We start from the raw sequence: 57,671 nt of genomic DNA on the forward strand, positions 1-57,671 counted from the left end.
TGGACGTACCGCTGGTGCACCAGTTGTTTCGCCAGAAGCATGGCTGGGTAGCTACGTACGGACGGGATAAGCGCTGAAAGCATCTAAGCGTGAAGCCCCCCTCAAGATGAGATTTCCCAATTAGTAAGACCCCTTGAAGACGACGAGGTAGATAGGTTGGAGGTGGAAGTGCAGTAATGCATGGAGCTGACCAATACTAATCGGTCGAGGGCTTATCCAATATTTCGAAGAACGCAGATTTGTTTCGGATTCAGTTTTCAGGAATTAAGGTTCCTGAATGGATTTACATGGCACCATATCGTTTGGAGAGATACCCAAGTGGCTATAAGGGGACCCTCTGCTAAGGGGTTAGACTGCGTAAGCGGTGCGAGGGTTCGAATCCCTCTCTCTCCGCCATTTTAAATCCAAAACCTAATTATTGTGGCGGCGTAGCTCAGCTGGCTAGAGCGTACGGTTCATACCCGTGAGGTCGGGGGTTCGATCCCCTCTGCCGCTACCATATTTCCCGGAGGCTTAGCTCAGCTGGGAGAGCATCTGCCTTACAAGCAGAGGGTCGGGGGTTCGAACCCCTCAGCCTCCACCATTTTCATTATAAGAATATTTTCACACTGTGCCGGTGTAGCTCAATTGGTAGAGCAACTGACTTGTAATCAGTAGGTTGGGGGTTCAAGTCCTCTCGCCGGCACCATTATTTTCACAAATGCGGAACCGTGGTGTAGTTGGCCTAACATGCCTGCCTGTCACGCAGGAGATCGCGGGTTCGAATCCCGTCGGTTCCGCCATTTTATGTTTCAAGGCTTGTTTTTGGCTCGGTAGCTCAGTCGGTAGAGCAAAGGACTGAAAATCCTTGTGTCGGGGGTTCGATTCCCTCCCGCGCCACCATATTACGGAGGCTTAGCGAAGTGGCCAAACGCATCAGACTGTAAATCTGCTCACGTACGTGTTCGGTGGTTCGAATCCATCAGCCTCCACCAGTTTTACGAGCCATTAGCTCAGTTGGTAGAGCACCTGACTTTTAATCAGGGTGTCGAAGGTTCGAGTCCTTCATGGCTCATTCCAAACATAAAGTCATCATCCTCGGATGGTGGCTTTTTTGTGTTTTCAGAACTCAATTTGGCCTATTTGTAGTCATCGAGTTTAAAATTTCTTGCTTCGTTTAATTATAAGTTTATAATGCTGAGCAGAAATGAGTGATCTCTATGATATATGATGCAATTATTGTTGGCGGCGGATTTGCCGGACTTCAGGCGGCGATTCAATTAGGACGGTACTCTGCACATCGGGTGCTGGTAATTGATGCAGGAGGCGGCAGATCAAATCTTTGCCGGACCTATCATAATATACTGGGCTGGCCGGATGGAGTATCGGGTGACGAAATACGTGCAAGAGGCCGGCGGCAGGCTGAAACGGCTGGTGTGGAATTCATCTCAGACAAAGTCGTTAAAGCGGATAAGTATGAACAGCTCTTCCTCTTAACCGGAGAGCGAGGCCGCCAATACGAAAGTAAAACCTTGCTGCTGGCTACAGGGGTAATGGATCGCTTTCCGGAACTGCCGGGACTTGTACCGACACTTGGCAAATCTGTGTATGTCTGTCCTGACTGTGATGGCTTTGAGATTCAAGACCGTCAGACGGTGTTACTGGGTTCTGGTGATGCTGGGGCTAATATGGCATTTATTTTAAGGGAACGTACGGGAGATCTGACCTACATTAATCATGAACATGAGCCCGTGTCTGAGGAGAATCTCACACGCCTCCGGGCAGAGGGTATTATCTATATTGAACAAGCCGCTACCCACATAGTACAAGAGAATGACGGGATGATTAAAGGAGTGGCCTTACAGGATGGCACTCACCTTCCGGCAGAGCGCGGGTTTATTGCGTTTGGGAGAAATGCAGTACATTCTGAGCTTGCCGCTCAGCTTGGGGTCACGCTCCATAAAAACAGACATATTGAGGTAAATAGACGTTCCTTAATGACGAATGTGGAACATTTGTGGGTAGCTGGCGACGTTGCCGTTCATGCGGAGCAAGCTACGGTGGCTATGGGCGAAGGGGCGATAGCGGGGATCTGGATGCATAAGGAGCTGAAAAAGATAAACCCCATAGTATTGCCATTATCTAAGTCCGCAGCTTTGAGTACGGAGAAACGATGATTTTACCAGGGAGAGTCGAGTGTCACTTATCATTCAGATAGGCCTAGCCGCATAATGTTGCAGAATATGATAAAATAGGCGAAAAGAGCAAAAGTGGTGGAGAATGGTGACGATGGATAGTGAGGCATTGCGTCAAAAATTGGAGCAGCTCACCGGAAAGAGAGCCGGAATCAAACAGCTCGGACGGCAGCATTCAGCTTCCCTATTTGGCGTGGGTACGGAAGAGCAGGAGCAGCCTGTTACGCACGATGGTTATCTATGGGTTCCCTTATATGAAAATGAAGGCCGGATCACTGCGGTATGGGTGGAAATGGAGGGCCTTACGGGTCTGGAGCTGCAATTGGTTAATTATGCGGCGCGCAATTATGCCATTGCCCTTAAGGCTACCGGACTAAAAGAAGAAGGCGAGGTAGAAGCCCGGCAGCTAAGCGGCTGGCTTAACTCACAGCTCGAGCAAGAGAAGAATGATGCTGAAATTCCCGATGATATGACGCTTAAGGGCCGCCTATTCGGAGATATGGTCCCCTTTCTGCTGGTCAGTGAGAATGTGCATAATCCGCAGCTGACCTACCGGTCGCTGATGAAGCTGTTGCGCAATTATTTTGAGAATGATATTTTACTTATCCCCCTGCAGGAGAAAGAATGGTTAATTTTAGCCCGTAAGGAACTGCTCACCGGCGGGGATGATAAGGAAGATGAGGAAGAAAGTGAAGATGAGCTCCTGGCTCAGACCAGTATGGGGCTGCACGAACTGATCGCCAGCGAGTGGGTCGGTGTTTTCCATCTGGCTGTGGCACCTGCTATCATCCCGGTAAAAGGTTTGACTGGTTCGGTTGCATTGCTGCGGGAGACGATTGTGCTCGGCCGGATTTTTCAGGTCGGTGAGTATATCCACCTTCCATGGGAGCTGCATATGGAACGACTGATAAACAGTATTCCAGATGAACGGCGCAGACAGCTGCTGGGACAGATCGGTGATTATTCTTCTGTGCTGGCGGATAAGGAAATGCTGCTTACACTGGAGACTTTTTTCGAAATGGACTGTAATGTGAGCGAGACGGCGAAGAAGCTCTACATCCACCGTAATACTCTGCTGTACCGGCTGGATAAGATCAAACAGGAGACCGGGGCCGATGTGCGGAGCTTTGGTGATGCGGCGATTGTGAAATTAGCAATGTTATTGTATAAAGTGACGAAAAGAAAATAGGTTTTTTGTGAACGTTACAAATAGCCAGCACGGCACGTCTGGGGTAAGATAAATGTACAAGAAAGCGATTTATTTTTTATTCTAATTATAAACTCGAGGGGGAAATACAATGGCAGGCGTACGTTTAGAGCATATTTTCAAAAAATACCCGGGTTCAGATAAAGCAACAGTAATGGATATCAATCTTGATATTAAAGATAAGGAATTTCTCGTATTGGTTGGACCTTCCGGTTGCGGTAAATCCACAACACTGCGTATGATCGCAGGCCTGGAAGAAATCTCCGAAGGTAAAATGTACATTGGTGATCGTGTAGTCAATGACGTGGCTCCTAAAGACCGCGATATCGCGATGGTATTCCAATCCTACGCCCTGTACCCGCACATGAGCGTGTACCAAAACATGGCATTCGGCTTGAAACTGCGTAAAGTGAAGAAAGAAGAAATCGACAAGAAAGTGCGCGAAGCAGCTAAGATCCTCGATATCGAGCACTTGCTGGAACGTAAACCTAAGGCTCTGTCCGGTGGTCAACGTCAACGTGTCGCTTTGGGCCGTGCGATCGTCCGCGATCCGCAAGTCTTCCTGATGGATGAGCCTCTTTCCAACTTGGATGCTAAACTTCGTGGTCAAATGCGCGCAGAAATCACTAAACTGGTTAAACGCCTTGAAACCACTTGTATCTATGTAACGCATGACCAGACAGAAGCTATGACGATGGGTGACCGTATCGTAGTTATGTATGACGGTATCATTCAACAGGCTGCTTCCCCTGAAGAACTGTACAATGAGCCTACAAACCTGTTCGTAGCCGGATTTATCGGTTCCCCTACAATGAACTTTATCAACGGTACTTTGTCCGAAGTGAACGGTTCTGTCCGTTTCCGCGCTGAGAACCTTGATGTTGAAGTTCCAGGCGGCAAAGCAACATTGCTTCGCAGCAAAGGTTATATCGGTAAAGATGTGATCATGGGCGTTCGTCCAGAAGATATCCATGAAGAGCCAGTATTCCTGGAAGCTTCCCCGAACACAATCTTCACTTCGCTGGTTGATGTTACAGAAAACCTTGGTCATGAAATGCTCCTTTACTTGAGCGGCCTTGGCGCAAGCACTGTAATTGCCCGTGTAGATGGACGTTCCACTACCCGTGAAGGCAGCAAGCCTAAATTGGCTATCGACATGAACAAAATTCACCTCTTTGATAAAGAGTCTGAACTGAACATTTTGCTGGGATAAGATATACAGCTTTCCCGTTTAGAGAAGCCGCCTGAAAGGGCGGCTTTTTTGTTTGCTTACATCTTCCCGGTGCCACGAGCTAACTGGTATTAAGATTGCATTCATAGACGTTATCAATTAAGATAGCAGGAGAATTACCTACGGATGGGATAGGGAAGAGTTGCTGACCAGACGCGGGAAGGCGGACTAAACCGCAGGTGACGAAAGGAAGAACATACATGGCTAAGAAGGTAAAAGTATCTGAATTAGTACAGCATTTTCAATTAGAAGTGGTTTCCGGGCATGAAGGTCTAAAAAGACCGATTACAGTGGATGACCTGAATCGTCCCGGGCTGGAAATGGCCGGTTATTTCGAATATTATCCTGAAGAACGTGTGCAGCTACTTGGTAAGACAGAGTTGGCGTTCTTTTCTATGCTTCCTGAGGAAGAGCGTAGAAGCCGGATCCGCGGGATTTGTAATGATAATACTCCGTGTATTGTGATTACAAGAGCTTTGGATGTGCCACAGGAGCTGATTGATATCAGCAACGAGAAGGGACTTCCGGTTCTGCGCAGCTCGATGGCTACAACCATTTTTTCCAGTAGATTAACCAGCTTCCTCGAAGGCAGACTTGCTCCTACCGCGACTATTCATGGAGTACTCTGTGATGTATACGGTGTAGGGATGCTGATTACAGGCAGCAGCGGGATTGGTAAAAGTGAAACAGCCCTTGAGCTGGTTAAGCGCGGACACCGCCTGATTGCTGACGATGCGGTGGAGATTCGCCAAACTTCCGACAATCAGCTTCATGGTACAGCACCGGAATTGATCCGCCACCTGCTGGAAATCCGCGGGGTAGGGATTATTAATGTAATGACGCTCTTTGGTGCGGGTGCCATCCGTAACCATAAGCGTATTACGCTCGTTGTACGGCTCGAAGCATGGCAGCAGGACAAACAATACGACCGTCTTGGCCTTGATGAGGAAACTACCCGGATTATCGATACAGATGTTCCTCTTGTAACAATCCCAGTACGGCCGGGACGAAACCTTGCTGTTATTATTGAAGTTGCGGCAATGAACTACCGCTTGAAGCAAATGGGCTTCAACGCAGCTCTACAGTTTACTAATAAACTTACAGCTACCATCTCTGAAGACATGGATGATCTGGACTAGGAGCGTGAGACTATGTTTTTTTCTTTAGCGATTAATCCCATTGTATTCTCCATTGGATCGCTGCCAGTGCATTGGTATGGGCTGATCCTAGGTGTCGGGGCACTCGCAGGATTATTTCTCGCCATCCAGGAAGGAAAGCGATTTAATATTCCACAGGAATTCTTTATGGATCTCCTGCTGCTTGGAGTGCCCTCTGCTATCATTGGCGCCCGGATATATTTTGTAGCTTTTAAATGGGAGGATTATAAGGATAACTTTATTGATGTCTTTAAAATTTGGAATGGCGGGATCGCCATTTATGGCGCATTAATTGGCGCGATTATTTGCGGGATTATCTACTTCCGTTATAAAGGATATCCGTTCTGGCGTATCGTGGATATATGTGCACCTGGCCTGCTCGCAGGACAAATGATTGGCCGCTGGGGCAACTTTGTTAACCAGGAAGCCTACGGTGGTGTTGTGGAGGAATCGTTCCTGCGCGACAAACTGCACTTACCCGACTTTATTGTCAATCAAATGTACATAGGGGATGCCTTTCATCATCCGACATTCCTGTACGAGTCCCTCTGGAGCCTGCTTGGCATTCTCTTGCTGATGGTGCTGCGCCGCCAGAAATTTGTGCGTGCGGGTGAAATCTTCCTGTCTTATTTCATCTGGTATTCCATCGGCCGTTTCTTCATTGAAGCGCTGCGTACGGACAGTCTGGGCTTCAACGGAAGCAGTGGTGTAGCATCGCTCATAAACGGACTGTGGAGTCCGATGAAGTGGATGGGCTTTGAACAGGGTTATCTGGATCCTGCTTATGGCAATATCCGGATCTCCCAGCTGCTGGCGCTGCTCATTATCCTTGTGGCGGTTGTTCTGATTGTCGTACGCAGGGTGACTGGCCAGTCCAGCGCACATTACTCCGATCCTATTGTCAGCACTAAAGCTGCTGCCGCCGATTCGGTTGTGCCGGAACATGCTGTTAATACTCCGCAGAATACTCCACAGGCGGTACAGCCTGAAGAAGAGAAGGCGGAGAATGGAGAACCAAAGGAGTAATTATTGAAATGATTGAATGTGTTCTTTTTGATTTGGATGGAACAATTGTAAATACGAACGAGCTGATCATAGGCTCGTTCATGCATGCCTTGAAGGAGAATAATCTGCCCCCGCTTACCCGGGAGCAGATTATTCCTCATATGGGTACAACACTCCAGCAGCAGCTGAGTGAGTTCTCAGGCATTCTGGAGGATGTCAGTGTCCTTGAGCGGTCTTACCGTGCATATAATAATGCGCATCATGATGAAATGGTTGATTCTTTTCCGCGTGTGAATGAAACGATGGATGAGCTGTCGCGGCGTGGGATTAAGCTGGGGATCGTCACAACAAAGATTCGTCCCACAACGCTTAAGACGCTGGAGAGATTTGATCTGCTGAAGTATATGGAGACCATTGTCACCGTGACCGATGTTGTTCATCCGAAGCCTCATGCGGAGCCTGTGCTAACCGCTATCCGCAATTTGAATGTTGATCCGCGCAAAACCCTTATGGTAGGTGACAGCGTGGTTGATATTCAATCCGCCAAAGCAGCCGGTGTACGTGTGGCGGGAGTCTCCTGGTCACTTAAAGGGGAAGAAACGCTGCGCAAATATGATCCGGAATACATCATTCATGACATGACCGATTTATTGACTATTGTGGAGCAAGGGACGAATGAATCGTGAGAAAAGTAACCCGTTATCCGGTGGAGGGGCATAATTCGCTCTGGTACATTTATCGTACGGTTAGTCCCTGGAAGGGCGTGCGCAATTTTATTTTTATCCAGATTGCCCGCTATTGTCCGATCCTGTCCGTGAAGAACTGGATTTATCGCCGGCTGCTCGGCATGAAGGTGGGCAAGCATACGGCGTTTGGGCTGATGGCGATGGTCGATGTTTTTTTTCCGGAATTGATAACGGTCGGTGAAAATTCTGTAATCGGCTACAATACAACTATTCTCGCTCATGAATACCTTATTAAAGAATACCGTCTCGGTGAGGTCATTATCGGTGAAAATGTGTTGATCGGGGCCAATACGACAATTCTACCCGGTGTAACCATAGGAGACTGGGCAGTTGTGGCCGCAGGCTCAGTGGTGCATAAGGATGTGGCAGCCGGTTCGTTCGTTGGCGGAAATCCGCTTAGGGAAATACGTCCGGCTTCCCCGGAAGATGCGCAGCAGGCTGATGAATGAGAGGAAGTTATTGTAATACCCTGCAGTTTCAGGTTGCGTGTATCGGCGCAGAAGCTGCGGGGTCTTTTTGCGTAAAGGGAATAGGACTGGATTGTTCTTAGGTATTCTTGAGGAATATTAAGAAAACTTTAAGTGCCGCCGGAACCAGAGAAGCGCTATACTTGTAATTAGAATAAGCGCATCATCGGCGTAAGACGATATAGTAATTATCAGAATGAATAATCAGCCAGGTGCAGGCTTCCTGATAGGTTCAGTTTCATGCATTCTGCTCACATGGATCTCTATGAACACATCATAGTAGAGAAGAGGAATTTTATCGTGAAAGCAGCCCGACAGGAACGACTGCCACAGCTCGATATATACCGCGCCTTAGCGATTATGGGAGTTCTGCATGTTCATTCTACATCGTTTGCGGCAGGGGAGCAGGCCCTGAACTCTCCGTACTATTACTGGCTAAACTGGATCAACATCTTTTTTAAATTCGGAACGCCATCCTTTATCTTTCTTAGCAGCTTTGTGCTGTTTTACAATTATTACAGGCGTCCGGTTACCCGGAGTCTGATCGGCAACTTTTACCGGCGCAGGCTGAAGTACATTCTGCTGCCTTATCTGCTGGCATCGCTCGGGTACTATGCACTGACTTTGTATGTAAACGGGGAATTGACGCAGCAACCGCTGGAGAATCTGTCCAGCTTTACGGGAGCGCTGTTTTCGGGCTCGGCGTATGCACATTTGTATTTTGTATTTATCAGCATTCAGTTTTATCTGCTGTTTCCGTTATTGCTGAAGCTGCTGCAGAGTTCAAATTTTTGGGTAAAGTGGGTTTTTCCGCTTGGGCTGGTACTGCAGTGGGGGTTTATCTTGTGGAATAAATACGAGCTGCATATTGTGGAGAAGGGTAGTCTATCGATTTCATATCTGGCTTATTATATGATGGGGGCTTATATTGCGGTTCATTTTGATGAGATTAAGCCGTGGCTGACGAAGCCTTGGAAAGGTCTCGGGGCTATCCATAAACGGCTGACGGTTCTGCTGTTTACTGCATGGCTGGCGGCTGCCTTTATACATGTTCAGCTATGGTATGAAGCCCGCCATTTCGGGAGATGGACGGATTCGCTGTGGTACGAGCTGCTGTGGAATGTGCATACGATGCTGTCAGCGCTTGTGCTGTTGTATGCCGCTTTTTTGATCTCCAGGAAGGCTTCACGCGGGCTGGTTACTGTTCTGACACGGATGGGGGAGCTGTCGTTTGCAATCTATCTGATTCATCCGCTGCTCCTGGCGGTTTACAGAAAACTGCCCCACAGCATCTCCCCGGATTCGTTTACCTATGTGGTGTTTATATATGGGGGACTTCTTGTTGCGGTGACCGGGAGCTGGGTGATTGTGCAGTTCATTTTTCGAAGATTCCAAAAAGCATGGATTATGTTTGGAAGTGTGCCGCGTTCGCTCGCCCCTCAGACCAAGACGATGCCAGGCTACCTTGCAGGAACGGGTCAGACCGAGAGCGGGATGAACGAAAAGCATGGGATCTGAAGCAACAGCACGGTCTACGAAGAATGATGGAAATGATTAATAAGATTATTGGCACTCTAGGATATGGAGCTTAACAGGAGGAACGTTCATGGGAAATAAAGAAAGAATTCCACAGCTGGATATTTTTCGGGCGATTGCAATTTTTGCGGTACTGGCCATTCATGCTACTTCACGCACCCTGGCGGAGACACTGGACACATCCATGTTTCATCCGTTTCTGTTCATCAACAAATTCAGCCAGTTCGCGGTTCCGTCTTTTGTATTCTTAAGCGGATTTGTACTGTTCTATAACTACATAGACCGCCCGCTGAGCGGGAAAACGCTGGGAAAGTTTTATAGCCGAAGGCTGATCTATATTATTGTGCCTTATGTGGTATTTTCGTTCCTGTACTTTATATTAAAAATGACGGCCGGTCATACGTGGGACATGCCGCTGGGCGATATGGCGGCCAAGATGTGGAAGTATCTCTGGACCGGTACGGCGTATACACATCTTTACTACATCATAATCATCATTCAGTTCTATCTGCTGTTCCCGCTCATGCTGTGGTGCCTGCAAAAGGTCCGCCGGCTCGCTGCCTGGGCCCCGGTTATTGGGCTTGCTCTGCAGTGGGGATTCGTCCTGCTGAACAAGTATATGACGAACCACGGGTACTGGCAGCTGTCTAAAGGCAGCCTTGCGATCACCTATTTCTCTTATTTCCTGCTGGGAGCGGCAATTGCTGTCTATTATGGGTCCCTCAAAAAGTGGCTCATCCCGTCCCGCGAGGGCTGGAGATCCGGTAAAGGCGGAGTCTGGATCCTGCTATGGCTGCTATGGGCAGCTGCAGGGATCATTCATGTAGAGCTGTGGTTCAACAACTATACGAAGAAAACGGTCATTAACAGCCTCTGGTATGAGGGGTTCTCTAATCTTCATGCCTTGCTCTCCTGCGTGGTGCTCCTGCAGCTGTCCTTCCTGCTGTATGGTGCGGGACGCAGTCTGCTGACGCGGATGCTAATCTCGATAGGCGCCTGCTCGTTCGGCATTTATCTGCTGCATCCAGCCCTGCTGTTCATATACAGAAAGCTGCCGTTTCACGGCGGTTCGCTGGCCTATACGGCAGCCATTGCCGGGGGCTGGCTGGTTGCCCTGCTGGGATCATGGCTGGTCGTAGCGCTGGTCTTTCGTTATGTGAAGCCGGCCTGGGTGCTGTTCGGTTCTGCCCCGCAGAAGCCAAAAACCAAAGCCATGGTGTAATGAGTTAAATACAAAAGCGCCGAGAGCCTGCAACTGCGGGTTCGTCGGCGCTTTTTGTATATGGGTACAGCACTTCAGCTTATTCTCCGGCTTGCCCGCGCTGGAACTCTGCAATGGCTGCATATTGGCTCTCCAGGCTGCGGAAAACGGAAATAAAGATGGGCAGCAGCTGCTTATAGACTTTGGCGTGTGCTTCAACCGGCTGGTGTCGGTGGGTGGAGCCGATCATCTCAAATACGATATCGAAGGAGCTGGTCCGTCCGGTTGCGTATAGACCAAGCACGACTGCTCCGAGGCAGGAGCTCTCGATGCTCTCGGGGATGATAACCTCCTGATCAAAAATATCTGCCATCATCTGCCGCCACAGGGATGAGCGGGCAAAACCGCCGGTGGCCAGTATTTTGCCCGGACGCCCGATCCGCTCCTCCATAGCCAGCAGCACGGTGTACATATTGAAGATAACACCTTCCAGCACAGAGCGGATCATATGCTCCTTCCGGTGGGTCATGCTCAGTCCAAAGAAGGAGCCGCGGGCATCCGGATTCCACAGCGGAGCACGCTCACCGGTCAGATACGGATGGAACAGCAGGCCGTTGCTCCCCGGAGGCACCTGTTCGGCAATACGTGTCAGAACTTCATAGGGATCAATCCCGAGGCGCTTCGCGGTCTCCACCTCAGAGGCGGCGAATTCATCCCGTACCCAGCGGAACAGCATACCGCCATTGTTCACCGGTCCGCCGATCACCCAGTGGTTCTCGGTCAGGGCGTAGCAGAAGATCCGGCCCTTGGGGTCGGTCAGCGGACGGTCGACCACGGTGCGGATTGCACCACTAGTGCCGATGGTGGCCGCCACGACACCTGGCTGGATGGCGCCTACGCCGAGATTGGAGAGCACGCCGTCGCTGGCTCCCACAACGAAGGGCGTTGAGGCCAGCAGTCCAAGCTGTTCTGCAAAGCCCGGCAGCAGCCCCTGGATAACCTGAGTAGTGGGGACAGGCTTCGAGAGGTGTTCAGCCGTAATGCCGGCAATGCGCAGGGCTTCCTCATCCCAGGCCAGCTTCTCCAAGTTGAACATGCCTGTGGAAGAGGCGATCGAATGGTCAATAATGTATTCACCAAACAGCCGGGCGAAGACGTATTCCTTGATGGAAATAAATTTATACGTCTGCCGGAACAGATCCGGCTGCTCCTCACCCAGCCACATCAACTTGGTGATAGGTGACATGGGATGAATGGGCGTTCCCGTGCGCAGGTACAGTTCATGTCCGCCCAGTTCATTTTTCAGGCGGGCTGCTGAGGCGCTGCTCCGGTTGTCGGCCCAGGTAATACAGGCGGTGAGAGGCTTGCCTGCAGCATCAACAGCAATTACGCTGTGCATGGCTGAGCTGAACGAGAGGAACAGCAGCTCATCCGGCTGGATGCTGCTGGTTTGCATCACCGTTGCTATCGTATGGATAACTGCGTTCAGAATCTGTTCCGGATCTTGCTCAGCGACTGAAGGTGAAGGCTGATGCAGGGGATATCCTACATTTGCCTGAGTGACGATGCTTCCATTCTCCTTGAAGAGAACGGCCTTGGTGCTTGTAGTTCCAATATCAACGCCGATCATATAGGATGTACTCAACATGCAACCCTTCTTTCAGTTGTAATTAGACAAAGACACTTAATATCATAATGAAAACCAGACCTACTACGGATAGAAGAGTCTCCATTACTGTCCACGTCTTCAGTGTTTGCACTACGGACATTCCGAAGAATTCCTTGATCATCCAGAAGCCGGCATCATTGACATGTGAAAGTACCAGTGAACCGGCACCTGTAGCCAGCACTACGAGCTCGATATTTACGCCAGTGCTTATGGCCAGTACCGGTGCAACAATGCCTGCAGCTGTTGTCATGGCTACTGTAGCGGAGCCTGTGGCCACACGGATCAGTGCAGCTACCAGCCAGGCAAAGAATATAATATTCACATGGGATTGTGTAGCAACAGCTGCGATCGCGCCTCCGACTCCGCTGTCGATCAGCACCTGCTTAAAGGCACCGCCGCCTCCGATGATGAGGATGATGGACGCTGTCGGTGCAAGACACTCGCTGGTAAACCGTGAGATATCTTCTTTCTTGAAGCCGCGGGCAAACCCCAGCGAAAAGAAGGAAAAGACCGCTGCGATGAGCAGGGCGATAACCTCATGCCCAATAAACTTAGCGAAGGGTGTAAAGGCATGAACGCCGGACGGATCAAGGATATCCGCAACTGAACCCATCAGCATAAGAATAACAGGCAACAGGATGGTCAGCAGCGTAATGGCGAAGCCGGGCAGTTCCCGGACACTTTTGGCCGCGAATTGTTCAGCCAGCTCTGTGGGAGGGGTCACCTGGATGCGTTTTCCTATAAATTTGCCGAACAGCGGTCCTGCAATAATGGCCGTAGGCAAACCGACAAGGATAGAATATAAAATCGTTTTACCCAAATTTGCATTGTAGGCACCAATAGCGATCATGGGCGCCGGATGCGGCGGAACGAGTCCGTGGACGGTCGACAGACCGGCAAGAATTGGAATTCCGATCTGCAGGAGCGGCATCTTGGTTTTGCGGGCCACCATGAACACCACAGGGATAAGCAGGATTACGCCGACTTCAAAAAATACGGGAATCCCGACAACGAATCCTACCAGCATCATTGCCCAGTGAACATTTTTCTCCCCGAAACGGTCCACCAGTGTGTTAGCGATACGTTCAGCACCGCCGGATTCGGCCATCATTTTTCCCAGCATCGTCCCGAGACCGATTACAATGGCAATTGTTCCAAGAGTACCGCCCAAACCGCCCGTGACCGATTTGATCAGTGTCTGATATTCCATTCCTGCGAGCAGGCCTAGGACCAGTGCAGAGAGAAGCAGCGTGACAAAAGGATTCCATTTGTATCTGGCGATAAGCATAACCAGAAAAACAATGACAAGCAATGTCCAAAAGAGCAACGTTGCGTTGTGGCTAAGTCCAAGCAAATTTTGCATAGTAAACGATGCCTCCATTTAGGTGGATTCTTGGGAAATAGTTATTGCTTATAACATAACCTGCTAAAGTGTTTTCCATAAACGAAATTCCAGTATACTTGTCGACAAGTTGTGGCGGAAAAAGAGAGCATCGTCCAGCCCCCTTGTGGCATCAGCCTGCTTAGGGCAGGCTGCGGATCAGCGTTTCTCCCGAGTCGGCAAAATAGGCCTGAACGACCTTGCGGATGGTCTCTGCATTTCCGGAACGCAGGGCTTCCACTACCGTCCGGTGTTTATCAGCTACCCAATTCATCCGTTCTTCCCCGTTGTCGAACCCCTTTTCGGTGGTAATTAGGATGACGGTCATGACGATATGACGAATACTCTTCCACAAATGCAGTATCCGGGTGTGTTTGGCTTCAGTGACAATAGCTTCGTGGAAAGAAAAATCCTGGTACGCAAACTCGACAAAATCATTGTGTTTAACAGCCAGCTTCATCTTGTCGATGATTTGTTCGAGCTGTTGGATCAGCCCTTCGTGATTCCCTTCAGCCAGTCTCTGCTGGGCAAAGCTTTCAATAAGATACCGCACATCGTACAGTTCCTCAACATCTTTGAGATTAAGGCCGATAACAATAGCCCCCATTCGTTCAAGACGGATTAAGCCTTCAATGGATAACGATTTAAGCGCTTCCCGGACTGGGGAGCGGCTGGTACCGAAGTCTGCTGCGATCCGGTTCTCAGAAAGGACTTCTCCAGGTTTAATTTTCTCATCTATAATTTGCAGCCTAAGTTCACAGGCAATCGCTTCTCCGAGAGAAGCTCCTTGCAGCCAGGCGGAAGGGTATTGCATTATAAACGACTCCTCTATGCAGGATTGAATAGTATGCTAGTTGTGGTACTTTAACAATTTTAGCATACAATCTCCGCAGGGTCATCGCTTTAAAATGCTTTGGCACCGGCGCCTGGGACCAGGACTATGCGCAGTACTGCTTAGCTGTCCTGTACAACGGCATGGCCGCCAAACTCATTGCGGAGTGCGGCAACAACCTTACCGTGAAAAGTATCCTCCTCAAGAGACCGGTAACGCATCAGCAGGGACAGGGCGATAACCGGAGTGCTGGCCTGCAGGTCAAGCGCAGTCTGTACGGTCCATTTGCCTTCCCCTGAGCTCTGCATCACCCCACGGATTCCCGCCAGCTGCGGGTCTTTGGCAAAAGCATTTTGTGTAAGCTCCATGAGCCAGCCGCGGATGACAGAGCCGTTAGACCACAGGCGGGCAACGTTCTCATAGTTGAAGTCAAAGCTGCTTTTCTCAAGCAGCTCGAAACCTTCGGCAATGGACTGCATCATGCCGTATTCGATGCCGTTATGAATCATCTTCAGGAAATGTCCGCTCCCGGATTCTCCGGCATACAGATAACCCTGGTCCACTGCAAGATCGCGGAATAAAGGCTCAATTGTCGCAAAGACCTCCTGATTACCGCCAATCATGAAGCAGGCTCCGTGCTCAGCCCCGCTGGTTCCGCCGGAAGTACCGGCATCGAAGAAGTGAATGCCGCGTTCCTTCAGTTTCTCCGCACGCTCCGCAGAGTCTTTATAATGGGAGTTTCCGCCTTCTATGATAATATCACCCGCCTCCAGCAGACCTGAGAGCTTATCTGTTACGCTTTCAACAACAGCGCCGGCGGGGACCATAATCCAGATGATCCGGGGATGCTTCAGCTTCATAACCAGTTCTTCAATGGAAGAAGCAGGCTGTGCACCCAGCCCGGCTAATTGTTCGCCCCTCTGCGGATTGATATCGCTTACAACTACCTCGTGTCCATGGCTCAGCAGGTTTACAACCAGATTGAAGCCCATCTTGCCAAGTCCGATCATTCCTAATTTCATAGCTTCTTCACTCCTCAATCAGAATTTGGATGGCGCCAGTTGTATACTTGTATACAACTTTTCTTGTATCTTACTTCGATTCTTATTCATTTGTAAAGAGTAAATTTGTAAGCGATTTTATTTTCGTGAGGGTCTGGTGTACCATAAGGGAAAGAGCAGGGATCTTTATTAACAATGTAGAACGTTCATCTTATATGGCAATAAATGCTATGCTGTTGTAGGGGGGATTATTGACGTAAAAGGACCGTCCGTGATACGATATTGCCACTGCTTTACTTTACTACCACTTTACCATAGTAAAGTGTAATATATATTTGTTCTTATGCTATCTGACGAGGTGACTAATGAAGATGTCCAAGCCGAAGGGATTTGAAAAGCCGGCCGGTGTGCGCGACTATCTCCCGCGCGCAGTGACGAAGCTGCGCAAGATCGAGAATGATGTGCTGCACTGTATGAGCCGCTGGGGATATAAGCAGGTGATTACCCCTACACTGGAATATTACGATACGGTTGGTGTGGCCAGCTCCACATCCGACCAAAAACTTTATAAACTGCTCAATAACCGGGGGCAAGCTTTGGTGCTGCGTTCTGAAATGACTGCCCCGGTGGCCCGTGTAGTCTCCTCTTTATTGAAGGATGAACCTCTGCCGCTGCGCCTGTCTTACCATGCCAATGTCTTCCGGGCGATTGAAGAGGAAGCGGGAAGGGAAGCAGAGTTCTTCCAGACCGGGGTGGAGCTTGTCGGCGACGACTCTCCCGAGGCCGATGCCGAGGTCGTAGCGCTGGCTATATCCTCGCTGCAGGCTGCCGGTGTGAAGTCTTTCAAGATCGCCATGGGCCATGTGGGCTTCCTCGACGGATTGTTCCAGGAGGCGGTTCCCGGTCTGCCAGAGGTTCAGGAGGAATTGAAGAACCATCTGCTGGGCCGGGATTATGTGGCCTTCCGCGATACGCTGCGGCGGCTTGAACTGCCGGAGGCACAGAAGAGTGAACTGTACGGGCTGCTTCGCCTGCGCGGCGGCAAGGAGATTTGCGGACAGGCTCTGGAGCTCAGCAGCCATCCGCTGGCCCGTACCTCCATTGAGCATCTGTGCAAGGTATGGGAAGTGCTGGTATCCTACGGGGTGTCCCAGCATGTGCTGATTGACCTGACGATGGTCGGAGACTTTTCTTATTATACAGGCATGACTTTTGAGGGCTATGCCTCCGAACTCGGCTTTCCGGTATGCAGCGGAGGCCGGTACGACAATCTGCTGCAGCAATTCGGGCGGCCGACACCTTCAACCGGCTTTTCCCTCAAGACCAACCGGATTCTGGACGGAGTGTCCGGAATGCCGGAAGAGGAGGAGTTACCGGTCCTGATTCAATACGATGCGCTGCGGCGCACCGAAGGGCTGGAGGAAGCGGCACGGCTGCGGTCGGAAGGCCACATTGTCGTAACGAGACTGGCGGCGGGGCCGGAAGACCTTAAGACCGTGAAGCGGCTGGACCCCGGGACTGTGGAAGCAGATGGCGAAGAGTACGGAGAAATTTATACATTCGTGTCATTTGTCAGCGAGCATGGCTGAGAATGGGTTAAGAATGATTGATAATAAAGTGTGTGATAGATGGAAGCTGCGGAGAAGATGAGTTCATCTCAGCAGGGCGGATATGAAACGGAGGTTAACTACAATGGCGCAAATACTCAAGGTAGCCATGCCGAAAGGCCGGATTTACAATAAAGCGGCAGATCTGTTCCGCCAGGCGGGATTACCGATTCCTGCGGATGGCGAGGAATCACGAAAGCTGGTGATTTCACTGCCGGAAGCGGGCATGGAGTTTATTCTGGCTAAGCCGGTGGATGTGCCTACTTATGTGGAGTACGGCGTAGCGGATATCGGGATTGTCGGCAAGGATGTGCTGCTGGAAGAGGACCGCGATGTGTATGAGCTGCTTGATCTGGGCATCGCGCGCTGCCGGATGTCTATTATCGGCCTGCCCAACTGGCAGCCGGGCATTCAGCAGCGGGTGGCTACCAAATATCCGAATGTCGCCTCACGGTATTTCCGTGAGCAGGGCCAGCAGGTGGAGGTCGTGAAGCTGAACGGCTCGATCGAGCTTGCACCGCTGATCGGCCTGGCTGACCGCATTGTGGACATGGTGGAGACTGGACAGACACTGAAGGATAACGGTCTGGTGGAGATGGAGAGCATCTTTGAGATCACCAGCCGGCTGGTGGCCAACCGTGTAAGCTACCGGATGAAGAATGCAGAAATCCAGCAGCTGTGCGACCGTCTGCAGGCGGTTATCGGCGAGCCGGGATTGCAGTTGAGATAAATAGGGACAGCCATAAACAGCTGAGGTTGTAAAAGGGGGAAGCAGCGGTGAAGGTACAATCGAGCAAGGATTTCAAGCTGCAGCGGGAAGTGGAATACGGAACGCCGGAGCAGAATGAAACGGTAAAACAAATCGTAGCTGATATCAAAACAGAAGGCGACGCTGCGCTGCTCCGTTATACGGAGCGGTTTGACCGCACGACGCTTACAGCATCGGAACTGCGGGTGACCCAAGAAGAACTCCAGGCTGCTTACAGCCGGGTGGAGGATTCGTTCGTCACTGCGATCCGCGCTGCTGCAGCCAATATCCGGGCGTTTCATGCCCGGCAGAAACGCAGCTCCTGGATGGATCTGCAGCCGGACGGCACGATCCTCGGACAGATCATCCGCCCGCTTAAGCGGGTGGGCGTCTATGTTCCCGGCGGCACGGCGGCTTACCCGTCTTCCGTGCTGATGAACGTCATCCCGGCGCAGATTGCCGGTGTACCGGAGATTGTGATGGTCACCCCGCCGGCTACCGGCGGCAAGGTGGGCATCGATCCTTACATCCTCGTTGCCGCCGCGGAGGCAGGCGTGAGCGAGATTTACCGGGTGGGCGGCGCTCAGGCGGTCGCCGCACTCGCCTTCGGCACGGAATCCATCGCGCCGGTCGATAAGATTTGCGGGCCGGGCAACATCTACGTGGCCCTGGCCAAACGCGAGGTCTACGGCGCTGTCGATATCGACAGCATCGCCGGACCGAGCGAGATCGTCGTGCTCGCCGACGATACCGCGGAGCCGGCCTACATCGCGGCCGACCTGCTCTCCCAGGCCGAGCATGATACCATGGCCTCGGCCATCCTGGTGACGCCATCGCAGAGCCTGGCGGACACCGTGGCTGCCGAAGTAGAACGGCAGCTGCAGGAACTTCCGCGCGAAGCGGTAGCACGCGCCTCCGTCGAGAACCACGGCGCGATTATCGTCGTGGAATCGCTGCAGGAAGGCATCGCTGTCGTCAACCGGCTGGCGCCGGAGCATCTGGAGATTGTAGCGGAGGATCCGATGGGATTGCTCGGCAGCATCGAGAATGCCGGAGCCATCTTCCTCGGTCCCTACAGCTCGGAGCCGGTCGGCGATTATTTTGCCGGACCGAATCATATTATACCGACCAACGGCACGGCACGTTTCTCGTCACCGGTCGATGTGGATGATTTTATTAAGAAATCAAGCCTGATCTATTACAGCAAGGAAGCGCTCCTGCGCGACGGGGAGACGATTATGGAGCTGGCCAGACGAGAAGGCCTTGAGGGCCATGCCCGGGCGATTCAAATCAGACTGGAGAACGAAGCGAAGGGTGGAGCAGAAGAAGATGGAGAATAACAACAACGAGCTGGCAGAACGCAAAGCCGGCCTTAGCCGCAAAACCAATGAAACGGATATTACCCTCTCTCTCGGCGTAGATGGAAGCGGCATTTCCGAGCTGGAGACGGATGTGCCTTTTCTGAACCATATGCTGGATTTGTTCGCAAAGCACGGCCAATTCGACCTTTCGGTACAGGCGCGGGGCGATATAGATATTGATGATCACCACACCGTAGAAGATATCGGAATCTGTCTGGGACAGGCGCTGCGTGAAGCGCTGGGTGATAAAAAAGGTATCAAGCGTTATGCGAGTGTGTTCATTCCGATGGATGAGGCGCTGGCTCAGGTGGTTATCGACATCAGTAACCGCCCGCATTTTGAATACCGGGCTGAGTATCCATCCCAGCAGGTGGGCAGCTTCTCCACAGAGCTCGTGCATGAGTTTCTGTGGAAGTTCGCGCTGGAGGCGCGGATTACGCTGCACGTGATTGTGCACTACGGCTCCAATACCCATCATATGATTGAAGCGGTATTCAAGGCGCTCGGCCGGGCGCTGGATGAAGCGACACTGATTGATCCGCGTGTAAAGGGTGTGCCTTCTACGAAGGGAGTGCTGTAGCATGACCGTTGCAATCGTCGATTACGGCATGGGCAACCTGCATAGCGTCAGCAAAGCAGTGGAGCGGCTCGGTTATGAGAGCCTGGTAACGGGCGATCCGAAAGAGATTTTTGCAGCTGACAGTGTCATTCTGCCCGGAGTCGGCGCGTTTGGCGATGCAATGGATCAGCTGCGCAGCAGCGGTCTCGATGTTATAGTCAAGGAAGCCGCTGCCGGCGGCCAGCCATTGCTGGGTATCTGCCTCGGGATGCAGCTGCTGTTCAGCAGCAGTGAGGAGCACGGCGAGCACACCGGACTGGACATCCTGCCCGGCTCGGTCGTGCGGTTTGCCCCCCGGGACGGCTACAAGGTGCCGCATATGGGCTGGAACAAGCTGAGCTTCCTGCAGCCGCAGAGTCCGCTGCTTACCAATCTCACAGAGGGACATGTGTATTTCGTCCACTCTTATCACGTGCAGATGGGGCAAGCAAGCGATTTGCTCGCTGTTACAGATTACGGGCATCCGGTAACGGCGGTGGTCGGACGGGATAATGTCTTCGGAATGCAGTTTCATCCGGAGAAGAGCGGGGAATTGGGCATAAAACTGCTGGGCAATTTTTTGCAGCTGAAGCGAGAGCGGGCGTAAGCCCGCTATAAATATATTGTAGGGAAAGCGGGGAACATCAGATGTCTTCATTTATCGTTTATCCGGCGATTGATATCCGGGATGGAAAATGTGTAAGACTGCAGCAGGGCGATTACGCCCAGGAGACTATATACAACGACAGCCCGGTGCAGGTGGCTAAATCGTGGGAAGAGCAGGGCGGCCAGTTCATCCATCTCGTTGATTTGGACGGAGCGAAGGCCGGACATCCGGTCAATGATGCCATCATCGGCGCCATCGCCAAAAACGCGAGTGTTCCCGTGCAGGTCGGCGGCGGGCTGCGTACGCTGGCTGATGTGGAGAAGCTGCTGGGCCTTGGCGTCAGCCGGGTGATTATCGGGACGGCGGCTATCAATGACCATGCCTTTACGGAGGCCGTGCTGGCCAAATACGGCGATAAAGTGGCTATCGGCATTGATGCAAGGAACGGCTATGTGGCTACGCACGGCTGGCTGAATACCTCTGAAGTGCGCGCAGAGGATTTAGCGAAGGAGCTCGCGGCCAAGGGTGCAGAAACGTTCATCTATACAGATATCTCCCGCGACGGCATGATGCAGGGTCCGAACATAGAGGGGATCCTCTCGATGGCCGCTGCGAGCGGACGGACGGTTATCGCCTCCGGTGGTGTGACCAGCCTGGATGATCTGCTGCGGCTTAATGTACATAGCGGCAGCGGTATTGGCGGAGCAATTGTCGGCAAGGCGCTGTATACCAGCAATATTAAGCTTACCGAAGCGCTGTCGGCGCTGGGGCAGAAATAGCTGAGTCAACCGGACATACTTGTACCTAGATAAAGGTTCAGCATGAAACGCTGCAGTAAAGCGTGTTCCCGTAGGGAACGAAAGCGCTCCATGCTCGAGCAGGTAGACCCATGCAGCGATTACTGCTTCTACGCCCCCTTCCGGGTGTCCAGAGGGCCGGGGCCCTTGGGGTCCCCCTTGGCTAAGGGGGATTTAGGGGGATCGAAAAGCTTTTGTATGAAAAGGTTTTAAATTTGAAAAGCCTCTGGAGGTGTTGCTAGATGTTAGCCAAACGCATCATTCCCTGTCTGGATGTGAAGGACGGGCGGGTAGTCAAGGGCGTGAATTTCGTTAATCTGCGTGATGCCGGGGACCCGGTGGAGCTGGCGGCGCTGTATGACCGCGAAGGTGCCGATGAACTGGTGTTTCTGGATATTTCCGCTTCGGTGGAAGGGCGGGCTACGATGGTAGAGGTGGTCCGGCAGACTGCCGGTGAGATCGCGATTCCCTTTACCGTTGGCGGCGGAATATCGACAGTGGACGATATGAAGCGGATTCTGCGCGCCGGTGCGGATAAAATCGGCATCAACACGGCCGCAGTTAATAATCCCCAGCTTATTCTGGAAGGCGCGCGCCGCTTCGGCTCCCAGTGTATTGTAGTGGCAATGGATGCCAAATATAATGAGGCATGGGGCGAATGGGAAGTGTACACGCACGGAGGACGTAAGCCGACGGGGATCCGGGCTCTGGCCTGGGCCAAAGAAGCGGAAACCATGGGTGCCGGTGAGATCCTGCTGACCAGCATGGATGCTGACGGGACCAAGGACGGCTTCGACTTGAAGCTTACAGCTGCTGTAAGTGATCTTCTGAGCATCCCTGTAATCGCCTCGGGCGGTGCCGGGAACATTGACCATTTTTACGATGTATTTACTAAGGGCAAAGCCGATGCCGGACTGGCGGCTACGATTTTTCATTATAAAGAGATCGCCATTCATGATCTGAAGGCAGATTTGAAGTCTAAAGGGGTAGAAATCCGATGAGCCAAGAACAAGAAGACATTATCCAAGGTATACGCTGGAATGAATCGGGACTGCTGCCTGCCGTGGTACAGGATGCACGCAGCCTGGAGGTCCTTATGTTTGCTTATATGAATCCGGAGTCGCTGCGGCTCTCGCTGGAAAGCGGCCAGACATGGTTCTGGAGCCGTTCGCGCAGCGAGCTGTGGCATAAAGGCGGAACCTCCGGCAACACCCAGGCAATTACTTCTATCCATTATGATTGCGACAGTGATACCCTGCTTGTGAAGGTGCTGCCGGAGGGTCCGGCCTGCCATACAGGGGAGAATACATGCTTTTACCGCGAGATCCCGCTTAGCCCGGCAGTAGCGGCGCAAGGGGCGGAACCAGCCCGGACCGCAGCCGAACCGGCTGACGAAGGACGATTCGCTGTATTGGGCGAGCTGGAACGGGTCATTGCCGAGCGGGAAATCGAGCGTCCAGAGGGCGCCTATACAACCTATCTGTTTGATAAAGGTGTAGACAAAATTCTGAAAAAGGTGGGCGAAGAAGCGTCTGAAACGATTATCGCCGCCAAAAATAAAGACAACGCCGAGCTGCGCCTGGAGGTCAGTGACCTGATCTATCACCTGCTCGTGCTGCTTCAGGAGCGCAAGCTCCCGCTGGATGAGATTATGGAAGAGCTGAGTGCCCGCCACGAACGGCCGCGCCGCGACTAGAAGGGAGCCTTTACAGCATGCATATCGATTACCATACCCATCATGAGCGCTGCGGGCATGCCGTTGGGAAGCTGGAGGAGTATGTGCAGCGCGGCATAGAGCTTGGGCTTCAGCAGCTCGGATTGTCCGATCATCTGCCGCTGATTCATGTCGATCCGGAGAACTACTATCCGGAAATGGCTATGCCGCTAGCCGAGCTGCCGCGTTATGTAGAAGAGTGCCTGACACTGAAGGAACGCTACCGCGGAGTCATTGAGCTACGGGTCGGGCTGGAGGCGGATTATATCGAGGGCTATGAGGAGCAGATCCGAGAGCTTTTATCGCCTTATCCGTGGGACTATCTAATCGGTTCGGTGCATTTTCTGGGGGAATGGGATATCACGGATCACCGGCAGACCCATGGCTGGGAAGGCAAGGATGTAATGGAGGTATACCGCCGTTATTATGATGCTGTAAGGAAGTCGGCGTTATCGGGATTATATGATATTATAGGACATATGGATGTGATAAAACGGTTCGGGTTCGGCCCGCAGACCCAGGAGGACAAAGCCGAAGCGAGAGAGCTGGAGCGGAGTGCCTTGGAAGCGATAGCCGCCAGCGGAATCGCCATGGAGCTTAATGCTTCCGGGCTGACCAAGCCATGTGCTGAAATGTTTCCGGCGGAGCATGTGCTGCAGCAGGCACATACTCTAGCTATCCCGCTCACACTAGGCTCTGATGCCCATGACCCGGCCAAGCTGGGAGACGGGCTGCAGGAAGCGCGCAGCCTGCTGTGGCGCACAGGCTTCCGTGAGCTGGCGGTGTTTGAAGGCCGGCGCCGGACATCCGTTCCGTTCCAACTATAAATTATGATCCCCAGGAGGGTACTATGCAGCATCATCAATTGCGTATTTTTTCCGGTTCGTCGAATCCGAAGCTGGCCGCAGACATTGCGGAGCGTCTTGGTGCACCCCTCGGCCAAATTAAGCTGACCCGTTTCAAGAGCGGCGAGATTTATGTGCATTATGAAGAGAGCATCCGGAACTGCGACGTATTTTTGGTGCAATCCCTCGCTCATCCTATTAATGAGCTGTTCGTAGAGCTGCTCGTTATGATTGATGCGGCCAAACGCGCCTCAGCCAGAACGGTGAATATTATTGTCCCTTATTACGGGTATGCCCGGCAGGAACGCAAATCCGCACCGCGCGAGCCGATCTCGGCCAAAATGGTTGCCGATGTGCTGACCACTGCAGGCGCTACCCGTGTTATTACCATCGACCTGCATGCGGCGGCAATTCAGGGCTTCTTCAATATTCCGGTGGATCATCTGACTGCACTCGATCTGATCAGCGGCTATCTGAAGATGAAGGGCATCTCCAATCCTGTGGTCGTATCACCGGATGCGGGACGCGCCTCCATGGCGGAGAAGCTAGCCAGCCGGCTTGACTCGCCGTTTGCCATTATGATCAAGAAGCGTCCGGCGCACAATGAATCGGTGATCACCCATGTGATTGGCGATGTCGAGGGACGAACACCGGTTATTATCGAGGATCTGATCGACACCGGTACGACGATTGTGAATGTGGTGGAAGGCCTGAAGGAACGTGGAGCCAAGAACAGCATCGTCTGTGCAACACATGGTCTATTCTCCGGCGATGCACTAGCCCGCATGGACCACGAGAATATCGACGAAGTGGTTGTCACCGATTCGATTGCACTGCCGGACGACCATTCCACCCGGTACAAGGTGCTATCGGTAGCACCAATGCTGGCTGAAGCCACGCGCATTATTATTGAAGGCGGTTCAATCGATAAATTATTCAGAGACGCGGGGATTTAATTCCCCGTGTTTTTTTCTGAAATGGGGTATGGAAGCGGCCGTCCTGACCGCTTCATCTTTTTTCCTGCCGGGCCGCTTCCCTTAGCTTGAGAATCCCCCTGCCACATGTGGTATACTGTGTGAAGGCAGCTACGGCCAGAAATGGAAACGATAGAATGCTTAAGGTGGGAGCTCGGGGTGCCGCGTAGGCGCTGCTCTCCTATTTTTGTGAGGATAAGGAAGCTTATAAAGGGAGGTGCCTTGCTTCCATGATTGAGAGAACTTCAGATGACACGGAGCCCTGCAATGTAATTCCGGTTACTCTGGATGCCAATTTTTTCTTTGAAAGAGCCGTACGGTCGCTGGACCGCTTTCAATATGATAAGGCATTAAAGAATTTTCGCAAAGCCGTCGAATATGAGCCGGACAATCCGGTGAATCACTGTAACATGGCGGGTATATTATCTGAGATGGGCAATTATCAAGCGTCCAATGATATTTTGACCCATGTGCTGGAAAAGATTGATCCCGCAATGACGGAATGCCACTTCTATATGGCTAACAATTATGCCAATATGGAGAGCTTTGAAGAAGCAGAACGCTCGCTGGTTACGTATCTGCAAGAAGATGCAGCCGGTGAGTATCTGGCAGAGTCTGAGGAATTGATGGAGCTGCTGCAATATGAGCTTGACCGTCCTGCGCCGCTGATCCGCATCCGCAGCCGGGAAGGGGTCGTAGAGCATGACCGTGCCCGGAGCCTGCTGGAGGAAGGAAAGTTTCCGCAGGCAGTCAAGCTGCTGGAAGAGATCGTGAAGAACACGCCCGATTTTCTTGCAGCGCATAACAATTTGGCGTTGGCCTATTTCTATATGGGCCGGTTCGTCAAAGCCAAGGAGTGTCTGGGCGAGGTGCTGGAACAGGACCCGGGCAACCTGCATGCCCTTTGCAATATGGCGATTTTCCTGCAGTATGCAGGTGATCAGGATCAGCTTGCCGCTCTGCTGCGCATGCTGGAAGCGACGGTGCCTTTTCATCAGGAGCATGTCTTCAAAATGGCTACAACGATGGGCATCCTGGGCAGACACAAAACGGCCTACGGCCATTTCCGGCGTCTGCTGAAGGATGAAGAGGTGGGCGGAGACGCCAGCCTCTATCATTACTGTGCCGCTGCCGCAAGCAACAGCGGGCTCTACAGTGAGGCGCTGCGCTGCTGGAGGCAGGCCGCGAAGCTCGATCCGGAATCAGCGGTGCCGGGATTCTTCCTGTCACAGCTGCAGCAGGCACTGGCTGAAGGCCGGGCGATGTCGCCGGTCAGCTATAACTACCAGCTGCCTTTTCAGGAGCAGCTTAAGCAATGGAAAGATAATACCAGTAGCTTCACAGCAGAAGTCCGGAGCAATCCGCTGCTGCGCGCGTCGTTCTTCTGGGCGCTGCGCTACGGTGACTCCGGTACCAAGCTGCAGGTCACAGAGGCGCTCCGCTGGATTGAGGATGAGGAGATGTCCGAAGTGCTGAGGGAACTGCTGGAGCAGGAGCCGCTTCAGGAGGATAAGCTGCAGGAGGCAGCGCTGCTTAGCCTGCAGCGGCTGATCGGCAGCGGTCCGGAGGAGACCGTGGCTCTCAAGGAAGAGCGGGAAGCCGCACCGGCTCAGTCTCATAAGGGTCTGCCGGAGTGGAAAGAAGACTGGCAGCGGATTGTGGATCATACGCTGGCCGTGATGGACCGGAGATACGATGCCCTTCAGAAGAAGGATGCGGAGAATCTCTGGAAGCAGTTCATCGGCAGCCTGTATCCCGATGTACCCCGCTTCAGCCACACAGAAGGCTGGTGTGCCGCTTTGGAATACTTAACAGCCAAGCTGCACAGCCGTCCGGTGACTTACCGTGAGGTGGCCCAGCGTTATGATGTCTCTGCCTCGATGGTCAGCCGGTATGCACGGCGGATCGACAGCGCGTGCGGCACCTTGAATCTGATCGCGGAGCCGGGAGACTTGTCTCCTTCCACAGAGAAGATATAAGGGCATGAACCGCCGCCCACAAGTAATATAAGCAACCAGGTATAAATGATGCTCGATTCTGCATCCTTATATTGTTCACCGGAAACGCGGATCAGGCTGCTTTACAGAAGCCCTCACAGCCGTTTCTTCGAAGTAAATAATCACCCACTTGTAAGGAGGCCAATGTGATGTACAAAACAATTGTAATCGGAACAGGCCCGGCAGGGCTGACTGCCGCAATTTATTTGGCACGTGCCAACCTTAGCCCGCTCGTAATTGAAGGCTTGCAGCCGGGAGGACAACTGACAACGACGACAGAAGTGGAGAATTTTCCGGGCTTTCCTGAAGGCATTCTTGGACCCGATCTGATGGACAACATGCGCAAGCAGGCTGAACGTTTCGGGGCAGAGTTCAAGAACGGCTGGGTGGATTCTGTGGATTTCTCGCAGCGGCCCTTCAAAGTAACCGTGGATGGGCTTGGTGTACTGGAGGCGGAGTCGGTCATTATTTCGACCGGCGCTTCCGCCAGATATCTGGGCATCCCCGGCGAGCAGGAGAATGTGGGGCGCGGGGTCAGCACATGCGCTACCTGTGACGGCTTCTTTTTCCGCGGCAAGAAGATTATTGTTGTCGGCGGCGGAGACTCCGCGATGGAGGAAGCCAGCTTCCTGACCCGCTTTGCCTCCAGTGTAACCCTGGTGCACCGCCGCGAGGAGCTGCGCGCTTCGAAGATTATGCAGGACCGGGCGCGTGAGAACAGCAAGGTGGCCTGGGCGCTTAACCGTACACCGCTGGAAGTGACCGTTAGCGACACGGGAGTCAAAGGGCTGACTGTGCGCAACAATGAGACAGGTCTGGAAGAACTGCTCGAAGCGGACGGTGTCTTCGTGGCCATCGGGCACACACCGAACACGGCATTCCTGGGCGGACAGATTACTACGGATGCTAACGGGTACATTGTGGTAAATCCGGGCACGACCGAAACGAACATTCCGGGCGTCTTTGCTTGCGGAGACGTGCAGGATACCCGTTACCGTCAGGCGATCTCTGCCGCCGGAACCGGATGTATGGCGGCTATGGATGCTGAGAAGTTCCTGGAAGGCACCATGGTGCATGACTGGAGCGAAACGCTGGATAAATGAGGATGAAGGTTTGCCTTTATATCCAGCCATTGACAGAGCATATCCGGGTAGAGTAGATTTAATGTAATTTAATAAGATGCCCACTAGGGGAGCCTGAATTGGCTGAGACGGAAAAAGTGAATTTCCGGACCCTTGAACCTGATCTGGATCATACCAGCGTAGGAAAGTGGAGCCGGACTTTTATTTCGTATAGCCTTCTTTGGCTGTTCCCAGATAAAGCCGCTCCAGGTGGAGCGGCTTTTTTGCTGCATATTCTTATTCAAAGACCACGTGTGAACACACCAATCTGAGGAGGAGAAACAATGCCAGGAACAGTGAAGCAGGAAAACGTAAATCTTTCGGGATTTCCGGGGAGCCGTAAAGTTTATGTTGAGGGTTCACGCCCGGACATCCAAGTCCCGATGCGTGAGATTAGTCTTACCCCTACCAGGGGAAGCGCCGGCGAAGAAGTTAATGCGCCAGTGCGTGTGTACGATACGAGCGGGTTATATACGGATGACTTTGAACAAACGGATATACGGAAAGGACTGCCGCCTCACCGGTTAGCCTGGATTGCAGAACGCGGCGATTCGGAGGAGTACGAGGGAGCAGCCCCGCAGGATGAGGAAAAAGGGACAGCGGCGGCCTGCGTGACAGAGAGCTTTCCGGGATTGCAGCGGCGGCCTTTAAAAGCGCGTCCAGGTTCCAATGTGACCCAGCTGCATTATGCGCGGAAGGGAATCATTACCCCGGAGATGGAATATATTGCGATCCGCGAGAACATGAGTCCGGAATTTGTGAGGGATGAGGTAGCTGCCGGACGTGCGATCATCCCTGCTAATCTCAACCACCCGGAGAGTGAGCCCATGATTATCGGCCGTAATTTCCTGGTGAAGATTAACGCCAATATCGGTAATTCCGCAGTTTCCTCCTCCATCGAAGAAGAAGTGGAGAAAATGAGATGGGCCACCCGCTGGGGGGCAGACACGATAATGGATCTCTCCACCGGTAAAAAAATTCATGCCACCCGTGAATGGATTATCCGCAATTCTCCTGTACCGATCGGCACCGTTCCGATTTACCAGGCACTTGAAAAGGTAAACGGCAAAGCTGAAAATCTGACCTGGGAGATTTACCGCGACACCCTCATTGAGCAGGCGGAGCAGGGGGTGGACTACTTTACCATTCATGCCGGAGTGCTGCTGCGCTATATTCCGCTTACGGCCGGACGAATGACTGGGATTGTCTCCCGGGGCGGCTCCATTATGGCTGCATGGTGCCTTGCCCATCATCAGGAGAGTTTCTTATATACACATTTCGAGGACATTTGCGAAATTATGAAGACCTACGACATCGCAATTTCGCTAGGTGACGGACTGCGGCCGGGCTCCATTGCCGATGCCAATGATGAAGCCCAGTTTGCGGAGCTGGAAACGCTGGGAGAACTTACGGAAATCGCCTGGAAGCATGATGTTCAGGTTATGGTGGAGGGTCCAGGTCATGTGCCGATGCATAAAATCAAGGAGAACATGGATAAACAGCTGGATATCTGCCGGGAAGCTCCTTTTTATACACTGGGCCCGTTAACCACGGATATTGCTCCCGGCTATGACCATATCACCTCAGCAATTGGCGCAGCAATGATCGGCTGGTTCGGAACGGCGATGCTCTGTTATGTGACTCCCAAAGAGCATTTGGGGCTCCCTGATAAAAATGATGTGCGCGAAGGTGTGATTACCTACAAAATCGCTGCCCATGCTGCCGATCTGGCCAAAGGCCACCCGGGTGCCCAGGACCGTGACAATGCGCTGTCCAAAGCACGGTTTGAATTCCGCTGGCGCGACCAGTTCCATCTGGCGCTGGATCCGGAGCGGGCGCTGGAGTATCACGATGCGACCCTTCCCGCAGAAGGAGCCAAAACGGCGCATTTCTGTTCGATGTGCGGTCCGAACTTCTGCAGCATGCGGATTTCCCACGGTATTCAAGAATCAATGAACCAGCTCACCTAATAGGTGAAATACAAGGCTGTCTCCAGGCTGTAAAAGGCTGAGGGAGACGGCTTTTTTTATCCGGTCATCGGGTCCGGGGGCGTAGCCGTTTCTTTTTAAAACTTAGTGATTGCAATCACTATTCGTTCTAAGGGCCTATGCTAAGCTGTTGTTGAGAAGAATTCTCACTAAAAAAGGAATGGTGCACATGAACAAAGTGCTGAGAATGGATGAATCCATATTCGAGCTGGTAAGCCGGCATCCTGAGGTTACCGACATTATGGTGGAGCTGGGGTTTCATGATATTACGAAGCCGGGGATGCTGCAGACAGCAGGCCGGTTCATGACCCTGTCGAAGGGAATTAAGCTGCGGAAAATGGACCCGGATACCGTGAGGCAGACGTTTAAACGCCATGGGTTTGAGGTTCTTGAATAGAGCAATTAATACGGATAATAAGGAGCGATACCAATGAGTGAACTGATCAATAACCGTGAAGTGGACGTACCGGAACAGACCCGCCGCCAGGCGATGCTGAAGGAGATCATTAAAGAGCTGCACGCCGGTAAAAGTGTAGAGGAAGTCAAAGCGCGTTTTGCTGAAGCAGTGGGCGATGTGACGGTGGCGGAGATTTCCGCAATGGAGCATTCGCTGATGACAGAGGAGGGTATTCCGGTAGCAGAGGTTCAGCGGTTGTGTTCGGTGCATACGGCCATCTTCAAAGGCTCTATCGAACAGATTCACCGTTCTTCGAAGCCGGAGGAGCAGCCGGGCCATCCGGTGCATACCTTGAAGCTGGAGAACCGCGAAATCGAGCGGCTGGTGAATTTCCGTCTGGAACTGCATGCCGGCAAGTTTCTGAAGAATGACAGCGAGGAGATCATCTTTAAGCTGCTGGAGGATCTCAGCCTGCTGCTGGATCTCGACAAGCATTACAGCCGCAAGGAGAATCTGCTATTCCCTTATCTGGAGAAGTACGGGATCTACGGTCCGACCAAGGTGATGTGGGGCGTCGATGACGGCATCCGGGCCATGATCAAAGCAGCCAAAGCGGCGCTCAGCCAATACAGCGGGAATAAGGAAGAGATCAGTGCCCAGTTAGCTGAAATCATCAAGGAAGTAAACGAGATGATCTTTAAGGAAGAAAATATTCTGCTGCCCATGGCACTCGATAAGCTGACCGAAGACGAATGGGTCAAAATCGCCCGGGAAAGCGACGAGATCGGCTTCTGCCTGACCTCACCGGAACAGGAGTGGATCCCTGAACGTGCTGCTGAACCGGAAGGAGCCGCTGTGCAGGAAGAATCCGCAGGCGAAAGCCCGCAGGGCTTTATCCGCTTTGAAACAGGACTGTTGTCGCTCCATCAGCTGGAGACGGTGCTTAACCATCTGCCGGTGGATTTAACCTTCATTGACGAAAATGACGTTGTCCGTTACTTCTCACATGGTAAAGAACGGATCTTTGCCCGGACCAAGGCTGTTATTGGACGTACGGTGCAGAACTGTCATCCGCCGCAAAGCGTACATGTGGTGGAGAAGCTACTGGAGGACTTCAAGGCAGGGCGCAAGGATGCAGAGGATTTCTGGATTGCTATCAAGGATAAGTTTATTTATATCCGTTATTTCGCTGTCCGCGATGAAGCGGGCCGCTACATGGGCACACTGGAATTTACCCAGAATATCGCCCCGATCCGCGCGCTGGAAGGCCAGAAACGGATATTGTCGGAATAAGGCCACAACTTTATAGAAGTGCAAAAGGTGCGATGCATGGCAGGTCGCGCCTTTTTGTGCGCTTTTATGACTGGAAGAATTCATTTGGGTTTAAGGACCTGCCCGGATGAACAAGTCATAGATTCTGGTGGTAGCGCATACAACGTTAATATGACTGGGGAGGGCGCTGTAAGTGTTCCCTGAAGCCTGTCCGGATTTGTTTATTCTGCGCTTAAGACAACGGATACACCCGGGTGTGTCGCCATTCCTTGACCGCAGGGAAGGCTTCTATTATAGTGGGTACGTAGGATTAACTATTTTAGCATAGAAAAAGGTGGCTTGTTACATGTCTGAACTTATCTACGTTGGCGTGGATTTAGGTGGAACCACGATTAAAGTTGGAATCTGCAATGCCGAGGGAACCCTGCTTCACACTTTTGAGGGACCTACGGGGACTGCAGATGGCGTCGATGCCGTCATCGATAATATCGAGAAGTATGTGCGCCAGATTGTGGAAGAATCCCCGTACTCTTGGGAACAGCTTGCCGGTGTAGGAGCAGGCCTGGCCGGATTTACGAATATTCGTGAAGGAATCATCATTCTTGCGCCTAACATAGGATTTAGAGATGTGCCGATCCGTTCTATTCTGGAAGGACGCCTTAACAAGCCTGTCAAAATAGACAATGACGCCAATGTGGCTGCACTGGGCGAGGCCTGGAGCGGCGCAGGACGCGGCATCGAGAATTGTGTCTGCTATACGCTGGGAACCGGTGTCGGCGGCGGAATCATTATTAACGGCAAGGTCTACCAGGGCTTCGCCGGTCTGGCCGGAGAGCTTGGCCACATTTCCGTTGTGCCTGATCTGGAAGCCATTCAGTGCGGCTGCGGCAATATGGGTTGCCTGGAAACTGTATCCTCTGCTACCGGCATTATTCGCATGGCTAATGATGCTGTAGCCCGCGGAGACCGCACCTCGCTCTCCATGGTGGAGAAGATTGCGGCGAAGGAAGTATTTGATGCTGCCAAGGCCGGCGACGAAGTCGCTCTGCGTATCGTTAACCGTGCAGCATTCTACCTGGGTAAATCGATGGCTGCAGTAGCGGCTGTGCTTAATCCGGAAGTATTTATCGTTGGCGGCGGGGTTTCCAAAGCTGGCGACATTCTGTTTGATGAGGTCCGCCGCGTGTTCGCCAAGCTGGCTCCTGAGCCGCTGCAAAAGGGCGTGACCATTGTACCGGCCGAGCTTGGAAATGATGCAGGGATTATTGGTGCAGCGGGTCTCTTGCTGCGTTCTTAATAGACTGGAATTATTCATATACTATTCTTAGGGAGGGGACGCTTTCATGACCGAATTGGAGCAATCCGGAGCGGCTGGTGCCACCCTGATCATTATTACGGGCATGTCGGGTGCAGGCAAAACCATTGCTGTACAAAGTCTGGAGGACCTGGGGTTCTTCTGTGTCGATAATCTGCCGCCGGTGCTGATTCCGAAGTTCGCCGAGCTGATTGAGCAGTCGAAGGGGAAGATCGCCAAGGTAGCGCTTGTAATTGATTTGCGGGGGCGGGAGTTTTTTACGGCTTTATCAGAATCGCTGACCTACATCAAGAACGAGTCCACGATCGGCTGCGAAATTCTGTTCCTGGATGCCACGGATTCCGTGCTGGTGCAGCGCTACAAAGAGAGCCGGAGGCATCATCCGCTGGCTCCGAAGGGCATGCCGCTTGACGGCATCCGCCTGGAGCGCCAAATGCTGGAGGAACTGAAGAATTCGGCTACCCTCTGTCTGGACACAAGCAGTATGAAGCCTGTGCAGCTTAAGGAGAAGATCGTTTCAAGATTTTCTCATCTTGGAAAAAGTACACTCTCCGTTAATATTACTTCGTTCGGATTCAAGTATGGTATTCCGATTGATGCAGACCTCGTGTTTGATGTTCGCTTTTTGCCTAATCCGCATTATGTGGATCAACTGCGGCCCAAGACTGGCCAGGACAGCGATGTTTACGAATATGTAATGAAATGGCCTGAAACGCAAGTTTTTCTGACCAAGCTGCTGGATATGCTTCATTTCCTGATTCCCCAGTATCGTAAGGAAGGCAAATCCCAGATTATTATCGGCATCGGGTGCACGGGCGGGAAACACCGCTCAGTAGCCATTGCAGAGTACCTGGGCAAAATGCTGGGAGTCAGTGAGACGGAAACGGTAGCGGTCAGCCATCGGGATTCCGAGCGTGATCGGCATTAACGAGAGAAGGGGTCAATTGTGGCTGAAGAACAAGACAAACGTCCGCGTATCGTCGTTATGGGCGGAGGTACGGGACTCTCTGTCATGCTTCGCGGGTTGAAGGAAAAGCCGCTCGATATCACAGCGATAGTGACTGTGGCAGATGACGGAGGCAGCTCCGGGATTCTGCGGAGCGAGCTGCAGATGCCGCCTCCAGGTGACATCCGCAATGTGCTGACAGCCATGGCGGATGTGGAGCCGCTGATGGAACAGATTATGAAATACCGCTTCAGTACCGGAGAAGGACTGGCCGGACATAGTCTGGGCAATCTGATTCTCGCGGCGCTTACGGACATCTCCGGAGATTTTGTCACCGCTGTCCGTGAGCTTAGCCGGGTATTCGCTGTCCGCGGACGGGTACTGCCCGCTGCGGATGACGCCGTGGTGCTGCACGCCGAAATGTCTGATGGTACCATTATTACCGGAGAGTCCAAAATACCGGAAGCCGGAGGCCGGATCAAACGTGTCTTTTTGGAGCCGGCTGATGTGGAACCGCTGCCGGAGGCGCTGGAGGCGATCCGAAATGCAGACGCCATTCTTTGCGGGCCAGGCAGCCTGTATACGAGTATTCTGCCCAATCTGCTCGTACCAAAGCTGGCAGAAGCCGTTGTAGAGTCCAAGGCGATCAAAATCTTTGTCTGCAATGTGATGACCCAGCCTGGAGAGACAGACAATTACACTGTAAGCGACCACCTTCAAGCCGTGTATGATCATATCGGCCTGCATTTGTTCGATTATGTCATTGTCAACGACGGGGAGATTCCGGAGCAGGTGCAGGTCAAATACGCTGAAAAGGGCGCACGCCCCGTGCTGCTTGACCGGGATGCGCTCGACGGCAACGGATACAAGGTTATTGCGGATAAGCTCGTATTATTCAAGACCTATTTAAGGCATGATACGGATAAGCTCAGTCATCATATCTACCAGCTGGTAGAGGACTGGATATCCAGATAGATTCACGGTTTAATGAACATGAAAGAGGTGAGCCCCTTGTCTTTTGCGGCCCTTACCAAAAAAGAGCTGACGATGGTGGAGAGCCAGCCATGCTGCGAGAAGGCAGAGATGTCAGCGCTGATCCGGATGAACGGTTCTGTGCAGCTTTCGAGCAAAAAGGTGGTTCTTGACATCTCGACGGAGAACGCCGCGATTGCAAGGCGGGTATATTCTTTGCTTAAGAAATATTACCAGGTCCATATCGAGCTGCTCGTGCGTAAAAAAATGCGTTTGAAGAAGAATAACGTCTATATTGTCAGAATTCCAAACCGCGTGCAGGAAATCCTGAAGGACCTGCGGATTGTCTCCGAAGGCTTCATCTTTACCGATGGGATCGATGAGGAGATCGTCGGGAAGAACTGCTGCAAACGGGCGTACCTCCGCGGAGCTTTTATGGCCGGCGGATCTGTGAACAATCCCGAGGGTTCGTCCTACCATTTGGAAATCGCTTCCATGTATGAAGAGCACTGCAAAGCACTGGTGGAGCTGGCTGGTGAATTTCACCTGAACGCCCGCTGCATAGAGCGCAAGAAGGGCTTTATTCTATACATTAAGGAAGGCGAGAAGATCATCGAGTTCCTGAGCCTGATCGGTGCGCATCAAGCGCTGTTCAAGTTTGAGGATGTGCGGATTATGCGCGATATGCGCAATTCCGTGAACCGGATCGTCAACTGCGAAACGGCTAACCTGAACAAAACGATCAGTGCTGCAGTACGGCAGATTGAGAACATTAAGCTGCTGCAGCGTGAGGTGGGTCTGGAGAGTCTGCCGGATAAGCTCCGCGAGGTTGCCGAAATCAGACTGGCACATCCGGATATTAACCTCAAGGAAGTGGGCGAAATGCTCAAGGGAACGGTCAGTAAATCGGGAGTAAATCACCGTTTGCGCAAAATTGATGAGCTGGCGGATAAAGTCCGCGGAGGCTGATTATTTTTTTTCTAGTGTGGATGCGGTTATAATGATATAATATTATAAAATTAATGTGAAATTTTTGGGCAGATCTCAAATAGGGGGTAAGCGTTTCATGACAAAGCACCCGGTAGTTGTACGGTTGAAGACGGGGCTCCACGCTCGGCCGGCAGCATTGTTCGTGCAAGAAGCCAACAAGTTTTCGTCGGAGATTTTCGTGGAAAAAGACGATAAAAAGGTTAACGCCAAAAGCATCATGGGCATTATGAGCCTGGCGATCAGTTCCGGCACGGAGATTTATATTAGCGCGGATGGCGCCGATGCGGATCAAGCTGTAACCGCTTTGACAAGTCTTGTTAGTAAGGAAGAACTGGAGAACCAATAAGATTTTATGCCAGACTTACTTATACCGTATGACAAAAAGCCCTTCGGGGCTTTTTTTATTTGCCCGGGTATGCCAGACATTAGGTTTAAGGAAATAATAATTAAAAAATTAAGTTCCGGAAGTGCGGCAACAGATGCAACTTTTACCAAACAGGCCCGTCTAGAGGGTACCAAACATTAATAAGAATTGAAAGGGGATAGCAAGCATGAAGAAATGGGGCAAATCATTCGGAGCGGTGCTGCTGGCAGGAAGTTTGATTGTAGGGGGGATGGGGCTTAGCGGAGTGTTTAAAGGTCCTGAAAAGGCTTACGCGGCTGAGGATATCCAAAGAAATATTGTCAGCGTAACAGGCAAGGGCGAACTGGCCATCAAGCCGGATATCGTATATCTGTCGATCGGTGTGACTTCGTCTGCAGCAACGGCACAGGATGCGCAAAAGGCTAACGGAACCAAAATCACCAAGCTGACCTCGTTGCTCAAGACCACCTGGGGCATTTCCGACAAGGATATCCAGAGCACACAATTCAGCGTACAGCCTAACTACACCTATAGTGAGAAAGACGGACAGCAGGTGAAAGGTTATATCGCACAGCATACCCTGCAGGTAGCTTACCGTGATCTGGCAAAAGTCGGCGCACTGCTAGATGCTGCTTCAACAGCGGGTGCTAACAACATCGGCAATGCACAGTTTGCGATCGAAGATCCTTCGGCATTTGAAGCTCAGGTCATTGAAAAAGCGATGGCTAACGCTGATGCAAAAGCGGCCGCAATTGCCAAAGCAGCTAAGCGCAGTCTCGGTTCGGTTGTTACGGTTATCCAGAACGATGACGGCAACAACCCGGTCATTTACATGGAGAATGCAGCTATGAGCAAGGCAGCCGCAGATACTGCCGGCGGGACATCTGTAGAGCCTGGTGAAGTTAAGGTTTCCACACAGCTTAACGTTGTTTACGAACTGAAATAAGAAACAGAATATTGGAGGCTCTGCTCCTGCCGTTACGGCGCAGCAGGGCCTCTTTTTCAGCGGGATCAGACCCTGGTGAGATATGAAATCTCTCATTTTGTTTAAAGAAATGTAACAAGAGCCTTTAAAATAACCAGAAAAGCTTAAGAAACTGTAAGCATCATTGTAACAATAGCGGCAGCTGCTGCCACTATAATAGTAAAAGCGGGCCGGGATTGTAAACTTCCGGGTCTTACAGAATTACACAAAATTAATCATCGTGCCGGTGGAAGGGGAAATCATTCATGAATTTGATATCGAAGGAACAAGCCCGTAAATGGGGTGCGGGAATGATGGCAGCGGGTTTGCTGCTTGGCGGAGGAATATTGCCGGCCGGGACCAGTCAGGCTGCAGCGGCAAAACAGGTGGCTAAGGCGGAGCAATCACAAGTTGTCCTGAAGTGGAACGGAAGCATCACGCAGCAGACCGGGATTTATAGCGGCGGGAAGGTATGGGTACCTGTCAGCTTCCTGCGTGATAGCCTGAACATGCCAGTTTCGTATGATAAGGCAGACAAGACTTACTCGATTGGTAAAGGGAACACACTGACCAAGCTGATGGTCTCGGATTACGGCATTTCCATTTCAGTGAATAACTATTTCCTTGGAGATTATGAAGGGAAAAGCATAAATAACCGCCTGTATGTTCCTTTCGACCTGCTGACCGATTATCTCGGGTATAAGGGGGATTGGAACGCGCTTTCCGGCCGGCTCAATGTGATGAAGCAGGTACAGAATGCGATAACCATTAAGACAGAGAGCTACATTAAGGAACGGGAAGATGCGCCGATCAAGCTGGATTATCCGCAGGTGAGCGGCCTGGAGAATGCGGAAGCCCAGAAAAAGATCAATGATATGATTAAGCAGACGATCCTTAAGTATGCGGCAGATGCCGAGAACCAAATCGCGAACAAATCGGAGGATGACCGGCCTTACGAATTTGAAGGCGGCTATGTCGTTACTTATAATCAGAACGGTGTACTCAGCCTGGTCACACAACAATACGGCTATACCGGTGGTGCGCATGGGATGACCTTCCGCAATGCCTTCACCTTCTCGCTGAAGGATGGCAAACGTCTCCTGCTGGGTGACCTGTTCGGTGCCAATCCTAATTATAAAAAAGAGCTGAACGCCAAGCTGACCAAGCTTTTCAAGGCTGATGGAGGGTATCTCGGCGGATTCACCGGGCTGAATACAGAGAAGTATTTTTATTTGAAGGAAGGCAAGGTAGTCTTATTCTTCCAGTTATACGATTATACGGCTTATGCTGCAGGGTTCCCTCAATTCACCTTCACCTTTAAGGAAATGCTGCCGGATGGAAGCAGTCCGTTTGCAGCGCTGAAGTAACGGCAATCAGAAGCTCCGCCAATGCGGGTTATGGGTACCCCGCCGTTCCCTGGTGCCCGCTCCATTCATAAGCTAATTAAAGAAAGCAGCTTATGGATGGGAGGGATATATGATGAGCTATCAGTACACTGCTATTGGTGATTCCCTGACGACGGGGTTTGGAGCGCTGCCCGGCAACGGATTTGTTCCGGTTTACCGCAGGATGGCGGAGGCGCGCCTGCGTACGCCCATCCGCTTAACCAATTTAGGCGTAAATGGGCTGAAAACAGACGGTCTGGAGCAGCGTCTTAAAGCGGATTACAACTTCCGGCTGGCGGTCAGCGATGCTGACCTGATTACGATATCAATCGGCGGCAATGACCTGATCAAAGCCGCTAAGGCGGCAGGTAACCGCCCTGGTGATCTGTCACCGCTGCTCCAGAAGGCGCTGTACAATTGTAAACGGAACATCAGCGACATCATGAGCACGGTATCGCAGCTCAAGGCAGGTAGGCCAAGGCCCTATATCATCCGCATTGTCGGACTCTACAATCCTTATCCGCAAGTCGATGAAGCTACGGAGTGGGTCCGGCAATTCAACAGGTATACTTCAGGCTACAGCAGCCGGATCTGCGGATTTGCCTCCATCTATAATGAGTTTGCCGGCAATGAGCGCGGCCTGCTGTTTATTGATCATATTCACCCGAACGGGAAGGGGTACCGGGTTATCGCCGACAAACTGGATGGCCTGGGGTATGGCCGTTTGGGATAGGTTTTCTTTATCTAAAGGCGTCAATCTATAGACTGCACAAAAAAGGCTGCCGGGACCATTATGGGTCCCGGCAGCCTTTTGGCTGTTGCTTCTGTTATACGCCTGTAGGCAATGTCTTCTCGATAACTTTATCGACAATACCATATTCAGCTGCTTCAGCAGCAGTCATGAAGTAATCGCGGTCCGTATCCTTCTCGATCCGTTCCAGCGGCTGGCCGGTACGTTCGGATAGGATGCGGTTCAGCTTGTCGCGCAGCTTGAGGATGCGGCGGGCGCGGATTTCAATATCCGTAGCCTGGCCTTGAGCACCGCCCAGAGGCTGGTGAATCATAATTTCGCTGTTTGGCAGTGCAAAACGTTTGCCCTTGGCACCGGCGTTCAGCAGGAAAGCTCCCATGGAAGCGGCCATGCCCACGCAGATAGTGGAAACATCCGGTTTAATGTACTGCATTGTATCAAATATAGCCATGCCTGCCGTGATGGAGCCGCCGGGGCTGTTCACATACAGGTGAATATCCTTATCCGGGTCTTCAGCAGCCAGGAATAGCATTTGTGCGATGATGGAATTGGCAACCACGTCATTGACCTCTGTTCCAAGGAAAATGATGCGGTCCTTCAGCAGGCGGGAATAGATGTCATAAGCGCGCTCGCCGCGATTGCTCTGTTCTACTACCATAGGGATATAACTCACGTGGAAAACCTCCTTGAATTGGCTATTCGAATGTGTTCATTTTTACTGTTACCGTATTAACCACATGATAAACAAATTCAAACAAAAAGTCAAAGAAAGTCAAACTTAGTTTCAAAAAAAAGAGCCATCAAGTGGCTCTTTGGTTAATTAACAGTATGACGACTGCTAAATTATGTACAAACAAGTAAATAATGGCGCGCCCGCCAAGAATCGAACTTGGATCTCAGGCTTCGGAGGCCTACGTCATATCCATTGGACCACGGGCGCAACAGAAATTATTATAATACATTTATTGTACAAATGCAATGGATCAGCGTCACTGTTCCGAAAATATCTTTGCCGGCATACAGGGACAAAGTATAGCCATGCCAGAAGCGGGCATATACCGGGCATTTCTGTGCCTTTAGCCCTGCCTCAGGGTCTTTCCATGCCTTGTTAGATGTATAAGATGTACAGTGGTTGAGAATTATACTCTCGGATGACTTGCACTCCGCGTAATATTTGGTTAGAATATGAGTGGGACTTAAAAAGTTAACCCGGGACATTTTGAGACCACGAACAAGGGAATAGAGAAAGACGAAGTTGCAGGAGTGAAAGCATGCGCAATTTATTGGAAATCCAAAAGCAGCTTCTGCCGGATCTCATGGAAACCCTTAAGAGACGTTACACGATTCTACATCAGATCATGCTGTCCGATATTATTGGGCGCAGAACGCTGGCTGCCTCGCTGGATATGACCGAGCGTGTGCTGCGTGCCGAGACGGATCTTCTGAAATCGCAAGGGCTCATTGAGATCGAGAGTGTCGGCATGCGTATTAGCGATGCCGGTCGCAGAACGCTTGACCTGCTGGAGCCGATCGCCAAGAGTCTGTTTGGCCTGGATGATCTGGAAGAGAAGATTCGCTCAACGTATGGTCTTAGTAAAGTAATAATTGTGCCCGGTGATTGCGAGACATCGCCGTTCACGAAGCGTGAGCTTGGGCGTGCAGGTGCGAAGGCATTTCTCGGAGTGCTGCGCAGCGACGATACGATTGCCGTAACAGGCGGCTCTACTTTGGCTGAGATGGCCGATCAGCTGACCTTGCCCTTATCCCTTTCCTATAAGAATGCATGGGTTGTCCCTGCACGCGGAGGACTTGGAGAGAGCATGGAAATTCAGGCGAATACGATTGCTTCAACAATGGCTAAGCGGATCGGAGCGAATTACCGTCTGCTGCATGTGCCTGATCTGCTCAGTGAGGATGCTTACCAGTCTCTGGGGCATGACTCGAACATAGGGGAGATCGTGCAAATCATCCGCAGATCGCGTATTATTGTTCATGGAATCGGCGATGCCATTGAAATGACCCGCCGCCGCAAGCTGGATGAGACGACAGTCTCAGAAATTCAGGCAGAAGGCGCGGTTGCCGAATCGTTCGGCTACTATTTTAACGAAGCTGGCCAGGTGGTCCATACCATGCTTACGATGGGGCTCCGTCTAGAGGATATTATCCGCACGGAAGTTGTTGTCGGTATAGCAGGGGGCAAACGCAAGGCCAAAGCAATCCACGCAATGCTACGATTCGGGCAAGAGGACATTCTTGTTACAGATGAGGCTGCTGCCGTCGAAATCGGCAAAGAAATCGACAAACAGTTGCAGCAAGTTCTATAGCTTCCAAGATATGGGGAGCGCCCGCAGTTATTTTGCATTATACTTAACATTGTTGTCTTGACGAGCTTCACCGCTTGTCTTGAATAAATAAAACGAAATCTAGGAGGAACTATTCAATGAGTGTAAAAGTTGGTATTAACGGTTTTGGACGTATTGGACGCCTTGCATTCCGCCGTATTCAAAATGTAGAAGGTATCGAAGTGGTAGCAATCAACGACCTGACTGACGCTAAGATGCTTGCTCATTTGCTTAAATATGATACAACTCAAGGTAAATTCCAAGGTGAAGTTGAAGTTCATGACGGATTCTTCAAAGTGAACGGCAAAGACGTTAAGGTTCTTGCTAACCGCAACCCTGAAGAACTTCCTTGGGGAGAGCTTGGCGTAGATATCGTTCTGGAGTGCACAGGTTTCTTCACAACTAAAGAAGCTGCTGAGAAACACCTTAAAGGTGGAGCTAAAAAAGTAGTTATCTCTGCTCCAGCTACAGGCGACATGAAAACTGTTGTTTACAACGTAAACGATGACATCCTTGATGGTTCTGAAACAGTTATCTCCGGCGCATCTTGCACAACTAACTGCCTGGCTCCAATGGCAAAAGTCCTGAACGACAAGTTCGGTATCGTTGAAGGCCTGATGACTACTATCCACGCTTACACAGGTGACCAGAATACTCTTGATGCTCCACACGCAAAAGGCGACTTCAGACGTGCCCGCGCTGCTGCTGAGAACATCATCCCTAACACTACCGGTGCTGCAAAAGCAATCGGTCTGGTTATCCCAGAACTGAAAGGCAAACTTGACGGTGCAGCACAACGTGTGCCTGTAGCGACTGGTTCCCTGACTGAGCTGGTAACTGTTCTGGATAAGAATGTTACTGTTGAAGAAATCAACGCAGCTATGAAAGAAGCTTCCGATCCAGAAACTTACGGCTACACTGAAGATGAAATCGTATCTTCCGACATCAAGGGTATGACTTTCGGTTCCCTGTTTGATGCAACACAAACTAAAGTCCTGACTGTTGGCGACAAACAACTGGTTAAAACTGTTGCTTGGTATGACAATGAAATGTCCTACACTGCACAACTCGTTCGTACTTTGGAAAAATTCGCTAAACTTGCTCAATAAGATCGTTTTAATATAAGCAGCATCTATAGAGCGGAAACAGAACTTCCTTGTTTCCGCTCTTTCTAAATGGATTATCATGAACCAATTTTGGGTGTGGAGGAAAACTAATCATGAACAAAAAAAGCGTCCGTGATGTAGAAGTAACAGGCAAACGCGTATTCGTACGCGTCGATTTCAACGTGCCAGTGGAAGACGGTAAAATCACTGATGATACCCGTATCCGCGAAACACTTCCAACGATTAAATACCTGATCGAGAACGGTGCAAAGGTCATCCTGGCCAGCCACATGGGCCGTCCGAAGGGTCAATTCGTTGATTCCATGCGCCTTACTGGTGCTGCTGTTCGTTTGTCCGAGCTGCTCGGCAAACCGGTAGCCAAAGCTGATGAAGCTGTGGGTGATGCAGTGAAAGCGCAAATCGCTGAACTGAACAATGGCGATGTGCTTGTGCTTGAGAATGTCCGTTTCTATCCGGGTGAAGAAAAGAACGATCCTGAACTGGCTAAGCAGTTCGCAGAACTGGCTGACCTGTTCGTCAACGACGCATTCGGTGCGGCTCACCGTGCACATGCTTCGACTGAAGGTATCGCTCACTTCTTGCCGGCTGTATCCGGTCTGCTGATGGAGAAAGAATTGTCCGTACTGGGCAAAGCTCTTTCGAACCCTGAGCGTCCTTTCACTGCCATCATCGGCGGTTCCAAGGTTAAGGACAAAATCGACGTTATCGACAACCTTTTGAACCTGGCTGACAATGTTCTGATCGGCGGCGGCCTTTCCTATACATTCACCAAAGCTCAAGGTTATGAAATCGGCAACTCACTGGTAGACAACGATAAAATTGATGCTGCTCTCGGATTCATTGAGAAGGCTAAAAAATTGGGCAAAAACTTCGTGCTTCCGGTTGACGTTGTAGTTGCTGACAAGTTCGGCGCAGATGCCAACACCAAAATTGTAGATGTAACTGAAATTCCTGCGGGCTGGGAAGGTCTGGACATCGGTCCTAAGACTCGTGAAATCTATGCGGATATTATCAAAAACTCCAAGCTGGTTGTCTGGAACGGTCCTATGGGCGTGTTCGAAATCGACATCTTTGCTGAAGGTACAATTGCCGTAGCGAAGGCTTGCGCAACAACTGAGGGTTATACTGTGATCGGCGGCGGAGATTCCGCAGCTGCAGCTGAGAAATTCCACCTGGCTGACCAAATGGATCACATCTCCACAGGCGGCGGTGCATCCCTGGAGTTCATGGAAGGTAAGGCACTTCCTGGCGTAGAGGCACTGAACGACAAGTAAGACGCGAAGAAGGAGGCAATTCAAGATTATGAGCAGAACACCTATTATTGCGGGCAACTGGAAAATGTTCAAAACCGTTCCGGAAGCCGAAGGTTTCATCGCTGAAATTAAAGGCCAAGCAGAAGTAGAAGGCGTTGAAACTGTCATTTGCGCTCCTTTTACTAACCTGCCTGCTCTGGTTGCAGCGGTTAAAGGAACAAGCATCAAAATCGGTGCACAGAACCTGCACTTCGAAGATAACGGCGCTTATACAGGTGAGATCAGCGGCGTAATGCTGAAGGATCTTGGTGTAGACTACGTGATCATCGGCCACTCCGAGCGTCGTGCTTATTTCGGCGAAACGGATGAAATTGTAAACAAAAAAATGCATGCGGCTTTCCGCCACGGCATTACTCCTATCGTATGTGTCGGCGAAAAGCTCGAAGAGCGCGAAGCTGACCAGACTAAGGATGTTTGCAAGGTTCAAACCGAAGCAGCATTTGCCGGTCTGAGTGCTGAACAAGCAGCTCAAGTGGTTATTGCTTATGAGCCTATCTGGGCTATCGGAACAGGTAAATCCTCTACTTCCCAAGATGCCAACGAAGTTATTGCTTACATCCGTACCCTTGTAAAAGGCCTGTACGATGAAGCAACAGCTGAAGCTGTACGCATTCAATACGGCGGCAGTGTGAAGCCTGAGAACGTAACGGAGTACATGAGTCAAAGCGACATCGACGGCGCTCTTGTCGGCGGTGCCAGCCTGCAGCCTGCTTCCTTCGTTTCACTCGTTGAGGGGGCGAAATAAGGATGTCAGCTCCAAGACCTGTAGCATTAATCATCATGGACGGTTTCGGATTGCGGAATACAGCTGAAGGCAACGCGGTTGCCCAGGCTAATAAGCCCAACTATGACCGTTACCTGAAACAATATCCGAACACTACGCTTACCGCTTGCGGCGAAGCTGTAGGTCTGCCTGAAGGACAAATGGGCAACTCGGAAGTGGGTCACCTTAATATCGGCGCAGGCCGGATCGTATACCAGGATCTGACCCGTATCGATAAGTCGATCCGTGACGGGGAATTCTTCGAGAACGAAACGCTGGTTGCTGCTGTAAGAAGCGCTAAGTCTACCGGCAAAAAGCTTCACCTGTATGCACTGGTCTCCGACGGAGGCGTACACAGTCATATTAACCACCTGTTCGCTATGCTTGATCTGGCCAAGAAAGAAGATATGCACGAAGTGTATATCCATGCTTTCATGGACGGACGCGACGTACCTCCTGACAGCGGACAAAAGTTCGTTCAGGATCTCATCGCGAAGATTGAAGAGGTTGGTGTAGGTAAAATTGCTACAGTATCCGGACGTTACTTCGCGATGGACCGTGACAAGCGCTGGGAACGTGTAGAGAAGGCTTACCGTGCAATGGTATATGGCGAAGGCCCTAAATATACCGATGCTCTGCAGGCGATCACTGGATCTTACCAGAATTCGGTATATGATGAATTCGTTGAGCCTAGTGTTATCGTGGACAGCAATGATAAGCCGGTAGCGGTAGTGGAAAGCGGCGACTCTGTCGTGTTCCTGAACTTCCGTCCTGACCGTGCGATTCAGCTGTCGCAGGTATTCACCAACTCCGATTTCCGCGGTTTCGACCGTGGTCCTTTGTTCCCGCAGGGTCTGCACTTCGTATGTCTGACTACGTTCAGCGAAACGGTGCAAGGCTATGTAGCGTACTCGCCAAAGAACCTGGATAATACCTTGGGTGAAGTGCTTGTACAAAACAACAAGAAGCAGCTGCGTATCGCGGAAACTGAAAAGTACCCGCACGTAACCTTCTTCTTCAGCGGCGGACGCGATGAAGAGCTTCCTGGCGAAACCCGTATTCTGATCAACTCGCCAAAAGTAGCAACCTATGATCTGCAGCCTGAGATGAGCGCATACGAAGTGGCGGCGGCCTGCGTAGCGGAAATCGAAGCGGACAGACAGGATGCGATCATCCTTAACTTTGCGAACCCTGATATGGTTGGACACTCCGGCATGCTGGAACCTACCATCAAGGCCGTTGAAGTAACGGATGAATGTGTAGGCAAAGTTGTAGATGCAGTTGTTGCCAAAGGCGGCGTGGCAATCATCATTGCCGACCATGGTAATGCGGATATGGTCTTTGATGAGAACGGTCGTCCGTTCACGGCTCATACCACGAACCCGGTTCCTTTCATCGTAACGACTGAGAATGTTGTTCTGCGCGAATCCGGTATCCTTGCCGATGTGGCACCGACAATCCTTGATCTGATGGGACTTCCGCAGCCTGCGGAAATGACCGGACAATCCATGATTGCCAGCCGTAAATAAGCAAGACCCTAAGCAACGCTAACGAATACCAAAACCATATTTAAAAGGAGATTAACTTACATGACTATTATTTCTGATGTATATGCACGCGAAGTCCTTGACTCCCGCGGTAACCCTACTGTAGAGGTTGATGTTTATCTGGAATCCGGCGCTAAAGGCCGCGCTATCGTTCCTTCCGGCGCTTCCACAGGCGCTCATGAAGCTGTTGAGCTTCGTGATGGCGACAAATCCCGTTACATGGGCAAAGGCGTTCTGAAAGCAGTTGAGAACGTAAACGAAATTATCGCTCCAGAAGTAATCGGTATGGACGCTCTTGACCAAGTGGGCATCGACAAATTGATGATCACTTTGGATGGAACTCCTAACAAAGGCAAGTTGGGCGCTAATGCAATCCTGGCTGTATCCATGGCCGTAGCTCGTGCAGCTGCAGCAGCTCTGGATATTCCTTTGTATGTATACCTGGGCGGATTCAACGCTAAAGCTCTTCCAGTACCAATGATGAACATCATCAACGGTGGTGAGCACGCTGACAACAACATCGACGTTCAAGAGTTCATGGTTCTGCCAGTAGGCGCTCCAAGCTTCAAAGAAGCTCTTCGTACTGGTGCTGAAATCTTCCACAACCTGAAATCCGTACTGCAATCCAAAGGCTTGAACACAGCTGTAGGTGACGAAGGCGGTTTCGCACCGAACCTTGGTTCGAATGAAGAAGCAATCACTACAATCATCGAAGCTATCGAAAAAGCTGGTTACAAACCAGGTGTTGACGTATTCCTGGGTATGGACGTTGCTTCCACCGAGTTCTACAAAGACGGGAAATACACACTTGCTGGCGAAGGTAAATCTTACACTTCCGCTGAGTATGTTGACCTTCTTGCTTCATGGGTTGAGAAGTACCCAATCATCACAATCGAAGACGGTATGTCCGAAGACGACTGGGATGGCTGGAAATTGCTTACTGAAAAATTGGGTGACAAAGTTCAATTGGTTGGTGACGACCTGTTCGTTACAAACACTGAGCGTCTTGCTACAGGTATCGAAAAAGGTATCGGTAACTCCATCTTGGTTAAGGTTAACCAAATTGGTACATTGACTGAAACTTTCGATGCTATCGAAATGGCTAAACGCGCTGGCTACACTGCTGTTATCTCCCACCGTTCCGGTGAGTCCGAAGACAGCACTATCGCTGATATCGCTGTAGCTACCAATGCTGGCCAGATCAAAACTGGTGCTCCTTCCCGTACAGACCGTGTTGCTAAATACAACCAATTGCTTCGCATCGAAGACGAACTGGGTGAATTGGCTCAATACAACGGCCTGAAATCCTTCTACAACCTCAAAAGATAATATCTTCTGATATTAGCTTCTTAAGAGCCTGCCGATTTTCGGCAGGCTCTTATTTTGTAATCCGGATAAATTGCATCCGTCCTTCTTTAAATGTATTCTATAAATGCATTATATTGGAAGGAGTGACGGAATGAATGCTATTATTGCTGGGGCTTTGATCGGAGTACTGATTGTAATCATCAGCTTGTTTTTGTCACGAGACAGAGGGCGACGAAGAATCCTGGTCTTCTATCCGCCAATAGTTGGATTGATAGGTAGTGCTATTTTGCTTGTGGGTAGCTTTTCCTTGATTGGAGGATGGGAGGGGATTGGCTATGCCATGTTCTCAGTACCGATCCTATTAATTTCTTTAGTCCTGCTGCTGGTTCTTACTGTTCTTAGGAGAGAGGCATAAGTAGGGTTCTCTTCCGTATAAAGAGAGATTCGTAGCAAGAAGGTTGTATTCGCTGGACCGCTATGATAAAATAAAAATGCTGTTTATGAAATCGTGGAATTTAAAATTAGCATAGATAGTGATGCTTGGACGTAGGAGGTGGAAGTGAATGGATATCTTTTTGAAAGTATTGCTCCTGATTTTTTCCGTCGGTCTGATTGCGGTCGTTCTTCTGCAAAAGGGGAAAAGCGCAGGTCTTTCCGGTGCCATCTCCGGCGGTGCTGAGCATCTCTTTGGTAAAACTAAAGCGCGCGGTATGGAACTCGTACTCCAGCGTGTAACAGTCGGATTGGCGGCTGGATTCTTCATCATGTCAATCATCGTTGCTATCGTCATTGACTAAATTGCATACACTAAGCCTTCGCTCTGTTCTGATGGAATGGGGCGGGGGCTTTTTTGTTATGAAAATTTATGCGTGCTTTAACCTTCGGATGATCATAACAGGGATGGTCGGGATTGATTTCGTGTATACTAGGGTATGAAGTATATATAGGTAAAATTTACTTGAATGATTTGGGGCAGTAAAGGACAAGACATACATATATGCCAGCGGCATACGAATGCTGCGGAGGGCCGAGGTGACGTACTTGATAACACAGGAAATATTACTTGATTACATGCGGGAAACCGCTTATAAGCCGCTGACTTACGATGAATTGGTAAGCCACTTTGCATTAGAGGACAGCGCTTCGTTTAAGGCGTTTGAGGACTTGCTGGTAGAGCTTGAACAGGACGGCCGGATTGTACTGACCCGGAACAGCCGTTATGGTGTACCGGAGCGGATGGATCTGCTGCGTGGACGGCTGCAGGCTCATGCGAAGGGTTTTGCTTTTCTGATTCCCGATGACCGTGACCATCCCGATGTATACATTCATGCCAACGATCTTAAAGGGGCTATGAACGGAGATATCGTGCTGATCCGAATCACGTCTAAGAGTCCGTCTGGCGGCCGCATGGAAGGTGAAGTAGTGCGCATCGTCAAAAGAGGCGTACTGCAGACTGTCGGCGTGTTCCAGAGCCTGGAGACCTACGGATTTGTGCTGCCTGATGATAAGCGGATTAACCGCGATATTTTTATCCCGAAACAGTCCTTTAAAGGGGCAGTAGACGGTGAAAAGGTTGTCGTCCGTATCGTTAATTACCCGGAAGGCCGCTCTGCGGCTGAAGGCGAGATTATTGAAATCCTGGGGCATAAGGATGACCCGGGCGTCGATATTTTGTCAGTCATCCGCAAGCATCAGCTGCCGGAGGCTTTTCCGGCTGAAGTGATGGCTGAAGCAGAGCAAGCGCCGGACTCCATTACGGAAGAAGAGATTATTCAGCAGGGCCGCCGTGATCTGCGCGGTCTCAACATTGTTACCATCGACGGCGCAGATGCCAAGGACCTCGATGATGCGGTCAATGTCGAGCGGCTGGAGAACGGGCACTATAAGCTGGGGGTTCATATTGCCGATGTAGGCTATTACGTGCGGGAAGGCTCGGAGCTTGATAAGGAAGCTTATGACCGGGGATGCAGCGTGTACTTGGTGGACCGGGTCATTCCGATGCTGCCGCACCGCCTGTCGAACGGCATATGCAGTCTTAATCCGCAGGTGGACCGGCTTACGATGTCGTGTGAGATGGAATTCAATGAGCATATGAAGGTCGTGAAGCATGATGTCTTTACGAGTGTAATCCGCACCAAGGAAAGAATGACCTATGCCAATGTCCGAAAAATCGTAGAGGATGAGGATCCGGAGCTTCTGGAGCGCTACAGTCCGCTGATTGAGGATTTCCGTCTGATGAAAGAGCTGGCGATGAAGCTGCGCGATGCGCGGATGCGGCGCGGGGCGGTTGATTTTGACTTTGAAGAGAGCAAAATTATTGTCGATGAAACCGGCAAGGCGATCGATATTGTAAAACGCGAACGCTCTGTGGCTGAACAGATCATCGAGGAATTCATGCTGGCGGCCAACGAGACGGTGGCTGAGCATTTCCACTGGCTTAAAGTTCCGTTCCTGTACCGGATTCATGAAGATCCAGATCCGGAGAAGCTGCAGAATTTCATGGCGTTCGCTGCGAATTTTGGCTATCATGTCAAAGGCCGGGGCAACTCGGTTCATCCGCGTGCGCTGCAGGACCTGCTGGAGCAGATTCAGGGCACGAAGGAGCAGACGGTTATCAGCACAATGATGCTGCGGTCGATGAAGCAGGCAAAATACGATGCAGAGAGTACGGGCCACTTCGGCCTCGCTGCCGAATACTATTCCCACTTCACTTCACCGATCCGCCGGTATCCTGACCTTGTTATTCACCGGGTTATGCGTGAGGTGCTTGAGAACGGCGGAGCGCTGACCGAGAAACGGCAGGAATACCTGGCAACACGGATGCCGGATATCGCCCAGCAATCCTCTGAACGCGAGCGTGTGGCGGTTGAGGCGGAACGCGATACGGAGCAGCTGAAGAAGTGCGAGTTCATGCAGGATAAGGTGGGCGAGGAATTCGAGGCCATGGTCAGCAGTGTGACCAGCTTCGGGATGTTCATCGAGCTGGATAACACCGTCGAAGGCCTCATCCGTCTCAGCGCGCTGAGCGACGATTACTACCACTTCGACGAAGCCCACATGGCGCTCATTGGCGAGCGCACCTCCAAGGTGTTCCGCATCGGCGATGAGGTGAAGATCCGTGTCGCCAAGGTTAACATGGACGACCACACGATCGACTTTGAGCTGGTCGACATGAAGCCTCGCGCGGCAGGCGAGCACCGCAGCTATGGCGGCCGCGGCGGCAAAGGCGGCCGTCCGGGTGCCGGCGGCTTTGGCAAGCCGTCCGGCGGTAAAGCCGGCAGCGGCGGCAAGGGCCGCGGCGGGAAAGGCAAGCCCGGCGCTGCAGGCGGCGCGGGCAAGGGCAAGGCCGGCGGCGCAGTGAACGCCGGCAAACGCAAAGGCGGCGGAGTAACAACCGGCGCCTGGGAGACAACGCCGCCGCGCAGTGATGCGGCGGCCGGTAGCGGCGCACCAGCGGGTGCGCCTGCGCGCGGAAAGCGCGGGGGCGGCCCGGCTGAGGCTGCGCGCCGGGCTTTTGCCGCCCTGAACGGCGAAGCGGGCGGCAGCAGTGCGCCGCGTGAGCGCAGCGGCGGCGGACGCGGCCGCGGCGGAGAGGCCGGAGGCGGTGCCGGGGGACGCGGCATCAGCTTCGGCTTCGGCTCCGGCAAGGGCGGCTACGGCGCGCCGACAGGCGGCGATGCTGGCAGCGGCGAGCTGCGCGGTGTTGACGCGAACACCCGGTTCAGCAGCCGGGAGGATCGCGGGTTCGAGAGCCGTGGCAGCGGCTCAGAAGGCAAGAACAAGGGCCGCCGCAAGAAGAACAAAGGCGGCGTGTTCATCGGCACTTCGGTGACGCCGGGCAACGTGGAGACGTCAGACAACGTTTCCGCTAAGCGCAGTGACAACGGCAGCAATGCCGAAAGTGCTGTCCGCCGGAAGAAAAAAAAGAAAAAGCCTCAGGAATAGGCTGAGGGTGATATATGGGCGCTATTCCCTGCATGGGGAATAGCGCTTTTAAAGTTATCAGATAGGTTCTCTTATACGAAGTACATTCAAAAACCATTTTACATTTAACTAACCTTAACCCGATGCTTACTGACATATGTATGTCAAAATGCTTGGCAAACGTTAGGGGCTTACTTCCTTGCGTTCAGTGGATTCCTTTTGATACAATAAAGATCTGATGTTCGGAGAATAGAATTTAAGGAGTGACTTTCATGGGTAAAAAAGCAGACGGGAAAGTGCTCGCCCAGAACAAAAAAGCTTCCCATGATTATTACATTGAGGATACTTATGAAGCGGGATTGGTGCTGACCGGCACAGAGATCAAATCGCTGCGTAACGGACGCGCTAATATCGGGGATGCTTTTGCCACCATTCGTAACGGGGAGATTTTTGTGCACAACATGCATATTAGCCCGTTCGAACAGGGGAACCGCTCCAACCCTACCGATCCGACACGTACCCGCAAGCTGCTGATGCACAAGGAGCAGATCCACAAGCTGCTGGGGCAGTCCAAACGCGAGGGCTTCACGATCGTGCCGCTCAAGGTCTATGTGCGCAACGGCTACGCCAAGCTGCTGATCGGCCTCGGTAAAGGGAAGAAAGAATACGACAAACGTGATTCGGCCGCCAAACGCGATGCACAGCGCGATATCCAGCGTGTGCTGCGCGATAAGCAGAAGATCGCCAGGTAGCAGGGCCGGCGTTAGCCGAAGCCCAAAGTTCCAGATTGCTCCTGCAATTCCTTTAACCCACGTGTTAAAGTGTTGATAAATGTGCTATACTGTGTAAGTAAAGCTTATTGCTTCTGAACAGCCTTCTTGATCAAGAAAGCTGTAGACCGGATCATTTCTTGCTCGCTGGTCCGCTTAATCCGAAGCGCCCTTTCTAATGAGGGGCCGTTCTTGGATTCGACGGGGGTAGTTCGAGCATGAGTAGCGAGTAGTGGGGACGCGTCCGCTTCATCAACGCTAAAGCCTATTAAACGGCAAACAACAAACAAACTACGCTTTCGCAGCCTAAGAAACTGTGTGCGTGCTTCTACCCTGCATCGCCCATGTGACAGGGATAGGGGCTAACTAGTAGTGGGATACGCCGCTTGGTCTCCGCCTGGGGTCAACGGAAGAAGATAATCAGGCTGACCCAACGTATAGCCGGTTACGGGGCGATACTCGGGTGACATCAAAACTGTGACTACACTCGTAGAAGCTTATGTGCCGTTATCTTCGGACAGGGGTTCGAATCCCCTCGGCTCCATCCTGTAACCCGCTCCCAGAGCGGGTTTTTTTACTTATACAGGTCTGATTTGTAGCCAAACTGTAGCCAACACTCTTTTAACTGCATGATTTTTGAGGGTAGCTGTAGTCCATTTGGCTACAGGTCTATCTATTAACAAAATATCTTGCAGCATGCTATCCTTACCTTAGGTAGAGGAATCCCCTACGGCAAAGAGAATTAGGAGATGATAGCATGGCAGGGAGCATCACCAAGGTCGAAACCAAATTTCGGGTTACATTTGATTTCGGTACAGATAGTAAAGGCAAACGAATCAGGAAATATACGTCCGCTTCCTCTGAGGCCGAAGCTAGGAAGTTATTGAATGAATTTGAATATAATCAGCAACGTAATTTATTGGTCCAGACGACAAAAATGACCTTCTCCGAATTTCTTGAGCATTGGATAGAGAACTACGTAAAGTATAACTGCGAAGAGACAACCATTTATGGTTACAGAAATATTATCTTCAAGCATATTATCCCCTTTTTGGGTAACTTCGAGTTACAAAAGCTGCAACCTGCACACATTCAACAGTATTATAAATATCTAATGGATGACAAGCAACTTTCTCCAAATACTGTACATAAACATCATGCCTGTATTCGGAAAGCGTTGGATTACGGCCTGAAGCAGCAATTTGTGCATCGTAACGTATCGGACGCCGTAACTCTTCCTAAGAAAGAACGGTTCGTAGGTCAGTCTTATACCCGGGATCAATTAAATATTCTGCTAGACAGAGTGAAAAACACCAAGCTTGAATTACCCGTATATCTGGCCGGTTATTTGGGACTTAGACGTGAAGAGATTGTAGGTCTTCAATGGAAGTACATTAACTTCAAGGATAGGAGCATTCAGATAGCAGAGGTTCGTACTAGCGCAGGCAGTAAAGAGATCGTAAAAGCCCCTGAGACGGAACAGAGCAAGCGTGTGCTGTATATGACGGATGAACTGTTTGAAGTCCTCACCAAGGCCAGAGAGCGTCAAGAAGAGTACAAATGGATGTTGGGAGATGAGTACATAGATAGTGGCTATGTTTATATCCAGGATAATGGGAAGCCGTATCGTGTGAATACGCTGACCGAGCAATTTGGCTTATTCTTAGAGCGTAATGCATTACCTAAAATCAGACTTCATGATTTGCGTCATACTTTTGCTAGTATTCTCTATGAAGCGGGTGTTGACTTAAAGGCAATCTCGGAAGCATTAGGGTATTCTGATTTGGCTACAACAAACAAGATCTATACTCACCGGTTTGATAAAACGCATAAGAAAACAATCAATGCGATGAGTGCAGCACTTGGGAGAGATAAGGATTAACTCTGGGATTAGTTTTATAGATCAAGGGTATTGTGTCACCTGCTAATTTGATTTGACGTACAATGGATTAGAAGGTATTATGTTGTTATTCAAGTTCGTAATGAGCGACTATTGTAAGTTGCAAATTAAGATTCGTAATGAACCTACAAAAGCTCGAATCTTCGGATTCGGGCTTTTGTTATTTTACAAAACAAATTTCAGTTTCACTGGTAGAAGAAGAGTGGAAAGAAATTAAAGTCATAGAATGCCGCTGTGTTGTTCAACTAACGTTCCGCGTTAGTTCAAATAGCAAATAGATTACAAATTGTTATTTCTCCCACAGCTCGACAAGTCGAAGTTCAGGATCTTCAATCCAAATAGATTTTCTAAATTCACTAATCTCTTTTTTTTGCAATTGGTACATCAATATGTTCAAGATGTTTAATAGTCTATTTAAATTATGTGCTTGGAAATTTAACACACTGTACCATCATCATATAACTTCCCTATTTTTAGTTCTCCAAAATATCCTCCAGAACCTTTTTCATCGTATCTAGCTCTTGCCGTTCATCAAATTATTGGCTTCCGATTACCTATTTAAAAGCTTTAATAACATCGATTAATTCGTATTCTGGAATTTCGTCTAGGATCATTAACCTATAAACTAATCTACCTAATTCGCTTAAGATTAATCCTGCGGGAGTAATATCATCAGAATCTAGAATAGCTGAATAATTTTTTTTTGATTGTAGCTCTTTAAATTCTTCTCTTGTAAGCTCCATCATTCCAAAATTTCTTTCTGAAGTAATTTGGTGTAATAGACCGTTCTTATCCAGATCTAGAACCTCTAATAATGCAAAAGAACCTGAAATAGACGAATTGGGCTTAGCACGCAACTGCAGATCGTTATCTTGATTCTTTCTAATTACTGCTAATATACATAGCTGTCTGTAAGTTAAAATATCCGCTATTTTAATAACATGATTGATCTCTTCCATACTTATTGACGTAAATACAGCTTTTGCAAAGATATTTGAGAGATATGGTATCTTCTTCTCCTCATGTTCGGCTTTGCATTTTTGAAGAACACCTTCTAATGCTTCTTCTGCACTAGATCTATAATTTTCATTATATGCAAAGAATCTATCATCTTCCCTGATTAGATGCCCTTTTCCCTTTAACTCATTAACCTTGTTTAAAGCTAAAATAGCCGAAGCACCAACACGTATTTGTTCCCTCTGAGATAAAGCACGATTCGTAACATCTCCAAGTATAGACTCAGCAACAGCACCTATAACCTCAGCACCAGCAACTACAAGTCCTCCACCGGGAATTAATTTTATACCTTCTTTTGTGGCTGTACCTGCTAATTTAATACCTGTTTCTAACAACAGCTTAATTTTATCTGACACGCAAATCCCCTCTCCTCTAACTTTATGTAATTCATCAAGAATATTAAATAGTGACTTGGATTTATACCAACAGAAATGAACCGGAGCCGGTACAGATGACCAGGTCTATGGAAATGCAGGCATAACAAAAACGAAATAAATAACATAGAAAAGACGCATCATGCAGTATGGGGACGAAGCACTCCCCCTCACCACTCCACCTGTAAAAACTGATCTATATCAATTGGTTTTTTGCTGATTCAGCAAAATCGTAATTTCTGTTGAGTTCTGAGTATATCGGCGAGGATTACCACGCTATCCTGCCCGTTACTTCAATGAAAAAAGCAGACTGCCGTTGCAATCTGCTCACTCCGCTATCGTTTCCCGTTAGGGTAACCTTGAACATATCTCCTCCACCATAAAACACCCCAATTACGGTTACATGATCAACGTCATTCAGCGGATTATCATGACCACTTGGTGAATTATTGTTCTGTTACGAAATGACTTTCTCCGGAAATATTGGTAGCTTACCGTATAAGTCTTCTTCAGCACTGATTCTTTTTTAGCCTTTGTTCTGTGCAATTTATAATAACCGCTTAGTAATGTTGCCATAAATGGAGAGCCAGCATCGCGTGTAGCATAGTTTCCATTATATGCTTTGAAGCAGAATCCAAACTCTTGATCATGGTCACTTAGATTGAGCATACAATCATGCCAATGATTAAATCCTTAGTAAAGGTAGTTTTAATCTTGTGGATAGTTCATTTGCCTGACTTACCGACCATTCGTTTTCTGTTTTTAATAGGAAGACTGCAATTGGATTAGTAGAAGGATCATTAAGTAGCACAACTTCGTTATATGCATCTGTTCCTTTCACATCCTCAATACCGCATTTCTGTGTTCTTTTTGAATCGTTCTCAATTTCTTCAATATGCATAGTTTTGCATGTTTTAATAGCGTTATATTGTAAATATTTATCCGGCCCTAGTGGTATATCCGTGAGCGAGAAAAATTCAGCGCTGATACTTTGACAGAAAGGAAGATCATTCGCATAGCAATCAGAGCTACTAATGAGCAATACATTTTTTAAATTAGGCTGATAAACAAACCCGAATTTCGAATTTCTATAAGTCCCTTGAAATTCGTCAGTAATTAGACTTGTAGAAATGATAGGATGACTCTTGGCATTTTGAAGAGCAGTTTCAGTATCAGTGCCTCCTATAGCATGTACAAGAAATTTAAACTTACATCCTTGATGATACTCGTCAGGTTTTGTAAGTTGATTCTCCCACTTCCTTAATGTAATTTCCGCAAGAGGTTCTTCAATATCATAGTGAAAATTTACATATGCATTGTATCGTGCTACAAAGTCCTTGTCATCACTATTTAAATGATGAATTATTTTCCTTGCGAGGTCATGATTGCAAGAAAATTCATTTTTTAGACGTAACTCTCTTTCCAGCCTATCTTTTTTAAAAAAAGAAAACTGCTCCTTCTTAATTTTAAAATATTCATGAATTTTTTTGACAGAATTTACATCATCATTAGTGAAGCCCCTAACTGTTCCGTCTAAAATCGCAACAATATTGAGTTCTGTCTGCTCTAACTTTCTTTCTAAATTTAGATCATCTAATTCAATGGAATTAATAATAGCAGTTAGAGTGTCGAAATCTTGAAGTTGAATATTATTGAAGCAAGCTATCTCGTCAATTTTTTTACGTCTCTCGTATAATAAGCTATAAATTATTGTCTGTTGAAACATAGTATTAAAATACATTTTCATACCGCCCTTGAAAAATTGGTACGGTTGACATAGATAATGAACCTGATCTTACCTACCCTCAACCAAAATTAATTACTACATCAGCTTCAACTTTGTACACTAATTTCTGAGTTATTTACAAACTCAATGCCTTCTAGCGATAAATTAGGAATGCTACCTATTGAAACCAGGATAAATTGATAACCACCAAATGCCATATTAGTCACCTCGATAGTTAAT

The 57,671-nt window shown here is 50.3% G+C and carries 50 protein-coding genes, 9 tRNA genes, 1 rRNA gene, 1 other RNA gene and 1 riboswitch; of the genes, 53 read left to right on the forward strand and 8 right to left on the reverse strand.

Annotation, left to right across the window (positions count from 1 at the left end):
• The 18 genes from L6H70_RS22745 to L6H70_RS22830 form a co-directional block, all read left to right on the forward strand.
• Nucleotides 1-220, forward strand: a 23S ribosomal RNA gene (locus L6H70_RS22745); the annotation flags it as partial.
• Between the two features lie 84 nt (nucleotides 221-304).
• Nucleotides 305-396, forward strand: a tRNA-Ser gene (locus L6H70_RS22750).
• A 26-nt stretch (nucleotides 397-422) separates the two neighbouring features.
• Nucleotides 423-499: transfer RNA gene (locus tag L6H70_RS22755), tRNA-Met, on the forward strand.
• Between the two features lie 8 nt (nucleotides 500-507).
• Nucleotides 508-583, forward strand: a tRNA-Val gene (locus L6H70_RS22760).
• Between the two features lie 29 nt (nucleotides 584-612).
• Nucleotides 613-688 (forward strand) — tRNA-Thr (locus L6H70_RS22765).
• Between the two features lie 16 nt (nucleotides 689-704).
• Nucleotides 705-782 (forward strand) — tRNA-Asp (locus L6H70_RS22770).
• Between the two features lie 24 nt (nucleotides 783-806).
• Nucleotides 807-882, forward strand: a tRNA-Phe gene (locus L6H70_RS22775).
• Nucleotides 883-888: 6 nt separating this feature from the next.
• Nucleotides 889-974 (forward strand) — tRNA-Tyr (locus L6H70_RS22780).
• Nucleotides 975-981: 7 nt separating this feature from the next.
• A tRNA-Lys gene (locus L6H70_RS22785) sits at nucleotides 982-1,054 on the forward strand.
• A 145-nt stretch (nucleotides 1,055-1,199) separates the two neighbouring features.
• Nucleotides 1,200-2,156, forward strand: a complete 957-nt coding sequence (locus L6H70_RS22790) for an NAD(P)/FAD-dependent oxidoreductase (RefSeq protein ID WP_236336444.1) — start codon at nucleotides 1,200-1,202, stop codon at nucleotides 2,154-2,156.
• A 127-nt stretch (nucleotides 2,157-2,283) separates the two neighbouring features.
• The gene (locus L6H70_RS22795) at nucleotides 2,284-3,363 is read left to right on the forward strand and encodes a PucR family transcriptional regulator (RefSeq protein WP_236336445.1); all 1,080 of its coding nucleotides are present in this window, start codon (nucleotides 2,284-2,286) and stop codon (nucleotides 3,361-3,363) included.
• Between the two features lie 109 nt (nucleotides 3,364-3,472).
• Nucleotides 3,473-4,594 carry an ABC transporter ATP-binding protein gene (locus L6H70_RS22800; protein WP_236336446.1) on the forward strand — a complete coding sequence of 374 codons (1,122 nt, stop codon included), beginning with the start codon at nucleotides 3,473-3,475 and terminating at the stop codon, nucleotides 4,592-4,594.
• Nucleotides 4,595-4,812: 218 nt separating this feature from the next.
• Entirely contained in the window at nucleotides 4,813-5,751 is a 939-nt protein-coding gene (gene hprK / locus L6H70_RS22805) for an HPr(Ser) kinase/phosphatase (protein WP_236336447.1), read from the forward strand.
• Between the two features lie 12 nt (nucleotides 5,752-5,763).
• The gene (lgt, locus tag L6H70_RS22810; protein WP_236336448.1) at nucleotides 5,764-6,795 is read left to right on the forward strand and encodes a prolipoprotein diacylglyceryl transferase; all 1,032 of its coding nucleotides are present in this window, start codon (nucleotides 5,764-5,766) and stop codon (nucleotides 6,793-6,795) included.
• A gap of 8 nt (nucleotides 6,796-6,803) precedes the next feature.
• On the forward strand, nucleotides 6,804-7,460 hold the full coding sequence (ppaX, locus tag L6H70_RS22815) for a pyrophosphatase PpaX (protein ID WP_236336449.1): 657 nt from the start codon (nucleotides 6,804-6,806) through the stop codon (nucleotides 7,458-7,460).
• Nucleotides 7,457-7,969 carry an acyltransferase gene (locus tag L6H70_RS22820; protein ID WP_236336450.1) on the forward strand — a complete coding sequence of 171 codons (513 nt, stop codon included), beginning with the start codon at nucleotides 7,457-7,459 and terminating at the stop codon, nucleotides 7,967-7,969. Before ppaX ends, L6H70_RS22820 begins: the two co-directional genes overlap by 4 nt.
• 318 nt (nucleotides 7,970-8,287) lie before the next feature.
• Nucleotides 8,288-9,505 (forward strand): acyltransferase, encoded by a 1,218-nt coding sequence (locus tag L6H70_RS22825; protein ID WP_236336451.1) that lies wholly within the window; start codon nucleotides 8,288-8,290, stop codon nucleotides 9,503-9,505.
• Nucleotides 9,506-9,593: 88 nt separating this feature from the next.
• On the forward strand, nucleotides 9,594-10,745 hold the full coding sequence (locus tag L6H70_RS22830; RefSeq protein ID WP_236336452.1) for an acyltransferase: 1,152 nt from the start codon (nucleotides 9,594-9,596) through the stop codon (nucleotides 10,743-10,745).
• Nucleotides 10,746-10,824: 79 nt separating this feature from the next.
• Here L6H70_RS22830 and gntK read toward each other — a convergent pair whose 3' ends face one another.
• The 4 genes from gntK to gnd all read right to left on the reverse strand — a co-directional run bounded on the left by gntK (nucleotide 10,825) and on the right by gnd (nucleotide 15,628).
• Complete coding sequence (gene gntK / locus L6H70_RS22835) at nucleotides 10,825-12,372, reverse strand: gluconokinase (RefSeq protein WP_236336453.1); 1,548 nt, start codon at nucleotides 12,370-12,372, stop codon at nucleotides 10,825-10,827.
• 22 nt (nucleotides 12,373-12,394) lie between these two features.
• Complete coding sequence (locus L6H70_RS22840; protein WP_236336454.1) at nucleotides 12,395-13,756, reverse strand: GntT/GntP/DsdX family permease; 1,362 nt, start codon at nucleotides 13,754-13,756, stop codon at nucleotides 12,395-12,397.
• Nucleotides 13,757-13,916: 160 nt separating this feature from the next.
• Nucleotides 13,917-14,588: a GntR family transcriptional regulator gene (locus L6H70_RS22845; RefSeq protein ID WP_236336455.1), complete on the reverse strand. Its 672-nt coding sequence runs from the start codon at nucleotides 14,586-14,588 to the stop codon at nucleotides 13,917-13,919.
• Between the two features lie 140 nt (nucleotides 14,589-14,728).
• Nucleotides 14,729-15,628 carry a phosphogluconate dehydrogenase (NAD(+)-dependent, decarboxylating) gene (gene gnd / locus L6H70_RS22850; protein ID WP_236336456.1) on the reverse strand — a complete coding sequence of 300 codons (900 nt, stop codon included), beginning with the start codon at nucleotides 15,626-15,628 and terminating at the stop codon, nucleotides 14,729-14,731.
• Between the two features lie 350 nt (nucleotides 15,629-15,978).
• Here gnd and L6H70_RS22855 point away from each other — a divergent pair, with 350 nt between their 5' ends.
• From L6H70_RS22855 to L6H70_RS22965, 23 genes are all read left to right on the forward strand, one after another.
• The gene (locus L6H70_RS22855) at nucleotides 15,979-17,196 is read left to right on the forward strand and encodes an ATP phosphoribosyltransferase regulatory subunit (RefSeq protein WP_236336457.1); all 1,218 of its coding nucleotides are present in this window, start codon (nucleotides 15,979-15,981) and stop codon (nucleotides 17,194-17,196) included.
• Nucleotides 17,197-17,299: 103 nt separating this feature from the next.
• Nucleotides 17,300-17,944, forward strand: coding sequence for an ATP phosphoribosyltransferase (hisG, locus tag L6H70_RS22860; RefSeq protein ID WP_206102718.1), 645 nt, complete (start codon nucleotides 17,300-17,302; stop codon nucleotides 17,942-17,944).
• Nucleotides 17,945-17,991: 47 nt separating this feature from the next.
• Nucleotides 17,992-19,302 (forward strand): histidinol dehydrogenase, encoded by a 1,311-nt coding sequence (gene hisD / locus L6H70_RS22865; protein WP_236336458.1) that lies wholly within the window; start codon nucleotides 17,992-17,994, stop codon nucleotides 19,300-19,302.
• On the forward strand, nucleotides 19,292-19,903 hold the full coding sequence (gene hisB / locus L6H70_RS22870) for an imidazoleglycerol-phosphate dehydratase HisB (protein WP_236336459.1): 612 nt from the start codon (nucleotides 19,292-19,294) through the stop codon (nucleotides 19,901-19,903). The genes hisD and hisB overlap by 11 nt, the downstream gene beginning before the upstream one ends.
• A 1-nt stretch (nucleotide 19,904) precedes the next feature.
• Nucleotides 19,905-20,528: an imidazole glycerol phosphate synthase subunit HisH gene (hisH, locus tag L6H70_RS22875; RefSeq protein WP_236336460.1), complete on the forward strand. Its 624-nt coding sequence runs from the start codon at nucleotides 19,905-19,907 to the stop codon at nucleotides 20,526-20,528.
• A gap of 41 nt (nucleotides 20,529-20,569) precedes the next feature.
• Nucleotides 20,570-21,307: a 1-(5-phosphoribosyl)-5-[(5-phosphoribosylamino)methylideneamino]imidazole-4-carboxamide isomerase gene (gene hisA, locus L6H70_RS22880; protein WP_236336461.1), complete on the forward strand. Its 738-nt coding sequence runs from the start codon at nucleotides 20,570-20,572 to the stop codon at nucleotides 21,305-21,307.
• Nucleotides 21,308-21,567: 260 nt separating this feature from the next.
• The gene (gene hisF / locus L6H70_RS22885) at nucleotides 21,568-22,326 is read left to right on the forward strand and encodes an imidazole glycerol phosphate synthase subunit HisF (protein WP_236336462.1); all 759 of its coding nucleotides are present in this window, start codon (nucleotides 21,568-21,570) and stop codon (nucleotides 22,324-22,326) included.
• On the forward strand, nucleotides 22,323-23,021 hold the full coding sequence (gene hisIE, locus L6H70_RS22890) for a bifunctional phosphoribosyl-AMP cyclohydrolase/phosphoribosyl-ATP diphosphatase HisIE (protein WP_236336463.1): 699 nt from the start codon (nucleotides 22,323-22,325) through the stop codon (nucleotides 23,019-23,021). Before hisF ends, hisIE begins: the two co-directional genes overlap by 4 nt.
• Before the next feature lie 17 nt (nucleotides 23,022-23,038).
• Complete coding sequence (gene hisJ, locus L6H70_RS22895) at nucleotides 23,039-23,866, forward strand: histidinol-phosphatase HisJ (protein WP_236336464.1); 828 nt, start codon at nucleotides 23,039-23,041, stop codon at nucleotides 23,864-23,866.
• Nucleotides 23,867-23,889: 23 nt separating this feature from the next.
• Entirely contained in the window at nucleotides 23,890-24,840 is a 951-nt protein-coding gene (locus tag L6H70_RS22900; protein ID WP_236336465.1) for a ribose-phosphate diphosphokinase, read from the forward strand.
• Nucleotides 24,841-25,088: 248 nt separating this feature from the next.
• Nucleotides 25,089-26,837 carry a tetratricopeptide repeat protein gene (locus tag L6H70_RS22905; protein WP_236336466.1) on the forward strand — a complete coding sequence of 583 codons (1,749 nt, stop codon included), beginning with the start codon at nucleotides 25,089-25,091 and terminating at the stop codon, nucleotides 26,835-26,837.
• A gap of 167 nt (nucleotides 26,838-27,004) precedes the next feature.
• On the forward strand, nucleotides 27,005-27,958 hold the full coding sequence (gene trxB / locus L6H70_RS22910; protein WP_054943377.1) for a thioredoxin-disulfide reductase: 954 nt from the start codon (nucleotides 27,005-27,007) through the stop codon (nucleotides 27,956-27,958).
• Between the two features lie 75 nt (nucleotides 27,959-28,033).
• Nucleotides 28,034-28,140: riboswitch (TPP riboswitch) on the forward strand.
• Between the two features lie 120 nt (nucleotides 28,141-28,260).
• Nucleotides 28,261-29,946 (forward strand): phosphomethylpyrimidine synthase ThiC, encoded by a 1,686-nt coding sequence (thiC, locus tag L6H70_RS22915; RefSeq protein WP_236336467.1) that lies wholly within the window; start codon nucleotides 28,261-28,263, stop codon nucleotides 29,944-29,946.
• A 187-nt stretch (nucleotides 29,947-30,133) separates the two neighbouring features.
• Entirely contained in the window at nucleotides 30,134-30,361 is a 228-nt protein-coding gene (locus L6H70_RS22920) for a DUF1858 domain-containing protein (protein WP_236336468.1), read from the forward strand.
• 33 nt (nucleotides 30,362-30,394) lie between these two features.
• The gene (locus tag L6H70_RS22925; protein WP_236336470.1) at nucleotides 30,395-31,654 is read left to right on the forward strand and encodes a DUF438 domain-containing protein; all 1,260 of its coding nucleotides are present in this window, start codon (nucleotides 30,395-30,397) and stop codon (nucleotides 31,652-31,654) included.
• Nucleotides 31,655-31,979: 325 nt separating this feature from the next.
• A complete protein-coding gene (locus L6H70_RS22930; RefSeq protein ID WP_206102732.1) occupies nucleotides 31,980-32,930 on the forward strand; it encodes an ROK family glucokinase in 951 nt (316 codons plus the stop codon).
• 46 nt (nucleotides 32,931-32,976) lie between these two features.
• Complete coding sequence (gene rapZ, locus L6H70_RS22935; protein WP_236336472.1) at nucleotides 32,977-33,876, forward strand: RNase adapter RapZ; 900 nt, start codon at nucleotides 32,977-32,979, stop codon at nucleotides 33,874-33,876.
• Nucleotides 33,877-33,933: 57 nt separating this feature from the next.
• Nucleotides 33,934-34,869, forward strand: coding sequence for a gluconeogenesis factor YvcK family protein (locus L6H70_RS22940; RefSeq protein ID WP_236336632.1), 936 nt, complete (start codon nucleotides 33,934-33,936; stop codon nucleotides 34,867-34,869).
• A gap of 36 nt (nucleotides 34,870-34,905) precedes the next feature.
• Nucleotides 34,906-35,835: a DNA-binding protein WhiA gene (whiA, locus tag L6H70_RS22945; protein WP_054943369.1), complete on the forward strand. Its 930-nt coding sequence runs from the start codon at nucleotides 34,906-34,908 to the stop codon at nucleotides 35,833-35,835.
• 97 nt (nucleotides 35,836-35,932) lie between these two features.
• Nucleotides 35,933-36,202: an HPr family phosphocarrier protein gene (locus tag L6H70_RS22950; protein WP_019914358.1), complete on the forward strand. Its 270-nt coding sequence runs from the start codon at nucleotides 35,933-35,935 to the stop codon at nucleotides 36,200-36,202.
• 205 nt (nucleotides 36,203-36,407) lie between these two features.
• A complete protein-coding gene (locus L6H70_RS22955; RefSeq protein WP_236336474.1) occupies nucleotides 36,408-37,166 on the forward strand; it encodes an SIMPL domain-containing protein in 759 nt (252 codons plus the stop codon).
• 284 nt (nucleotides 37,167-37,450) lie between these two features.
• Nucleotides 37,451-38,551, forward strand: a complete 1,101-nt coding sequence (locus tag L6H70_RS22960; protein ID WP_236336475.1) for a PdaC/SigV domain-containing protein — start codon at nucleotides 37,451-37,453, stop codon at nucleotides 38,549-38,551.
• A gap of 112 nt (nucleotides 38,552-38,663) precedes the next feature.
• Nucleotides 38,664-39,302 carry a GDSL-type esterase/lipase family protein gene (locus tag L6H70_RS22965; protein ID WP_236336477.1) on the forward strand — a complete coding sequence of 213 codons (639 nt, stop codon included), beginning with the start codon at nucleotides 38,664-38,666 and terminating at the stop codon, nucleotides 39,300-39,302.
• 94 nt (nucleotides 39,303-39,396) lie between these two features.
• On the opposite strand, the gene clpP is transcribed toward L6H70_RS22965, so the two are convergent.
• Both clpP and L6H70_RS22975 read right to left on the reverse strand, forming a co-directional pair.
• Entirely contained in the window at nucleotides 39,397-39,993 is a 597-nt protein-coding gene (clpP, locus tag L6H70_RS22970) for an ATP-dependent Clp endopeptidase proteolytic subunit ClpP (RefSeq protein ID WP_054943364.1), read from the reverse strand.
• Between the two features lie 192 nt (nucleotides 39,994-40,185).
• Nucleotides 40,186-40,260 (reverse strand) — tRNA-Arg (locus tag L6H70_RS22975).
• A 331-nt stretch (nucleotides 40,261-40,591) separates the two neighbouring features.
• On the opposite strand from L6H70_RS22975, the gene L6H70_RS22980 reads away from it, so the two are divergent.
• The 12 genes from L6H70_RS22980 (at nucleotide 40,592) to L6H70_RS23035 (ending at nucleotide 54,296) form a co-directional block, all read left to right on the forward strand.
• Nucleotides 40,592-41,644 carry a sugar-binding transcriptional regulator gene (locus L6H70_RS22980; RefSeq protein ID WP_236336480.1) on the forward strand — a complete coding sequence of 351 codons (1,053 nt, stop codon included), beginning with the start codon at nucleotides 40,592-40,594 and terminating at the stop codon, nucleotides 41,642-41,644.
• A 116-nt stretch (nucleotides 41,645-41,760) separates the two neighbouring features.
• On the forward strand, nucleotides 41,761-42,771 hold the full coding sequence (gap, locus tag L6H70_RS22985; protein ID WP_206102738.1) for a type I glyceraldehyde-3-phosphate dehydrogenase: 1,011 nt from the start codon (nucleotides 41,761-41,763) through the stop codon (nucleotides 42,769-42,771).
• A 110-nt stretch (nucleotides 42,772-42,881) separates the two neighbouring features.
• Nucleotides 42,882-44,063 carry a phosphoglycerate kinase gene (locus tag L6H70_RS22990; protein ID WP_236336481.1) on the forward strand — a complete coding sequence of 394 codons (1,182 nt, stop codon included), beginning with the start codon at nucleotides 42,882-42,884 and terminating at the stop codon, nucleotides 44,061-44,063.
• A 28-nt stretch (nucleotides 44,064-44,091) separates the two neighbouring features.
• On the forward strand, nucleotides 44,092-44,847 hold the full coding sequence (gene tpiA, locus L6H70_RS22995) for a triose-phosphate isomerase (protein ID WP_054943360.1): 756 nt from the start codon (nucleotides 44,092-44,094) through the stop codon (nucleotides 44,845-44,847).
• Between the two features lie 2 nt (nucleotides 44,848-44,849).
• The gene (gpmI, locus tag L6H70_RS23000; protein ID WP_236336482.1) at nucleotides 44,850-46,394 is read left to right on the forward strand and encodes a 2,3-bisphosphoglycerate-independent phosphoglycerate mutase; all 1,545 of its coding nucleotides are present in this window, start codon (nucleotides 44,850-44,852) and stop codon (nucleotides 46,392-46,394) included.
• 60 nt (nucleotides 46,395-46,454) lie between these two features.
• Nucleotides 46,455-47,741, forward strand: a complete 1,287-nt coding sequence (gene eno, locus L6H70_RS23005) for a phosphopyruvate hydratase (RefSeq protein ID WP_236336483.1) — start codon at nucleotides 46,455-46,457, stop codon at nucleotides 47,739-47,741.
• Nucleotides 47,742-47,871: 130 nt separating this feature from the next.
• Nucleotides 47,872-48,135 carry a YesK family protein gene (locus L6H70_RS23010; protein WP_236336484.1) on the forward strand — a complete coding sequence of 88 codons (264 nt, stop codon included), beginning with the start codon at nucleotides 47,872-47,874 and terminating at the stop codon, nucleotides 48,133-48,135.
• A 148-nt stretch (nucleotides 48,136-48,283) separates the two neighbouring features.
• Complete coding sequence (gene secG / locus L6H70_RS23015) at nucleotides 48,284-48,517, forward strand: preprotein translocase subunit SecG (protein WP_236336485.1); 234 nt, start codon at nucleotides 48,284-48,286, stop codon at nucleotides 48,515-48,517.
• A gap of 244 nt (nucleotides 48,518-48,761) precedes the next feature.
• On the forward strand, nucleotides 48,762-51,665 hold the full coding sequence (rnr, locus tag L6H70_RS23020; protein WP_236336634.1) for a ribonuclease R: 2,904 nt from the start codon (nucleotides 48,762-48,764) through the stop codon (nucleotides 51,663-51,665).
• 251 nt (nucleotides 51,666-51,916) lie between these two features.
• Nucleotides 51,917-52,396, forward strand: a complete 480-nt coding sequence (gene smpB / locus L6H70_RS23025; protein ID WP_038584698.1) for an SsrA-binding protein SmpB — start codon at nucleotides 51,917-51,919, stop codon at nucleotides 52,394-52,396.
• Between the two features lie 200 nt (nucleotides 52,397-52,596).
• Nucleotides 52,597-52,961: a transfer-messenger RNA gene (gene ssrA, locus L6H70_RS23030) on the forward strand.
• 210 nt (nucleotides 52,962-53,171) lie between these two features.
• Entirely contained in the window at nucleotides 53,172-54,296 is a 1,125-nt protein-coding gene (locus L6H70_RS23035) for a site-specific integrase (protein ID WP_236336486.1), read from the forward strand.
• Nucleotides 54,297-54,868: 572 nt separating this feature from the next.
• On the opposite strand, the gene L6H70_RS23045 is transcribed toward L6H70_RS23035, so the two are convergent.
• Together L6H70_RS23045 and L6H70_RS23050 are read right to left on the reverse strand one after the other, a co-directional pair.
• On the reverse strand, nucleotides 54,869-55,687 hold the full coding sequence (locus L6H70_RS23045) for a hypothetical protein (RefSeq protein ID WP_236336487.1): 819 nt from the start codon (nucleotides 55,685-55,687) through the stop codon (nucleotides 54,869-54,871).
• Nucleotides 55,688-56,390: 703 nt separating this feature from the next.
• Nucleotides 56,391-57,446, reverse strand: coding sequence for a hypothetical protein (locus L6H70_RS23050; protein WP_236336488.1), 1,056 nt, complete (start codon nucleotides 57,444-57,446; stop codon nucleotides 56,391-56,393).
• Nucleotides 57,447-57,671 lie beyond the last annotated feature (225 nt).

The organism is Paenibacillus auburnensis, assembly GCF_927798115.1.
Classification (GTDB): domain Bacteria; phylum Bacillota; class Bacilli; order Paenibacillales; family Paenibacillaceae; genus Paenibacillus_AQ; species Paenibacillus_AQ auburnensis.

What these genes read in the sequence shown, in the direction of transcription:
- L6H70_RS22790 (WP_236336444.1), top strand. Translation starts at nt 1,200, where the DNA reads ATGATATATGATGCAATTATTGTTGGCGGCGGATTTGCCGGACTTCAG.
- L6H70_RS22800 (WP_236336446.1), top strand. Translation starts at nt 3,473, where the DNA reads ATGGCAGGCGTACGTTTAGAGCATATTTTCAAAAAATACCCGGGTTCA.
- hprK (WP_236336447.1), top strand. Translation starts at nt 4,813, where the DNA reads ATGGCTAAGAAGGTAAAAGTATCTGAATTAGTACAGCATTTTCAATTA.
- lgt (WP_236336448.1), top strand. Translation starts at nt 5,764, where the DNA reads ATGTTTTTTTCTTTAGCGATTAATCCCATTGTATTCTCCATTGGATCG.
- ppaX (WP_236336449.1), top strand. Translation starts at nt 6,804, where the DNA reads ATGATTGAATGTGTTCTTTTTGATTTGGATGGAACAATTGTAAATACG.
- L6H70_RS22830 (WP_236336452.1), top strand. Translation starts at nt 9,594, where the DNA reads ATGGGAAATAAAGAAAGAATTCCACAGCTGGATATTTTTCGGGCGATT.
- gntK (WP_236336453.1), bottom strand. Translation starts at nt 12,372, where the DNA reads ATGTTGAGTACATCCTATATGATCGGCGTTGATATTGGAACTACAAGC.
- L6H70_RS22840 (WP_236336454.1), bottom strand. Translation starts at nt 13,756, where the DNA reads ATGCAAAATTTGCTTGGACTTAGCCACAACGCAACGTTGCTCTTTTGG.
- L6H70_RS22845 (WP_236336455.1), bottom strand. Translation starts at nt 14,588, where the DNA reads ATGCAATACCCTTCCGCCTGGCTGCAAGGAGCTTCTCTCGGAGAAGCG.
- gnd (WP_236336456.1), bottom strand. Translation starts at nt 15,628, where the DNA reads ATGAAATTAGGAATGATCGGACTTGGCAAGATGGGCTTCAATCTGGTT.
- L6H70_RS22855 (WP_236336457.1), top strand. Translation starts at nt 15,979, where the DNA reads ATGTCCAAGCCGAAGGGATTTGAAAAGCCGGCCGGTGTGCGCGACTAT.
- hisG (WP_206102718.1), top strand. Translation starts at nt 17,300, where the DNA reads ATGGCGCAAATACTCAAGGTAGCCATGCCGAAAGGCCGGATTTACAAT.
- hisB (WP_236336459.1), top strand. Translation starts at nt 19,292, where the DNA reads ATGGAGAATAACAACAACGAGCTGGCAGAACGCAAAGCCGGCCTTAGC.
- hisH (WP_236336460.1), top strand. Translation starts at nt 19,905, where the DNA reads ATGACCGTTGCAATCGTCGATTACGGCATGGGCAACCTGCATAGCGTC.
- hisA (WP_236336461.1), top strand. Translation starts at nt 20,570, where the DNA reads ATGTCTTCATTTATCGTTTATCCGGCGATTGATATCCGGGATGGAAAA.
- hisF (WP_236336462.1), top strand. Translation starts at nt 21,568, where the DNA reads ATGTTAGCCAAACGCATCATTCCCTGTCTGGATGTGAAGGACGGGCGG.
- hisIE (WP_236336463.1), top strand. Translation starts at nt 22,323, where the DNA reads ATGAGCCAAGAACAAGAAGACATTATCCAAGGTATACGCTGGAATGAA.
- hisJ (WP_236336464.1), top strand. Translation starts at nt 23,039, where the DNA reads ATGCATATCGATTACCATACCCATCATGAGCGCTGCGGGCATGCCGTT.
- L6H70_RS22900 (WP_236336465.1), top strand. Translation starts at nt 23,890, where the DNA reads ATGCAGCATCATCAATTGCGTATTTTTTCCGGTTCGTCGAATCCGAAG.
- L6H70_RS22905 (WP_236336466.1), top strand. Translation starts at nt 25,089, where the DNA reads ATGATTGAGAGAACTTCAGATGACACGGAGCCCTGCAATGTAATTCCG.
- trxB (WP_054943377.1), top strand. Translation starts at nt 27,005, where the DNA reads ATGTACAAAACAATTGTAATCGGAACAGGCCCGGCAGGGCTGACTGCC.
- thiC (WP_236336467.1), top strand. Translation starts at nt 28,261, where the DNA reads ATGCCAGGAACAGTGAAGCAGGAAAACGTAAATCTTTCGGGATTTCCG.
- L6H70_RS22920 (WP_236336468.1), top strand. Translation starts at nt 30,134, where the DNA reads ATGAACAAAGTGCTGAGAATGGATGAATCCATATTCGAGCTGGTAAGC.
- L6H70_RS22925 (WP_236336470.1), top strand. Translation starts at nt 30,395, where the DNA reads ATGAGTGAACTGATCAATAACCGTGAAGTGGACGTACCGGAACAGACC.
- L6H70_RS22930 (WP_206102732.1), top strand. Translation starts at nt 31,980, where the DNA reads ATGTCTGAACTTATCTACGTTGGCGTGGATTTAGGTGGAACCACGATT.
- rapZ (WP_236336472.1), top strand. Translation starts at nt 32,977, where the DNA reads ATGACCGAATTGGAGCAATCCGGAGCGGCTGGTGCCACCCTGATCATT.
- L6H70_RS22940 (WP_236336632.1), top strand. Translation starts at nt 33,934, where the DNA reads ATGGGCGGAGGTACGGGACTCTCTGTCATGCTTCGCGGGTTGAAGGAA.
- L6H70_RS22950 (WP_019914358.1), top strand. Translation starts at nt 35,933, where the DNA reads ATGACAAAGCACCCGGTAGTTGTACGGTTGAAGACGGGGCTCCACGCT.
- L6H70_RS22955 (WP_236336474.1), top strand. Translation starts at nt 36,408, where the DNA reads ATGAAGAAATGGGGCAAATCATTCGGAGCGGTGCTGCTGGCAGGAAGT.
- L6H70_RS22960 (WP_236336475.1), top strand. Translation starts at nt 37,451, where the DNA reads ATGAATTTGATATCGAAGGAACAAGCCCGTAAATGGGGTGCGGGAATG.
- L6H70_RS22965 (WP_236336477.1), top strand. Translation starts at nt 38,664, where the DNA reads ATGAGCTATCAGTACACTGCTATTGGTGATTCCCTGACGACGGGGTTT.
- L6H70_RS22980 (WP_236336480.1), top strand. Translation starts at nt 40,592, where the DNA reads ATGCGCAATTTATTGGAAATCCAAAAGCAGCTTCTGCCGGATCTCATG.
- gap (WP_206102738.1), top strand. Translation starts at nt 41,761, where the DNA reads ATGAGTGTAAAAGTTGGTATTAACGGTTTTGGACGTATTGGACGCCTT.
- L6H70_RS22990 (WP_236336481.1), top strand. Translation starts at nt 42,882, where the DNA reads ATGAACAAAAAAAGCGTCCGTGATGTAGAAGTAACAGGCAAACGCGTA.
- tpiA (WP_054943360.1), top strand. Translation starts at nt 44,092, where the DNA reads ATGAGCAGAACACCTATTATTGCGGGCAACTGGAAAATGTTCAAAACC.
- gpmI (WP_236336482.1), top strand. Translation starts at nt 44,850, where the DNA reads ATGTCAGCTCCAAGACCTGTAGCATTAATCATCATGGACGGTTTCGGA.
- eno (WP_236336483.1), top strand. Translation starts at nt 46,455, where the DNA reads ATGACTATTATTTCTGATGTATATGCACGCGAAGTCCTTGACTCCCGC.
- L6H70_RS23010 (WP_236336484.1), top strand. Translation starts at nt 47,872, where the DNA reads ATGAATGCTATTATTGCTGGGGCTTTGATCGGAGTACTGATTGTAATC.
- secG (WP_236336485.1), top strand. Translation starts at nt 48,284, where the DNA reads ATGGATATCTTTTTGAAAGTATTGCTCCTGATTTTTTCCGTCGGTCTG.
- smpB (WP_038584698.1), top strand. Translation starts at nt 51,917, where the DNA reads ATGGGTAAAAAAGCAGACGGGAAAGTGCTCGCCCAGAACAAAAAAGCT.
- L6H70_RS23035 (WP_236336486.1), top strand. Translation starts at nt 53,172, where the DNA reads ATGGCAGGGAGCATCACCAAGGTCGAAACCAAATTTCGGGTTACATTT.
- L6H70_RS23050 (WP_236336488.1), bottom strand. Translation starts at nt 57,446, where the DNA reads ATGTATTTTAATACTATGTTTCAACAGACAATAATTTATAGCTTATTA.